Below are 46,110 nucleotides of genomic sequence, written 5' to 3'. Positions count from 1 at the left end.
CCACGAGGAGTAGGCCGGAGGCCGAATCCGACCATGAACCACGAGGAGTAAGTCCATGCAGCCCGAACGAGACACCGCCCCCGAGGTCCGGACCGGCTTCGCCCGCTCGGGCGACCTGGACATCGCCTACGAGGACATGGGCAACCCCGACGATCCGGCGGTCCTGCTCATCATGGGCCTCGGCGCGCAGCTGCTCTTGTGGCGAAAAGGCTTCTGCGACAAGCTCATCGAGAAGGGCTACCGCGTCATCCGGTACGACAACCGCGACGTGGGCCTGTCCACCAAGATCGAGGGCAAGCACTCGGGTTCGGGGCTGCTGCCGCGGATGCTCAGGGCGTACGCCGGGTTGCGCAGTGACGCGGTCTACACGCTGGAGGACATGGCCGACGACGCCGCGGCGCTACTGGATCACCTGGAGATCGACCAGGCGCACATCGTCGGCGGTTCGATGGGCGGGATGATCGCGCAGGTCTTCGCGGCGCGCTACCAGCACCGCACCAAGACGCTCGGCGTCATCTTCTCGAGCAACAACCAGCCGCTGCTACCGCCGCCGGGCCCCAAGCAACTCAAGGCCATCACGACCCGCCCGCAGGACACGTCACGTGACGGTGTCATCGCCAACGCCGTCAACGTCGGCCGCATCATCGGCAGCCCCGGCTACCCGACACCGGTCGAGCAGGCCAAGGCCGATGCCGCCGAGAGCTACGACCGCTCGTACTACCCCGTCGGCGTCGCCCGGCACTTCGGGGCCATCCTGGGCACCGGCAGCCTGCGGCGCTACGACGCGCTGATCACTGTCCCGACGGTCGTCATCCATGGTCGGGCCGATAAACTGATGAGACCGAGCGGTGGTCGAGCAGTGGCCAAAGCGATCCGGCGTGCTCGGTTGGTCTTGTTCGACGGCATGGGTCATGACCTGCCCGCGCCTCTCTGGGACAGGATCGCCGGCGAACTGGCCGCAACATTTGCCGAAATTCGTTAGACATATCAGTCCGGTCACAGACCTCGCCACGCTGCGGGAATGAACCCGGCATCTGACGAAACGGCGGCTACGTTTGCTGCTAGAGCTGACCGTGACGACGCGTTACACCAACGTCAAGGAACGGGTCGGCGGCCAGGTATTGTGCGGTCACGATTGTGATCTAGTGACCGGCATCACCAGCAAGTGAGGAAGGTCAAGTTAGGTGTTACAGATGATTCAGGATTCAACTGAGGCCAAGGACATGCGGCCGCATTTCGAGGACATCCAGGCCCACTACGACCTGTCTGACGATTTCTTCGGGCTGTTCCAGGACAACTCCCGCAAGTACAGCTGCGCCTACTTCACCGGACCCACCGTCACGATGGAACAGGCGCAGATCGCCAACGTCGATCAGCACCTCGATCAGCTGGACCTCAAGCCGGGTATGACACTCCTGGAGATCGGCTGCGGCTGGGGCCTGACCATGCAGCGCGCCATGGAGAAGTACGACGTCAACGTCATCGGGCTGACGCTGAGCAAGAACCAGCAGGCGTTCTGCACCGAACTGCTGAGCAACGCCGAGTCCGACCGCACGCACCGGGTGCTGCTGAAGGGCTGGGAAGAGTTCCACGAGCCGGTCGACCGCATCGTGTCGATCGAGGCGTTCGAGCATTTCGGCTTCGAGCGCTACGACGACTTCTTCAAGAACTGCTACGAGATCATGCCCGCCGACGGCCGCATGACCATCCAGAGCAGCGTGAGCTACCACCCGTTCGACATGTCCGCCCGCGGCAAGAAGGTGTCGTTCGAGATGGCGCGGTTCATCAAGTTCATGGCCACCGACATTTTCCCGGGTGGTCGCCTGCCCACCACGCAGATGATGGTCGATCACGGCGAAAAGGCCGGCTTCAACGTCTTGGACCCGATCTCCCTGCGTAACCACTACATCAAGACACTCGGTGTCTGGGCGGCCAATCTGGAGCACCACAAGGAGGAGGCCATCGCGATCTCCGGCCAAGTGAACTACGACCGGTACATGAAGTATCTGACCGGTTGCCAGTACTACTTCCTGGACGAGTGCCTCGACGTCAGCCTCGTCACCTACACGAAGGACCAGGAAGCGGCCTAACCTGTTCGACGCAGCTTCGACACAGCGCCTCCGACCATCAGGTCGGGGGCGCTGTCGTTTTCAGTTCACGGGCACGTCGAGGATCGGACGCGGCTCGGAGGCCCCTGGCCCGTTGAAATGCCACCATTCGCCCGGGTAGACGCTCAGGCCGCCCGCGATCATGGCGTCCCGTAAGCGGGCCCGGTTGGCCTGCTGCTGCGGCGTGACGCCCGTCGTCGCATAGGCCGTGGCGCGTGGGGAGAAGTCGTCGAAATCGGTACCCATGTCGACGCCCGTGATGGTCACGTCCACCGACAGGCCCGACTCGTGGCTACGGGCGAACTGGGAGGGCTTGGCGACCCAGTTGGGGTCCGGCACGGCCTGGAACATCCGAACCTGCACGTCGTGCGGGCGGTAGCAGTCCCAGAACGTCAGCACCTCGCCGTGCGCGCGCAGGATCCGGGCCGCGGTGGCCAGCCCCGGCGCCATGGATTCGTGGATCAGGCACCGGGCGTCGGCCGGATACAGCGGGGTGCCGACGAAGTTGTTCGCGGTGGCGTAGCGCAGGTCGATCACCGCATCGGGGACGACGGTCCGGACGTCGATCAGTCCGGCCGCGGCAGCCTGCGGTGACACCGGCGGCGGAGCCGGCTGCGGTGCCGCCGAGGCCGTGCTGAGATCACTCACGGCCAGCGCGGTGCCCAGCATCGCGGCGAGTGTTCGTACGAACATGTGTCGAGGTTGCCAGATTCGGGCGCCGAATAACTACCGGATGGGATCTGCGGCGGGTCGGGGTGCGCCGGCACGGAACCAGCTCTGCCACTGGCTCACGGAGACGTCGGTGCGAAAGCGCCCGCAACCCCCTGGCTTGCAGAGCGCGCAGTCCGAACCGGCACGGTGGTGCTGGTGGGCGGCACGGTCGTGGCCGCACATGCAGTTGCTCATGGCTTCGATGGTTGGCGACGCACCTGTGACGGCCGCCAGACGAAGCTGAACCGCATCTGAGAACGCTTGTGACACATGCCATATCGGCGGCGAAGATTGCCTCGCCAACGAACGAACCCCCGCACGACCGGAGTCGTACGGGGGTCCTTCGTAAAGCGGATCGGGACTACGCCTCTTCGGTGAAGTTCCGGGTCACGGCCGGGTCGACAGGGATGCCCGGGCCCGTGGTCGTCGAGACGGTGACCTTCTTCAGGTAACGGCCCTTCGACGACGACGGCTTGGCGCGCAGCACCTCGTCCAGCGCGGCACCGTAGTTCTCGGCCAGCTTGACCTCGTCGAACGACGCCTTGCCGATGATCAGGTGCAGGTTGGCCTGCTTGTCGACACGGAAGTTGATCTTGCCGCCCTTGATGTCGGCCACGGCCTTGGCCACATCCGGGGTGACGGTGCCGGTCTTGGGGTTCGGCATCAGGCCACGCGGGCCCAGCACGCGGGCGATCTTACCGACCTTGGCCATCTGGTCCGGCGTCGCGATCGCGGCGTCGAAGTCGGTCCACCCACCCTGGATACGCTCGATCAGGTCATCGCTACCGACGGCATCGGCGCCGGCGGCCACAGCGGCCTCGGCCTTCTCACCAACCGCGAACACCACTACGCGGGCGGTCTTACCGGTGCCGTGCGGCAGGTTGACGGTGCCACGCACCATCTGGTCTGCCTTACGAGGATCGACACCCAGCCGGATCGCAACCTCGACGGTCGCATCCTGCTTCTTCGAGGACGTCTCCTTGGCCAGCTTGACGGCCTGGAGCGGGGTGTACAGGTTGTCGCGGTCCACCTTCTCGGCAGCTTCGCGGTATGCCTTGCTGTTCTTGCTCATTCGAATCTCCAGTTCAGAGGTTGTGGTTAGCGAGCCGAAGCGGGCTCTTCCACGTATTGCTTGTGTTGACTCTGCGTTCACGGCGGCGATTACTCGCACTTTTGCGCCGTCAGCGCAGGATCAGCGGGTCCTACTACTCGACAGTGATACCCATCGACCGGGCAGTGCCGGCGATGATCTTGGCAGCGGCGTCGATGTCGTTCGCGTTGAGATCTTCCTTCTTGGTCTCGGCGATTTCGCGGACCTGGTCCCAGCTGATCTTGGCGACCTTGGTCTTGTGCGGCTCGGCCGAACCCTTCTGGATACCCGCAGCCTTGAGCAGCAGCCGGGCAGCCGGCGGGGTCTTCAGGACGAACGTGAACGTGCGGTCCTCGTAGACGCTGATCTCGACGGGGATGACGTTTCCGCGCTGGCTTTCTGTCGCGGCGTTGTACGCCTTGCAGAACTCCATGATGTTGACGCCGTGCTGGCCGAGCGCCGGACCCACGGGCGGGGCGGGGTTGGCCGCGCCGGCCTGGATCTGCAGCTTGATCAGCCCGACGACCTTTTTCTTCTTCGGGGCCATTGGTGTGGTGTTCCTTTCTAGGTAGTCGCGGCGCGACTACGTTCCTGCTAACCGAGAGCCGAAGCTCGCGATTAAATCTTGCTGACCTGCGTGAAGGTCAATTCGACCGGCGTCTCGCGTCCGAAGATGGACACCAGCACCTTGAGCTTCTGCTGTTCGGCGTTGACCTCGCTGATCGACGCGGGCAGCGTCGCGAACGGACCGTCCATGACGGTGACGGATTCGCCGACCTCGAAGTCGACCAGGATCTCCGGACGCGCCAGCGTGGCTTCGCTGTCGCCACCCGACGCGGCTGCGGCCGCAGTCGTCTTGGCGGGCTTCTTCGCGGCACCCTGCGGCAGCAGGAACTTGACGACGTCGTCGAGCGACAGCGCCGACGGCTTCGAGGTCGCGCCGACAAACCCGGTCACACCCGGGGTGTTGCGCACGGCGCCCCACGACTCGTCGTTCAGGTCCATGCGCACCAGGATGTAGCCCGGCAGCACCTTGCGGTTGACCTGCTTGCGCTGACCGTTCTTGATCTCGGTGACCTCTTCGGTCGGCACCTCGACCTGGAAGATGTAGTCGCCGACGTCCAGGTTCTGCACGCGGGTCTCGAGGTTGGCCTTCACCTTGTTCTCGTAACCGGCGTACGAGTGGATGACGTACCACTCGCCGGCCTGCCGACGCAGCTGCTTCTTCAGCGCGACCGCGGGATCCTCGTCCTCGGGCTCCTCGGCGGCCGGCTCTTCAGCCACCGTCTCGTCGACAACCACTTCGGCCGCCTCGGGCGCTTCTGCAGCGTCGTCCGAGTCGGCGGTGTACACGGTCTCGTCAGCGTCCACGGTCTCGTCCGAGGTCTCCACCGACTCGACTGCCTCGGCGGTCACGTCGGACTCATCCGAAGGTGTCTCGCCATCGAAAGTCACGGTAGTCAGTCCTCTCTACGTTCTTGAGCTCGTCACCGGCGGGTGAACGGCGTCAGCCGAACACCCACATGACGAGCTTGGCGAGACCGAAGTCGACCCCACCGATCAGCGCCACCATGAACACCAGGAACACCAGCACGACGGTCGTGTAGCCGATCATCTGCTTGCGGTTCGGCCAGATGACCTTGCGCAGCTCGGCAACGACCTGCTTGAGGTAGTTCCAGACGAACACGAAGGGGTTCCGAGTGGGGCCCGTCTTCTTGGACTTTTCAGCCTTCTTCGGCTTGGCCTTCTTGTCCGCGCTGCCCTCGGCGTCCGAATCCGTGTCGCCGGTTTCGACATCCGACTCGGCCTCGTCGACCTCGACGGCCCGCCGGGCCCGCTTTCCGGTCGGACGCGGCGGGCGCGTCACAACTGCGGTCTGGCCCTGCGACTCGCTTTCGCCCGCGTCGGTGCCCGCATCAGTACCGGCGCCTGCGGAGCCGGCACTATCGCGCTCGTCGCTCACCGCATGCCTTTCGTCTGTTCCAGGTGGTCACATTTCCAGTGTCCACATCGGTATTCAGTTGAGCAGGGGCGACAGGACTTGAACCTGCAACCTGCGGTTTTGGAGACCGCTGCTCTGCCAATTGAGCTACGCCCCTTCAGTGCCGACGCTGTCGGCACTTCTGGTTGGGTCCTCACACAGTTCGCGCGCTCCCCGATCGGTCGATGTGTAACCGACGGACAGCGCGCTGAAAAGGGTGGATCCCCGAGGACCGAGTGTACATCGGCCCCAGTCTGAGTTACTAATCCGCTCCAGCAGCCGAGCGCAGCACCTGCCCGGTCTCGCGGTCATAGCGCACCGACACCGAATTGTCGCCCTCGTGGCCCATCAGCGTGGTGAAGGCCTCCATGATGACGCCACCGTCATCATCGGTGAGGGTGTTGCGGGTCTGCACGATGTCGGCGCCGAACCGGTGCTCGATGGAGATGATCTCGACGGTCGCGTGCAACCGGTCGCCGACCTTGACCGGGCGGTGGTAGACGAACTTCTGGTCCACCTGGATGATCTGCATGGTCTCCATGCCGACATCGACCACGCGGAAGAAATCCTGCTGGACCAGCAGCGCGACGATCGACACGAAGGTCGGACCGGCGATCAGGGTGTCGTGGCCCAGTTCGGCAGCGGCAGCTTCGTCCATCGAGACCGGATGATCCGACTTGACGGCCTTGGCGTACTGCCGAACCTGCTCGCGCCCCACGGTGAAGACCTGGGGGTACTTGTGGACCATCCCCAGGATGTCGGGATTCACCGGCATGAGCTACGCCAACTTCGCGGTTGCGACGGCGCGGCCGAAGATCTTCTTTCCACCGGTGGTGGCGGACAGCGCGATGGTGACCGACTTGGATTCCTCGTCGACCGACTTCACGCGGCCGGTGAAAACCAGCTCGGCGCCGATGCCGTCGTTGGGGACCGGGACCACGGAGGTGAAGCGGACGTTGTATTCGGTGACAGCAGCCGGATCGCCGACCCAGTTGGTGATGTATCCGCCGCCGAGGCCCATGGTCAGCATGCCGTGCGCGATGGCGGTGTCCAGACCGACCTGCTTGGCGATCTCGTCGTCCCAGTGGATCGGGTTCAGGTCACCGGAAACGCCGGCGTAGTTGACCAGGTCCTGCCGGGTCAGCTTGATGATCTGCTCGGGCAGCTCGTCGCCGACCTTGACCGAACTGAACTCACGAAGCGCCATCTGAGAATCCTCCCTGTCCGTCCTCGTCACCCGATCGACCAGCCAAGGTCGTGTAGGCCTCCTGCACAACCTCACCGCGATCGTTGGTGATGATGTTCTTGGTCACGATGATGTCGGTGCCGTGCGCCTGCCGGAACGACTCGACGTGTACGTCGCAGTGCAGCTTGTCTCCGGCCTTGATGGGCTGCAGAAACTTCAGCGATTGATCCACATGGACGATCTGAGCGTCCGAGATGGCGATGCCGGCCGCGCCGAACATCGCCAGCTGCGCCTGGTAACCGAAGATGCTGATGAAAGTCAGCGGTGCCAGCAGCGCGTCATAGCCGAGCTCGGCCGCGGCCGACTCCGTGTAGAAGGACGCGTCGTCGTTCTGAACGGCGATCGCATGCTCACGGATCTTCTCGCGACCGACCTCGTAGCTATCCGGATGCCGGTAGTGGAAGCCGACAATGTCCGCCAGACCCACGGCGAGTGGCTAACGCGACTCTTTGTGCGGCTGGTGCGTACCGCAGTTCGGGCAGAACTTCTTGATCTCAAGACGATCCGGGTCGTTACGACGGTTCTTCTTGGTGATGTAGTTACGGTGCTTGCACACCTCGCAGGCCAAGGTGATCTTCGGCCGTACGTCGGTACTCGACGCCACGTCTCTGCCTCTTTCGCTTCGAATCTCTGTTGTGCTGGTAGCGGTGGGGAGGCTCGATCTCCCGACCTCACGATTATGAGTCGTGCGCTCTAACCAGCTGAGCTACACCGCCCCGACAGACACAGGCGGCGCAGCGGCGGATTTTTACTTCCGTCGCTCCGCTCGCCATATGTCCACCGAGCCCCCTAACGGAATCGAACCGTTGACCTTTTCCTTACCATGGAAACGCTCTGCCGACTGAGCTAAGGGGGCCTGACCCTCGGTTTCGAACTGCCGGTTACGACCGTCTACCCCGTGGGCCTTAAAGAGGTTACCGTCTCGCTGTTTCACCTGCCAAAACGGCAGCTCAATCCCACTATTTCAGGCCACTCGACGGCTGCTGTCGGCTTGTTGTTCGTTTCGACGGCGGCTGTCGCCGCGGTGTCCGCATCGGCACCCGCGGCCCGATCGGGAGCCCGCGCCTCGGTATCCGCATCCGCACCCGCGGCCCGATCGGGAGCCCGCGCCTGGGTATCCGCATCGGCACCCGCGGCCCGATCGGGAGTCCGCGCCTGGGTATCCGCATCGGCACCCGCGGCCCGATCGGGAGTCCGCGCCTGGGTATCCGCATCGGCCCCAGCGGTCGGCGTTGTTTTGTCGCCCAGATCCGGTGCCGCAGGTGTCCCGGACTTCAATCATCGCTTTGTCTCGCACGTGGCGATTGACGTCAGGTACCGCTACGCCGCACCATCGATACCTCAGTGCAATGCGCTCACCCCAACCGGCAGGCTGATTGAAGCCAGTAGCCAGGCCTTCGACGCAACGTGAGTAGCCAAGATCGGGCAGTGGTCACCTGATGCGCCTGGTTGGGGGGCGGGACGATCATTGGTGTTCGTCTTGGTTGTCCCCAAAAGTCCTTGTCGGCTTTGAACTTGTAGAGCCACGGACCGTCGAGACCAGGCCACCGAACTACGCCGCCCGCCACCCACGGCGGTACAAAGCCGCCGCCACCCGGGCCAGGATGTCATTGTCGGTGTCTTCCTTGATGACCTTGACGACGATCCAATTTCTCGCTTCGAGCTTTGGCAGCACCTGCAGGTCGTATACATACTGCCCACGATCGGTCTGATGGTGCTTTCCCTCGTACTGCACCCCGATTCGCAGTTGCTTCCAACCCATGTCGAACTTGGTGATCAGCCGGTTGCCCTCGTAGACCGGGATTTGAGTGTCGGTCGGACGCATCCCCGCATCCGTGAGCAGTAGGCGCAGCCGCGACTCCCGGGGCGACTCGGCCCCGTCGTCGGCCAGCTCCAGTGCCACGCGCAGCTTTTCGACACCGCGCGCCCACGGATATCGTGCGGCGATCGGCTCAACATCGGGCACGCCGACACGACCCAACCACAGCAGTGCGTCGATCCGTGCGACGGCCGCATCGCGGTTGAGGTGCCGACCCAGATCGAAGATCGTTCGCGCCGGCGTGGTCAGCGGAATCCCGTCGTACGTCGTGACCTCATCCGCCGCGTATATCTCATTCCGCACGATCAAACCGCTCGGTGGGCGACCGTTCCGCCACAGCAACTCGATCGGGACATCGTCGTCGACGTATTTCGCCCAATGCAGCGCCGACGCCGCCACTCCTGCGATGACACCACGCCGGCCGGACCACAACCACGCACCGCGAGCGCGTTCCCGAATGGTCGGTTTGGGCGGGCCGTACACGTCCGGGAACATGCGCGTGTAGCGCCTCCGCAGGTCATTGCGCGTGACCATTCCCGCGGCCAGCGCCTCGCTGCCGATGATTACCCTCATGGCGCGATGTTGTCGGGAACCTCCGACGCCACCGCGTCCAAACCCGTGCCGCTGAGCTCACCCTGTGGATGAATGCCGCACTGTGAATGAACGCCGCCCTGCGAAGTGGTCGCCCGACGCAAAAACGCCACCGCCCATCAACGCCGCCCAGCGGCATGCCCGCCCAGCGCAAAAATCCGTGGTTTCAATCAACCAGCGTCCTTACCAGTCCCGATTGACGTCAGGGACGCCCCGAGGCCGAAATACGTACATGGCTGCAATCTGCCTGCCATCCGCGCGGCGAGATTGAAGCCGCGCACTTCGACTCGGCCAAGCAACGCGGGCAGAGCCACGCGGGCCCAACGCGGACCGAGCCACGCGGGCCCAACGCGGACCGAGCCACGCGGACCCGACCCGCGTCACGCCCGTACCCCACCCCGTCCACACCCACATCACACGGCCGACCGCCCTCTTAAGCTGTCGGCATGCCTGATGACCGCCTGTATTTCCGCCAGTTGCTCGCCGGCCGCGACTTCGCGGCGACCGATCCCATCGCCGCGCAGATGCGCAACTTCGCCTACCTGATCGGCGACCGGGAGACCGGCGACTGTGTGGTGGTCGACCCGGCGTACGCGGCCGGGGATCTGGTCGACGTCCTGGAGGCCGACGGCCTGCACCTGTCCGGCGTGCTGGTCACCCACCACCACCCCGACCACGTCGGCGGCTCGATGATGGGTTTCGAGCTCAAGGGCCTGGCCGAACTGCTGGAGCGCGTCAGCGTGCCGGTGCACGTCAACGCCCACGAAGCAGACTGGGTCTCCCGGGTGACCGGCATCGCGCCGTCGGAGCTGACGTCCCACCAGCATGGTGACGTCGTGCAGGTCGGGGCCGTGCCGATCGAGCTGCTGCACACCCCCGGGCACACCCCCGGCAGCCAGTGCTTCCTGCTCGACGGTCGCCTGGTGGCCGGCGACACCCTGTTCCTGGAAGGCTGCGGCCGCACCGATTTCCCGGGCGGGAACGTCGACGACATGTTCCGCAGCCTGCAGGCGCTGGCCGCCCTGCCGGGCGATCCGACGGTCTTCCCCGGGCACTGGTATTCGGCCGAACCCAGCGCGCCGCTCGAAGACGTCCGTCGCACCAATTACGTCTACCGGGCCAGCAACCTGGATCAGTGGCGCATGCTCATGGGTGGCTGACGGAGCAGTTGCTGGCAGTTAGCCATGCAGCAACTGTTTTTCCTCCGTTGTACAAGTTCGCCAGCGAATATTTTTGTCGGGATAGAAACCGATCGATGACTGAGCGGACTGGATGGCGCGGTGGACTGGATATCTCAACGTTGGGACGATCTGACGGGCCTGGGATCAGGTGGCTGGCTGGCCATCGCGGCCTGGGCGGCGCTGGTGTTCGGCATCGTCGTGTTGATCGTGGTGAACCGTCAGCTGGCCAAGAATCGCCAGCTCAAGCAGGATCAGGTCCGCCCGCAGGTCACCATGTACATGGAGCCGAACGCATCGGACTGGCACGTCATCGAGCTGGTGGTCCGTAACTTCGGGCAGACCGCGGCGCACAACGTCTCGTTCGATTTCACCCATCATCCGACCGTGGCCATCTACGAGGATTCCGACCACGACGGCGAGCTCGACGTGACCGAATTGCGGCTGCCCAGCGAACTTTTGGTCCTGGCTCCAGGCCAGGAGTGGCGAACCGTCTGGGATTCGGCGATCAGTCGTGAGGAGTTGGGCGGCTCGATCCGGTCCCGGTTCGAGGGCACGCTCACCTACTACGACATGCCGGTCGCCGCGGCCGGCAAGAAGTCCCGGTTCGCGGCCAAGCCCCGCGAGTTCGAGACGAAGGCCGTGCTCGACTGGGCCGCGCTGCAGCCGGTGCAGCGGTTGGAGCTGATGACGACGCACGACCTGGCCAAGCGGGAGAAGCAGAAACTCGAGCTGCTGCGCAGCGTGCTGACGTACTTCCACTACGCCTCCAAGGAGACGCGGCCCGAGGTGTTCCGGGCCGAGATCGACCGCATGAACCGCGCCGTCCGGGAAACCCAGGACCGCTGGCGCAGCCGGGAAGCCGACGAGACCACCGAACTGGAAATCCAGTGGTTCGATGACGGCACCAAGGGCCGGCACCGCAACGGCGTCCACTGACAGCGGGGCCCGCCGAAGGCCCGTCTAGCATCGGCTCAAACCCGATCCCGGCCCGGGACCGACCGAGGGAGAACCGATGAGCACCGTCAGCTACTCCGTGACCGACGCCGTCGCCACCATCACGCTGGACGACGGCAAGGTCAACGTCCTGAGCCCGACGATGCAGCAGAACATCCACGCCGCACTGGATCAGGCCGAGCAGGCTGCCGCGACCGGAGCCGTCAAGTCGATCGTTTTCGCCGGTAACAACCGGGTGCTGAGCGCCGGGTTCGACCTCGCGATCTTCGGCTCGGGAGACGCGGCGGCCGGGCTGGCCATGCTGCGCGGCGGTGTCGAACTGAACGCCCGGCTCCTGCGTTTCCCCGTCCCCGTGGTGATCGCCGCGACCGGCCACGCCATCGCCGGCGGCTCGTTCCTCCTGTGCTCCGGCGACCATCGGGTCGGGTCGCCCACCATGCGATGCCAGGCCAACGAGGTCGCCATCGGCATGACGGTGCCGCAGTCCTGCATCGAGATCCTTCGCATGCGGCTGACCAATTCGGCCTTCCAGCGGGCGGTCGGGCTGGCCGCGACGTTCACCGGTGAGGAAGCGCGGGCGGCCGGTTGGCTGGACGAGGTCGTCGAGGCGGAGCACGTACTGAGCCGGGCCCAGGAAGTGGCCGCGGGTTTCGCGGCGACGCTGCACACCCAGCATCACCTGGCCAGCAAGCTCAAGGCCCGGGCCGGAGCGCTGGCCGCAATCCAGGCCGGCATCGACGGCCTGGCCGCCGAATTCGGCGGGTAACACCCCGCCTGGACGCGGTCGAAGCCCCGACCCAAGCCCATCGTCGGTACCCGACCCGAGCCCACTGTCGGTGGCCCGACCTAAGGTGAGCCGATGGCGCTACACCTGCACCGAGCCGAGGACACCGGCGCGCTGGCCGCCGGGCTGGGTGCGCTGCTGGCCGAACCTCCGGTGGATCCGTTCGCCTCCGAACTGGTGCTGGTGTCCGCGCGCGGCATGGAACGGTGGCTCAGCCAGCAGCTGTCGCATGTGCTGGGCCGCGGAGCGGCTGCCGACGGCGTGTGTGCGGGTATCGAATTCCGCTCCCCCACATCACTTCTCGCGGAGATCACCGGGACCGCCGAGCGCAACCCGTGGGAACCCGATGCCATGGTGTGGCCGCTGCTCGAGGTTCTGGACGATCTCGGCACGGGCGATCCCTGGGCGGGCACCCTCGCCGCCCACCTCGGCTACACCGAGCTGGGCAGTCCCGAGGAAACCCAGCTGCGGCAGGGCCGTCGGTACGCGGTGGCCCGCCGGCTGGCGGGCCTCTTCGACACCTACGCCAAGGCCCGGCCGGCGATGCTCGCCGACTGGCAGGGCGGCGGCAACTCCGACGGCGCGGGCGGCCAACTGGACGAGGACCTGCGCTGGCAACCGCCCCTGTGGCGGGCGACGGCCGCACGCGTCGATGCCGATCCCCCACCGGTTCGGCAAGCGAAAACCATTGCCCGCCTCCTTGATTCACCCTCCGAACTGCCACCTCGGCTGTCCCTGTTCGGGCACACCCGGTTGCCCGCGGCCGACCTGGAACTGCTCGGGGCCTTGGCCACCCACCACGATCTGCACCTGTGGCTGCCGCATCCCAGCGACCCGTTGTGGCAGACGCTGTCCGACCTGCGCGGGCAGGTATCGCGGCGCAGCGACGACAGCCGGCGGCGGGTCGGCCATCCGCTGCTGCAGACCCTCGGCCGCGATCTGCGGGAGCTGCAACGCGGCCTGCCCACCGCGCAGACAGATCAGTTCCATCCGCGCCCCGGTTTTCCGGACACGCTGTTGGGCCGGCTGCAGTCCGACATCTCGGCCGACGAAGTGCGGCCCGCCGACAGGCGGCATCTGGCCCAGGACGACCGGTCCGTCCAGATCCACCGCTGCCATGGCGCCGCCCGGCAGATCGACGTCCTGCGCGACGTCCTGCTCGGCCTCCTCGACGATGACGAGACCCTGCAGCCGCGCGACATCCTGGTGATGTGCCCCGACATCGATACGTACGCGCCGCTGATCACCGCCGCGTTCGGGGCGGGTGAGCACGCCGACCTCAGCCACCCGGCCCAGGGCATGAGGGTCCGGTTGGCCGACCGCGCGCTGACCCAGACCAATCCCCTGCTCGGTGTGCTGGCCGAGCTGCTCGACATCGCCGACGGCCGCGCCACCGCCAGCTCGGTGCTGAGCCTGGCGCACAGCGAGCCGGTGCGGCGCCGGTTCGCCTTCAGCGACGACGATCTGGTGGCCATCACGGAATGGGTTGGCGCAACCGGCATTCGGTGGGGTTTCGACGCCGCGCACCGCACCCCGTACGACCTGCAGCGGTACCCGCAGAACACGTGGCGGTTCGGGGTCGACCGGCTGCTCGTCGGCGCCGCGATGTCCGACGATTCGCAGGATTGGCTGGGGACCGCGCTGCCGCTCGACGACGTCGACTCGGGCCGCGTCGAACTGGCGGGCCGGTTGGCCGAGTATGTACAGCGGTTGCGCGGCGTCGTCGACCGTCTCACCGGCGCCGCGCCGCTCGACGGCTGGGTCGACGTGCTGCGGGACGCCGTCGCGCAGCTGACCCGCGTCGGCCCCGACGACCAGTGGCAGCAGGCGCAGCTGGATCGCGAGCTCGCAAAAGTGTTGACCCACGCCGGGTCTCGTTCTGGCACGACGCTGCGACTGCCCGACGTCCGGTCGCTGCTGCGCCGGCAACTCGCCGGCCGGCCGACCCGCGCGAACTTCCGCACCGGCACCCTGACGGTGTGCACCATGGTCCCGATGCGCTCGGTGCCGCACCGCGTGGTGTGCCTGGTCGGGCTCGACGACGGCGTCTTCCCCCGCACCAACATCGCCGACGGTGACGACGTCCTGGCCCGGCACCCGTTGACGGGCGAACGCGACATCCGTTCCGAGGACCGGCAATTGCTGCTCGACGCCATCTGCTCGGCCACCGACACGCTGGTCGTCACCTACACCGGCACCGACGAGCATTCCGGCGAGCACCGTCCGCCCGCGGTCCCGGTACAGGAACTGCTCGACGCCCTGGACCAGACCACGGGCGAGCCCGTCCGCGACCACATCGTCGCCGATCATCCGTTGCAGCCCTTCGACATTCGCACCGTCGCCCGCGATCGACTCGTGCCGGACCGGCCGTTCACCTACGACCCGGCAGCGCTGCGCGGGGCCAGGGCCGTGCTCGGGGAACGTCGTCCGAAACCCCGGTTGATCGACGGGCCGCTCGACGAAACACCGTGTGGCGATGTCGAACTGGCCGAGCTGCTGCGGTTCTTCGCGAACCCGGTGCGCGGCTTCTTCCGGGCACTGGACTACACCCTGCCGTGGGACGCCGACGAACTGTCCGACGAGATGCCCGTCGCCATCGACGGCCTGGGCAGGTGGGCCGTCGGGGAACGCATGCTCGACGACCTGATGATCGGCCGGGGACCTGATTTCGTCCTCGGCGCCGAGTGGCGGCTCGGCACGCTGCCGCCCGGACACCTCGGCTGGCGCCAGGCCAAGGAAATCCGCGGCGAAGCAATGGAACTGGCCGCCGCGGCACGGACACTGCAGCAGGGCGAGGCGAGCGCCCTGGACATCGACGTGGATCTGGGTGGCGGCCGCCGGCTCACCGGCACCGTCGCCCCGCTCTGGCAGGACCGCACGGTGACGGTCACCTATTCGAAGCTGGGGGCCAAGCATCGGCTGCAGGCCTGGGTCACCCTGGTGGCACTGGCCGCGGCGGCACCGGAGCGCGAATGGGAGGCGTACTGCATCGGCCGCGGCCGGCGGAACGGCGTGGATGCCATGGGGTATCACCCACCGGAGCAACCACTTTCGGTGCTGCGCGACCTGGTGGCCATCTATGACGCGGGCCGGCGCGAACCGCTGCCACTGCCGTTGAAGACATCGCTGGAATGGGCGCGGGCGCGGCAATTCGACGACCCGGCACCGGATCGGAGCGCCGAATCGGAATGGCGTTTCGAGAAGGACGGCGCCGAGTACGCGGAAGTCTGGGGTACGGCCGCGCCGTTGCAGGTGCTGCTCGACGCCCCACGGGACGACGAGGTCGCCGTCCGCGGTGAGACCACGCGCCTGGGCGCCTACGCGTCGCGGCTGTGGCTGCCGCTGCTCGACGCGGAACGGCGGATGTGATGGACGCGTTCGATCTGCTCGGCCCGCTGCCGGAACCGGCGACGACAACGGTGCTGGAAGCCAGCGCCGGTACCGGCAAGACGTACGCCCTCGCGGGCCTGGTGACGCGGTACGTCGCCGAGGGCGCGGCGACCCTGGATCAGATGCTGCTGATCACCTTCAGCCGAGCGGCCACGCGGGAACTCCGGGAACGGGTGCGCGCGCAGCTGGTGAAGACCGTTGCCGCACTGGATGATCCGCCTGCGGATGCGGACGACCTGATCCGTCACCTGGCGGACGCCACACCCGCCGAGCTGGCCCTGCGCCGCGGCCGGTTGCGCGACGCACTGTCGGATTTCGACGCCGCGACCATCGCCACCACACACGAGTTCTGCGGGCTGGTGCTGCGGTCCCTCGGCATCGCGGGGGACACCGATTCGGGCGCCCAGCTGGTGGAGAGCCTCGACGATCTGGTCGGCGAGATCGTCTCCGACCTGTATCTGACCACCTACGGCGACCTGCGCGACGAACCCGTGCTGAGCTTCGCCGATGCCCTGGACCTGGCCAAGCGCGTCGTCGGCGATCCCAGCGCGCAGCTGCGGCCACTGACCGCCGACCCCGACAGCATTGCGGCGCAACGCTTGTCGTTCGCCCGGGCGGTGCTCGATGAACTCGAACGCCGCAAGCGCCGACTGGGCGTGCTCAGCTTCGACGACCTGCTGAGCCGGCTCGCCACCGCGCTGGAGGAGGCCGACGCGCCGGCCCGCGACCGGATGCGCCGGCGCTGGCCGATCGTCATGGTCGACGAGTTCCAGGACACCGACCCCGTGCAATGGCAGGTGATCTCGCGGGCGTTCGTCGGGCACAGCGCCGTCGTTCTGATCGGCGATCCGAAGCAGGCCATCTACGCGTTCCGCGGCGGCGACATCGTCACCTACCTGGATGCCGCCCGCAGCGCCGACCAGCGGCTGACGCTGGCCGAGAACTGGCGCAGCGACAAGGTTCTGGTGGACCGGCTGCAGACGGTGCTGAAGGGTGCGGCGCTGGGTGACCAGGACATCGTCGTGCACCCCGTCGACGCCCGCACCGACCGCCACCGGTTAACGGGCGCACCGCACAACGACCCGTTCCGGCTGCGGGTGGTGGCGCGCACGGAGTTCGGGACGCCGCAGCGCAGGATGATCCCGATCGGTGCGTTGCGGCCGTACATCGCCAAGGATCTGGCCGCTGACATCTCGGTGCTGCTGGCCAGTGGCGCGCAGTTCGACGGCCGGCCCCTGACCGCCGGCGACATCGCGGTGATCGTGGACAGCGGCCTCGACGCCATTCCGTGCCGGGATGCGTTGTTGGACTTGGGCATTCCGGTGGTGTATTCGGGCGATACGGATGTGTTCGCCTCGGCCGCGGCAGCGGAGTGGTTGCGGCTGCTCGACGCGTTCGACACCCCTAATCGCAGTGGCGTGGTGCGGGCCGCCGCCACCACCATGTTCTTCGGGCACCGCGCCGCCGATCTGGCTGCCGGCGGCGACGGGTTGACCGACCAGATCACCACCACCATCCGGCAGTGGGCCGGGCTCGCCAGGGACCGGGGTATCGCGGCGGTGTTCGAGGCGGCCGTGTCTCTCGGCCTGCCCGAGCGGGTGCTCGGGCACCGGGGCGGCGAGCGGCACATGACCGACCTCGCGCACGTCAGCCAGCTGCTGCACGAAACCGCGCATCGGGAGCGCTATCACCTGCCCGCCCTGCGGGATTGGCTGCGCACGCAGATGAAGGACCGCGGGGGTCCGGCCGAACGCAACCGCCGGTTGGACAGCGACGCCGCGGCGGTGCAGATCATGACGGTGTGGCGCAGCAAGGGGCTGCAGTTCCCTGTGGTGTACCTGCCGTTCGGGTTCAACCGGTTCGTCAAGACCGACACGGTGCTGCGGTTCCATGACACCGACGGCACCCGGTGCCTGCATGTCGGTGGCGCCGGGGCCGACGACCGGACCGCGGCCGAACAGGCCGGGTCGGCCGAGACCGCCGGGGACAACGTCCGGCTGACCTATGTGGCGCTGACCCGCGCGCAGTCTCAGGTGGTGGCATGGTGGGCGCCGTCGCGAGACGAACAGAACGGCGGCCTGTCCCGGCTGCTGCGCGGCCGGCGGCCCGGCACCGCCGCAGTACCGGACTGTGTCGTGCCCCAGACCCTTTCCGACGACGATGCCATGGCCTGCTTCACAGCGTGGGAGCACGCCGGCGGACCGGTGGTCGAGGCCGCCGAGCCCGTCCCGCCCATGTCGCCGCCGGCACCGTCGACGCCGGTGGATCTCGACGTGCGGCATTTCCACCGCAGCATCGACATCCACTGGCGCCGGACGTCGTACTCGGCGCTGGTCCGCGTCGTGCACGACGAGGGTCATGCCGTGACCAGCGAGCCGGACTCCGCGCTACGGGACGACGAATCCGCCGACGTCATCACCGAGGCGCCCCCGGGCCCGCTGCCCGGCGACCTGCCGTCGCCCATGGCGCAGCTGCCGGCCGGCGCCGCCTTCGGCTCGTTGGTGCACGCCGTACTCGAAGGTGCCGACCCCCTGGCCCCCGACCTCACCGCTGAGCTCGCCGCCCGGATCGACGAGCAGGCCGGGTTGTGGAACGTCGAGGTGCCGACGGACGCGCTTGCGACGGCGATGGTGCCGATGCACGACACCCCATTGGGTCCGTTGGCTCCGGGCCTGACGTTGCGGCAGATCGGGCTGCGGGATCGGTTGCGGGAGATGGATTTCGAGATGCCGCTGGGCGGTGGCCAGGACCGGTCCGACGCCGCGCGGGACATCCGGCTCGGCGACGTGGGCAAGCTGGTGAGCGAGCTGCTGCCGGCCTCGGATCCGTTGTCCGCGTACGGCGCGCGGCTGCAGGCGCAGCCGCTGGGCCACCAACGGCTGCACGGCTACCTCTCGGGTTCCATCGACGCGGTGCTGCGGATTCCCGGCGATGAAGGCCACCGGTATCTGGTGGTCGACTACAAGACCAACCGGCTGGGCGACTTCGGCACCGAGAACACCGCGGCCGACTACACCGCGCCGCGGCTCGCCGAAGCCATGATGCACTCCGACTATCCGCTGCAGGCGCTGTTGTATTCGGTAGTGCTGCACCGCTTCCTGCGGTGGCGGCTGCCCGACTACACGCCCGAGCGGCATCTGGGCGGCGTGGCCTATCTGTTCGTGCGGGGCATGTGCGGCGCGGAGACGCCGGTGGTGGACGGTGATCCGTGCGGGGTGTTCAGCTGGCAGCCGCCGGCCGAGCTGGTGGGCCGGCTGTCCGATCTGCTGGACCGGGGGACGGAATCATGACCGCGGCACTGGACACCACACCCGACCCCATGGACTGGCGGCAGGTCCCCGCGGCCACCGGTCTGCTCGCAGCCTTCAACGCCGCCGGCGTACTGACCGCCGCTGACGTGCATGTGGCCCAAAGGTGTTGCGCGCTGGCAGAAGACGCGAGCGAAGTCGTCGCACTCGCGGTCGCGTTGGCTGTCCGGGCACTGCGGGAAGGCTCGGTGTGCGTCGACCTCTCGACCGTCGCGGAGGACATCGGCGGGGACCTCCCGTGGCCGGCGTCCGACGAGCTGATTGCCGCGGTCGCGGGTAGCCCGCTGACCGGCAGGGCCATCCGGCTGGACCACGACCGGCTGTTGTACCTGGATCGCTATTGGCGCGAGGAGCTTCAGGTGTGCGCCGACCTGCTGGCGCTGTCGGCCCGGGCCTCGCAGCCGGTGACCGATGCCGAGCTCGAACGCCTTTTCCCGCCAACGGATTACGCGGAGCAGCGGGCCGCGGCGCAGCTCGCCCTGACCCAGCCGGTGACGGTCCTGACCGGCGGTCCAGGTACGGGCAAGACGACGACGGTGGCCAGGCTGCTGGCCTTGGTGGCACAGGCCGCGCATCCGGGCCGGCTGCGGATCGCGCTCGCGGCGCCGACGGGAAAGGCAGCCGCCCGCCTGCAGGAGGCGGTCTCGGCGGAGGTGGCCAAGCTCGACGCCGCCGACCGGGAGCGCCTCACGGGGCTGCGGGCCGTCACGCTGCACCGGCTGCTCGGCAAACGCCCCGACAGCGCCTCCCGGTTCCGGCACCACCGCGGCAACCGGCTGCCGCACGACGTCATCGTCGTCGACGAAACGTCCATGGTGTCACTGACATTGATGGCCCGGCTGCTCGAGGCCGTCCGCCCCGACGCCCGGCTGCTGCTGGTCGGCGACCCCGACCAGTTGACCTCGGTGCAGGCCGGCGCCGTACTGGCCGATCTGGTCGACGGGCTCGCCGACCACCCGTCCATCAAGATCGCGGCGCTACGCACCACGCACCGGTTCGGCGCGGCCATCGGCGGGCTGGCCGAGGCGATCCGGTCTGGTGACGCCGAACGGGTGCTGACCCTGCTGCGCGCCGGGGACCCGGCGGTCGAGTTCGTCGAGGATGCCGACCCCGAGGCGGTGCTGCGCCCGGTACTTGTGGGCCACGCGCTCAAGGTTCGTGAATGTGCGCTGCTGGGCGCCGGCGATGCGGGTCTGACCGTCATGGACGAGCACCGCCTGCTGTGCGCACACCGCGACGGCCCCTACGGCGTGCGGCACTGGAACCGCCAGGTGGAGCGCTGGATCACCGACGAGACCGGGCAGGCCACCTGGTCGCCGTGGTATCCCGGCCGCCCGCTGCTGGTCACGGCCAACGACTACGCGCTGGGGATCTACAACGGCGACACCGGTCTGGTCGCCACCGGACCGGACGGCGTCCAGGTGTACATCGCGGGCGCGACTGCGACACAACAGTTCTCGCCGAGCCGCATCGCCGACGTCGAGACCATGTACGCGTTGACCATCCACAAGAGCCAGGGGTCGCAGGCCGACCAGGTGACGGTGATCCTGCCGCCCGCCGACTCGCGGCTGCTGACGCGCGAGCTGTTCTACACCGCCGTCACCCGCGCCAAGAAGAAGGTCCGCATCGTCGGGTCGGCCGACGAGGTGCGGGCCGCGGTCGGGCGTCAGGCGCTGCGGGCGTCGGGCCTGCGGGATCGGCTGCGGGCCGGTACCTAGGGCCGCACCGGGTGGCGACTCAGGATCGACACCCGATTGAAGGCGTTGATGGCGGTGGCCACCCAGATCACCGCGGACAGCTCGTCATCGTTCAGTACCGCACGCGCCCTTGCGTATTCGCGTTCGGCGGTGTCATGGTCGGGCAGCGTCGTGGTGATCTCGGCCAGGCGCAGCGCGGCCCGCTCCTTGTCGGAGAACAGTTCGGTGTCCCGCCAGGCGCGCAGGGTCGCCAGTTGCTTGTCGGTGACGCCCGCCTTCACCGCCCGTCGGTGATGAATCTCCAGACACGACGGGCAGCCGTTGATGAGCGAGACCCGGGTGTTGATCAGCTCCACCAGCGCGGGCGGCAACCCGGCCTCGGCGGCGGTCTTGCTGACCGCGGTCGCCACGGCCACCAGCGTCCGGTAGGCGTGAGGCGACTGCTTGTCGATGTGCACGTGCGGCAGGCCCGGGTCGGTGGTGTCCATTGCCTACTTTCAGGTTGCCGCCAGGACGGCGCGGGTATGGTTCGGGGCGAACGCGACGATGGTACGCAGCCGGGAAGGCGAACCGTGAGCAATCTTGAGGTAGAACCGGTCGAATACGACTGTGCCGCCGGGCCTCCGGGCCGCATCGAGATTCTGCAGCCGCGTGAGGTACCGCTGGGCGGCCCGCGGGCGATGCAGGTCCGTCGCACCCTTCCGCAACGCGACCGCTCGCTGGTCGGAGCCTGGTGTTTCGCCGACCACTACGGTCCCGAAGACGTCCGCACGCAGGCCGGCATGGACGTCCCGCCGCACCCGCACACCGGTCTGCAGACGGTCAGCTGGTTGTTCAGCGGCGAGATCGAGCACCGCGATTCGCACGGCGTGCACGAGATGGTGCGTCCCGGCGAGCTGAATCTGATGACGGCCGGTGCGGGCATCTGCCACTCGGAGGTCTCCACCCCGGCGACGACGATCCTGCATGGTGTCCAGCTGTGGGTCGCCCTACCGGAGGCCGCGCGCCACGGTCCCCGCGACTTCGATCACTATGCGCCACAGCCGGTCTCGTTCGGTGATGCCACGGTGTCGGTGTTCCTCGGCGCCCTGGCCGGGCAGCAGTCACCGGTACACACGCACACCCCGCTGCTCGGCGCGCAGGTCGATCTGCCGGCCGGCGCCACCGTCGAGTTCGAGGTCGACCCCACCTTCGAGCACGCCGTACTGCTCGACCAGGGCACGCTGAAAGTCGCCGGCACACCGGTGCAACCGGCCGAAATGGCTTACCAGGGTGTCGGATTCAGGCATCTCGTGTTGACCAACCCCGGCACCGAGTCCGCCCGCGCCGTCGTCCTGGGCGGCACGCCGTTCACCGAAGAACTGCTGATGTGGTGGAACTTCGTCGGGCGTACGCACGAGGAGATCGTCGAATACCGCAATCAGTGGCACGCCGAGTCCGAACAGTTCGGCGAGGTCATCGGATACCAGGGTGAACCGGCACGGTTGCCCGCTCCCCCGCTACCGACCACGCGCCTGGTCCCACGGAAACCACCCACCGGAGGAAAGGCCCCCGTAATGCTCACCGACAAGAACGGTGCACCCGTCGAGGTGACCCAGGAAGCCGACCGGTTCAGCATCGCGGTCGACGGAAAGTCCGTGGGGCTCACCGCTTTCGTCGAGCACGGTGAGCAGCGGGTTTTCTACCACACGGAAATCGATCCGGCGTTCGGCGGGCGTGGTCTGGCCAGCGTGCTGATCGCCCAGGCGCTTGCGACCACCCGGGACCAGGGCAAGCGCATCGTGGCGATCTGCCCCATGGTCAAGGCATACGTCGAGAAGCACCACGACTTCGACGACATCCTCGATCCGCGGACGCCGGAGATTCTGCGGCTACTGCCGCGCTAGGCCACCAGGCGGTCAGCCTGCGCGCAGGCGCCGTTCGGGATGGTCGGCCAGCCAACGCTGTTCGACCCGCTTGACCCGCAGGTGCTCGAACGTGATGATGAGCGCCCCCGCGGTGACCAGCGCACCGGCGATCAGGCCGAGCGGTAGCTCAAGTCCGGTGTGGCCGAACGCGGTTGCGAAGACGAAGCCGGCGATGGTGACGATGCCGAGTGCGATCAGGCCCAGGCCAGGTAGCCACAACGTGTCGATGAAGGATTCACCGGCATGCGGCTGTGTGGTTCGGGAATGATCCACCGGATCATGGTGCGCGCCCTTCATTCGCATCTCCCTCCTTGCCGAAGATGCCCTAAGGCTACGCCCAAATACGGGCCATAGTGAGATAGTTCACACTTGGCGCCGTCGCACTCCTGAACGCACCCAAACCGCGGTTTTCGGGGTCAAGATAGACGGTTTGGGCGACCGCGCAGAAATCGCTAGCGCGGCGGCAGCGGTGCGGCGACGGGCGCGGCCGGCACGGGCGGCGGCGGCAGCGCGGAGCCACGCACCCACTGATCCCACGGCATGCTCCAGTCGCCGTTCTGGTTCAGCTGCTGCGGTGCGCCGCCGGTGTATTTCACCTCGACCACGTCACCGGGCACGGCGAAGTCGTAGAACCACTTGGCGTTCTCGCTGTTGAGGTTCAGGCAGCCGTGTGAGGTGTTCTGCTTGCCCTGCGCCCAGATGGTCGAGTTCAACTGATGCAGGTAGATGCCGTCATGGCTGATCCGGGTCGCCCACGGAATGGTCTCCTTGTAGCCCAGGCGGCTGCCGACCGGCAGGCCGAAGGTCGAGGAGTCCATGATCACCGGGTTGGCCTTGTCCATCACGGTGTAGACGCCGGGCGGCGTCCAGAACGAGAGCACGGTGTTGCCGATGGTCTCGGTGCCACCCATGCCCATGGACGTCGGCATGGTGCGCACCAGCTTCCCGTTGTCGAAGACGCTCACCTGGTGCGTGTGGTCGTCGGCGATGGAGATGTGGGCGTTGCCGATCCGGAACGAGACGCGCTCGTCCTGTTGGCCGTAGGTACCGTCGCCGAGCTTGACGCCGTAGATATTGGCCGCGACCGTGACGGTCGTGTTCGGCGCGTAGTACTTCTCCGGGCGCCAGTGCGCGTTGGCGTCGTCGACCCAGTGCCAGGCACCGGGAACCGGCGGGTTGGTGGTGACGATGAGGTTGCGCTCGGCGGCGGCCCGATCCTCGATCTTCTCGTCGAAGTGCGCGGTGACGACGACGCCGACGCCGTAGGTCCCGCCTTCTTGCAGCGAGGCTCCGGAGACGGTGTTGAGGTAGACCGCGGTCTGGTAGTCAGGTTTGAGGGTGGTGAAGCTGGACGTCTGCCGCGACGGCATGCCCGACGGGCCGCGCGCCTCGATGGTCATCGTGTACTTGCGGCCGTAGCCCAGCTGCTCGGCGGGCGTCCAGGTCTTGGCGTCCGGCGCGAGGGTTCCCGGAATCTCTTTTCCGGCCCCGTTGACCATCGTCACGGCGGTGATGGTGCCGCTGGCGGCAGTGACGCTCACCGGCGCGGCCGGACTGACGTCCGTCGCCCCACCGGCGGGCAGGACGCGCAGCGCGGCAGGCTCGGGAGCGGCCGGCTGCGAGACGGACAGGTCGCGTGCCGCAGCGACGACCTTGCACCCCTCCTGGCAGCGCGACGTCGACGACACCACCGTTCCACCGAGCACGGCAAGGACGGCCAGCGCAGCGGCCAGCCAGGCGCCACGGAGACGGCGGGATGAGGTCAACACAGCTCCAAAGTTCGGCGTCGGCCAAGGATTGTCGGATGGACGTACTCGCGGGTACCGCATAAGACTAAGCGGTCGGCCGGGTTCTTTGCACGTCGTGTGAAGCTCGCCCCGAATTCACCGCGGCGCCACATCGGCGTGTCGGTTGGCAAACTTGGGCGAATGTGTGCTAGGCACCGATTTCACGCCATTCGGCAGGTGCCGAGCACCACCACCCCCACCTGGGCATTTACCCAAAGATGGTGCATCCCAACAACTTTGGATAACGACGGCACCACTACCGCCAAGTACATTGAGCCGCAAAACAATTCACGACGCAGGGCAGGCTCTGCGTCGTGAATTCAATATTCGGGAGGAGGGTTACCGACTCGCAAACCTGGTGAGGGTCCCGCCGTGCATCGCACGGCCCGCGCGGGCCTGCCGGAAGCCGATCAGCCCGCCCGCTCCGGTCAGCACCAGTAGGCCGGTGAAGCCGGGAACCGCGACGGCAGCGACCTCGCCGAGGCCCGCTGCGCGCAGGTCGTCGGAGTAGCCCGCCCGGTATGCCGGGGCCGCGGCGATCGTGTTGTCGGCGGCGAAGGTCAGGTCCGCCGGTCGAGGTCCGCCCTGCGGCAGTTCGCCGGCCGCACCGGTGATCCCGGCAAAGCGTGAAATCGGCTGTGATCCAAGCGATGCGGGAGCCTCGCCGCGCGCGCCGAGACTCCGGTCGAAGGAGACGGACTGCGGCGTACCGGATGCGGGCATGAGGGTGACCGCCGACAGCGCCGCCGCCTCCGAGGTCAGCCCGTGAACCAGTGGCAGCGCTTGCGCCACAGCAAATCCCGGCAATGCGGCCACACTCTGGATCGGCTCGCTCACGGCCGGCGGCAGCGGGCCCGACAGCGCCGTGACCGGCGCCAGCGGGACATCCGCCACGACGACGGCAGCCTGCGCGGTCACGACGGCCGCCTGGACCAGCGGGGCGGCGATTGGCTGGACCGACGGTGCGGGAGTGGGGGTTTCGGCAACGTTCGTGGGTTCGCTGGCAGCTGTGCTCTGGGTTCCAGCGAGGACGCCCGTCGGCTGACTGGTCGATGCACCCGAGGACGAGTTCGCGGAGGAGATGTTGGAGCCGTTGCGACCGTCGCCGAACCTGGGTGTCAGTTGCTGGCCCGCCGACGGCGTGGCACCGAAGCCCGTGAGCGCACCGGTTCCAGCCGTGGTCGCGGCGGTGGTCAGGCCGCCGAAGGTCTTGTGCAGATCTCCGAGTGACGACAAGCCCGGGCGTGACGTGCCTGAGCTGTTTCCACCAGTCCCATCCGAAACACCTGGCGAAAGCGGGAGGTCGGACGGCACCGCGTTAGCCGCCCCGGCGCCGAGTACCGGCGCGGCAACCAGCCAGGTCACCGCCGCCATTCGCAGGTGCGTCGCCACGCTGCATCCATCCTCTCGAAGCCGACCGTCAGTGGTCTCCGTCTAGTTTGCCACGAGAATTTGCTGTTGCGAAAATTTTTGTGACATCAACCACTGACATTATTGCAGTCCGCGCAAGAAATCAGAACGGCACCGTCGGCAGGTACTTGCCATCGAGGGTGATGACGGCGCGTTCGCCACCGTCGGGGTCAGCAACCTTCTTCACATCCAGCCGGAAGTTGATGGCCGAGATGATGCCGTCGCCGAACTGCTCGTGGACGAGCGCCTTGAGCGTGGTGCCGTAGACCTGGAGCATCTCGTAGAAGCGGTAGATGGTCGGGTCGGTGGGAATGCCGCCGGGGATGGAGCCGCGGGTCGGGATGGTCTGCAGCAACCGCACCGCGTCGTCGTCCAGGCCCAGCAGGGCACCGACGGCCTGGGCAGACTCCGCCGGCAGCGCGTGCTGGCCGAGGATGGCAGCCGTCGTGAAGGCCACCGACAGACCGGCGGCGTCGGCAAGTTGCTGCCAGGACAGGTCCTTGCGGGTCTTGGCCTCGACGGCGGTGGCGGCGAGGAGCTGACGGGCGGTCGGGTCGAACTGGGCGTGGATCATGGGGTCTTCCTTCCGGATTGTTTTCTGACCGAGAACTCAGGGCTGGATCAATGCTGTGCCCACGTGCCGTACGGCACCATCGGGTTGGTCCCGAACGGCACATACGGATTGGCGCCGCCGAGGAACGAATCCTGCGCGTACACCGGAACCGGCCCGGGCAGGGCCACGGAGCCGTCGCTGTCCGCCAGCGCCGGCGCGGCCAGGGCGATACCGGCGACGGCAAGCGCTCCAGCGGCCAGTCCTGTCACTACGGCGGCGAGGCTGTTCTTCTTCATGATGATGATTCCTTTCTGGCTGTATTCACCATGCATGAACAGCACATATAACGTCCAATAGATAATTTGGACATTTCTCATAGGCGCTGCCTATAGTTGGTGCCATGGCCGGACCAGAGCTCCGTCACCTGCGGTATCTGCTCGCCGTCGCTGAACACGGCAACTTTTCCCGCGCCGCCGAAGAGCTGTATGTGTCGCAACCCACGCTCTCCCAGCAGATCAAACAGCTGGAGAACACGCTCGGCGTCCAGCTACTCGACCGCAGTGGCCGCACCGTGCGGCTGACCGATGCCGGTGCCGCCTACGCCGACCGGGCCCGGTGCGCGCTCCGCGAGCTGGCCGCCGCCGAACGTGCCATCGAAGACGTCCGCGACCTCTCGCGCGGTCACCTGCGCCTGGGCATCACGCCGACGTTCACGGCCTACTTCGTCGGCCCGCTCACCGCCGAGCTGCACGCGCGGCATCCCGGCATCAGCCTGACAGTGGTCGAGATGTCCCAGGACGGCATCGAGGCGGCGCTCCTGGCCGACGACCTCGACGTCGGCATCGCCTTCATCGGCACCCCTGTCCCCGGCATCGACGCCGCCGCGCTGTTCACCGAGCACCTGGGCCTGGTGGCGAGTGCGTCCCGGGCCCGGACCCTGCCGGATCCGTTGCCCGTCGGAGCGCTGGACGACGTCGACCTGGCGCTGCTCTGCAGCGACTTCGCGACCCGTACCCACATCGACCTGTACTTCGCGGAGCACCACGTCGAGCCACGGATTTCCGTCGAAGCCAACTCCGTCCAGGCCCTCACCGAGATCGTGCAGCGCACACCGCTGGCGACGGTCCTGCCGGATGCCGTCACCCATGACCGCCTGCACCTGACACCGGTGCCGGTCGACCCACCGATGCCGACCCGGACCGTCGCGCTCCTGCGCCGCGACGGCGGGTACCAGAGCGCGGCGGCCGCGGCGTTCGTGCAGCTGACCCACGATCTGGTCGCGGCCCGCGGCTATGCGCCGCCGGGGTGATCGTCAGCCGAAAAGTGATTGCCCCGCAACATAATTCGCCTTCCAGCGGTACCGGCGAACTCGGCCGTGGATGTTCCTCCCACTCTCAATTTATGGCAGAGACCGGGGCTTGCCGCAAGACCCCGGTCGTGCCGCACAATCGTCCGATCTGGAGATGAGACGACTGGGGGACGTCATGACGAACACACCGAAACCGTTTGAAGTGCACGAGTTGGGCGCGCTGCTGCACGGCACCAAAGCCGACCTTTCGGTCGGAGATCTGCTGATCCCCAGATGCGCGTCGAACTACGAAGAAGGCCGGATCTCGAACCACGTCTACGTCACGCGGACGTTGGACGCCGCGGCATGGGGTGCCGAACTCGCGGCGGGCGACGGCCGGTGCCGCATCTACATCGTGGAACCGCTCGGCGCATTGGAGGACGACCCGAACGTGACCGACAAGAAGCTGCCCGGAAATCCGACGCACTCCTACCGCACCCGGGAACCGGTGCGAATCGTCGGCGAACTCACCGATTGGGTCGGGCATTCAGCCGAACAGCTTCAGGCCATGCGCGACGGGCTGGCCGACCTGCAACGACGTGGCCTCGCCGTCATCTACGACTGAGTCGCGTCGCGTCGGGCTGTGGCGACCCTTTTCAATCGGACTTCGTAAGTTTAGACTTACCGTTAGTGACCACTTACGAAACCGCCGACCCCTGGGGCGCACTCGCCGATGGCACCCGCCGCACCATCTTCAAACGATTGGCCGATGGGCCGTGCGCAGTCGGCGAGCTGGCCGCAGGGCTGCCGGTCAGCCGGCCGGCGGTGTCGCAGCACCTCAAAGTGCTGCGCTGCGCCGGGCTGGTCACCGACCGCCAAGTGGGCACCCGGCGCCTCTACCAGGTTGACCCACGTGGCGTCGAGGCCCTCCGGGCCGAGCTGGACATGTTCTGGGACAAGGCATTGACGGCGTTCAAGGAGATCGCCGACGAAGAAGGGAAGCGTTCATGACCGACGTGGCACCGATCCGCAAGAGCGTCGTCGTCGAGGCGCCGGTCGACAAGGCGTTCGCGTTGTTCGTCGGCCGCTTCGACGCCATCAAGCCCCGCGACCACAACCTGCTGGCGGTACCCATCGCGGAGACGGTGTTCGAAACCCATGTGGGCGGCCACATCTACGACGTGGGGACCGATGGCAGCACGTGCCGGTGGGCGCGCGTGCTGGCTTACGAGCCGCCGAGTCGAGTGGTGTTCTCGTGGGACATCGGGCCGACATGGCAGGTCGAATCCGACCTCGAGAAGACCAGCGAGGTCGAGGTGCGCTTCGTCGCCGAGTCCGACGCGCGAACGCGCGTCGAGTTGGAACACCGGCATCTGGAGCGGCACGGCACCGATTGGCGCTCGGTGGCCGACGGTGTCGACGGCGAGGCCGGGTGGCCGCTGTACCTCGCCCGGTACCGGGACCTCGCCGCCGAGGAGGCGTGACCGTGCCGGCGCAGCGTTCCATGATGGACCTGGCCTACGAGGAGCGCCGCGACTTCGCCGCGTATCTGCGGACGCTGTCCGACGCCGACTGGCAGGCCCCGACCCTGTGCACCGTGTGGTCTGTCAAAGACGTTGTCTCGCATGTCATCAGCTATGAGGAACTCGGCGTGGTCGGCCTGGTGCAGCGGTTCGCCCGCGGCTGGATCGTCCACGCCAACGAGGTGGGTGTGCGGGACTTCGCGTCCTACACCCCCGCCCAACTAGTCGACTTCCTCGAGGCCCACCTGCGACCGCAGGGACTGACCTCGGGGTTCGGCGGGATGATCGGCCTGGTCGACGGGACCGTCCATCACCAGGACATCAGGCGGGCACTCGGCCACCCACGCACCATCCCGGCCGAACGCCTCGAACGGATCCTGCCGGCCATCCCGGGCAATCCCCGACTCGGCGCCGGCAGGCGGATCCGGGGACTGCGCCTGAGAGCCACCGACGTGTCCTGGGAGCACGGCGAGGGACCGGAGGTGACCGGTACCGGTGAGGCCCTGCTCATGGTGATGACGGGTCGCCCGGCAGCACTCGCCGAATTGAGCGGCCCCGGCCAGGCGACCCTCGCGCAGCGGTTGTCGTAGTCGCTCGGCGGCCCTCCGCGGCGCAGAGGGAATGCAGTAGTGCGGTACTGCAGACATGGGGTCTCGCGTGCGGCATATTCCCAGTAGGGGGACAGCTGTCCCTCTATCGGGCCGCTGACCGTCACGGCGAGAGGACCGACCATGAACAACGCCACGTACGTCGGACGGATCGGTGGGCTGGCAGTTGCGCTGGGGGTCGGTTTCGCGATCGCGAGCGGCCCGGGTGTGGCCTGGGCCGACGACGCCGCGAATGCCGGGGCCACGAACCCCGGGGCCACGGCACCGGCGCACGCCGACGCACCCGCGGCAACAAAGAAGCCGGGTCCGAAGACCCCGAAGTCCAAGCGTGCGGCGGCCAAGCCCAGTAGCGACACGCAACGGAGCGTGAAGCCGACAGCAGCTACCAGGACGGTGACGGGTTCCGTGTCGAAACCGGCGCCCACGGCCGCGAAGGTCGATCCGGAAGCCAAGCCGTCGCCGACACCCAAGGCAGTCGCCGCCACGGCCGTCGCGACCGCAGCCGTGACGCCCGCCCCGACGGCCACGACCGGCGCCGTCAACCTGGTCTCGGCGGCCAAGGTGAATTCCGCGGCGACCGGCGGTCCCGCCGCGCCGAACTTCGCACCGCTGACCGCCGTGCTGGCGGCATGGGGCACCCGCCCCCGGCTCGAGGCCGAGACCAAAGCCGCCGCGCTCGCCTCGACCAGTCAGCTCGTGGCCACCGCCGCTGCCCCGACCCCGGCGACGGCTGTCGTCCCGTCGCCCTGGCTGAACTACTCGACGTCCATCGGGGTGGGCACCAACCCCACGAGCGAAGTGGTCGGTACCGACGGACGGCTCTACGTCGCCAACACGGGCAGCAACACGGTGTCGGTCATCAACACCACCACGGGAAAACGGATCGATGCCAACTCCAGTTGGTTGTCGCAGGACATCTCCGTGGGCGCCGCACCCAGCGCGCTGGCGCTCAGCCCCGACGGCACCCGGCTGTATGTCGCCAACAGTGGCAGCGGCACGGTGTCGGTGATCAACACCGCCGGTTACAAGCGGATCGACGCCAACCCGAGCACGTCGTCGAAGGACATCACGGTCGGCACCACCCCGAGCGCGCTGACGGTCGGCGGCGACGGCCGCCTGTATGTGGCCAACAAGGGCAGCGGCACGGTGTCGGTCGTCGACACCACCACCTATGGCGTCATCGACACCATCGCCGTCGGCAGCCAACCGATGGCTCTCGCCGTCGGCACCGGCAAGGTGTACGTCGCGAACCAGGGCAGCAACACGGTCTCGGTGATCGACACCGCCACGCTCGCCGTCACCAGTGTCGGGGTCGGCGCCCAACCCACCGCGCTCGCGGTCGGCGCCGGCAACACGCTGTATGTGGCGAACCAGGGCAGCAGCACGCTGTCGACCATCGACACCGTCACGAACACCTTGTCTCCCAATACAATTGGGGTTGGCCCCGCCCCCAGCTCGGTAGCGGTCAGCGCCGACGGCAGCGTCGCCTACGTTGCCAACGCCAATGACACCGTCTCGGTGATCAACACCACCACCTCGGCGCTCGTCAGCACCGTCCGGTTCGACACCGACGCCACCGGCGCCCATGCCGTCACCGTCGCCCCCAATGGGGCCGTCTACGTCGTCGATGCGACCGACCGCACCGTGCGGGTGCTGGTGCCGCCATCCCAGATCGCGACGTCGGTCACGAAGATCGGAACCGTCGGCGTCTCCGGCGTCGGCTCGACCCTGTTGAGCAATGACGGCACCCGCGCGTTGGTCGTCACCGGGCCCGCCCCGACCTCGACAACCAGCACGACGCGCGTCGCGGTCATCGACACCGCGACGGGCAAGCAGGTCGGCAGCACGGTCTCCATCGCCGGCAAGCCTGTCGTACCGTCGTTCAGCGCCGACGGCACCCGGGCCGTGATCACCGCGGCGGGCCCCACGGCCACGCAGCTGGCGGTGATCGACCTCGCGACCGGCAAGCAGACCGGTGCCACGCTCACGTTGCCGGGCGCGGTCGGCGTGCAGCTGCTGTCCGCCGACGGCAGCCGCGCTCTGACCACCACGTACGGCTCGGGAACCACCCAGGTCGCGGTGATCAACACGCTCACCGGCGCCCAGACCGGCACCACTGTCTCCGTCACCGGCAACAGCCTGGAAGCACCCGTCCTGAACGCCGACCGCACCCGCGCGCTGATCACCACCAGCCGCCCGATCTGGGAGGCCCCCGACACGACGCGGGTGGCCGTGCTGGACACCACCACCGGCACACAGCTCGGCACGACCGTCGAGATCGCCGGCAACGAGCTGGCTCCACCGGTTCTGAACGCCGACGGCAGCCGCGCGGCGATCACCAATCAGATCGGGGATTTCGCGTCGGGCTACACCACGCAGGCGACGGTGCTCAACGTCGCGACGGGCGCGCAGGTGGGCACCACGCAGACCCTCGACGGCACCGGCATTCCTTATGGCGCACCGGTGTTCAACGCAGCCGGCAACCGTGTCGCCTTCATGGCCCGCACCGAGGATCCGGTCAACACGTTCACCACCCGGCTGGCAGTGCTCGACGCCCTCACCGGCGCGCCGGTCGGCACGGGTGTCGTCGTCGGCGGCGACGGGGCCCGCGAGCTCAGCGCCGACCGGACCCGCATGGTGATCACCGCGGCGTCGACCGACCCCGTCACCCAGGTGACGACCACCAAGCTCGCGACCGTCGACCTCGCCACCGGCAACCAGGTCGGTGACGTGACACTGCCCGGCACGTGGCGGTCCATGCTCATGACCCCCGACGGCAGCCGCGTGGTGACCATCAGCGGCGACACCGCCGGGACGCACGTCGCCGTGATCAACACCCTCACCGGAGCCCAGACCGGCACCACCCTCGACCTCGCGGGCGAGGAATTCGGCTCCCGCCTGATCAGCGTCGACGGCAGCCGGGCGCTGATCGCCACGTCCGTCTACAACGGGGCCACGAGCGTCAACACCGAGCGGTTGACGGTGCTCGACACGACGACCGGCGCCCAGATCGGCAACACTGTGACGCTCACCGGCTTCCTCAACGGGCAGCTGTACAGCGCCGACACCGGGCGTGCCGTGGTGATGACCATCAGCAGCAACTTCAACACCACCGGCGTCCCCACGTCACAGGTGGCGGTGATCGATACCGGGACCGGCTTCCAGGTCGGCAGCACCCTCACCCTCAAGCCCGACAACGGCTACCTGGTGCTCAGCGGCGGCGGCACCCGCGCGGTGGTCAGCACCGGCAGTCAGTTCGTGGTCATCAACACCGCGAACGGCGCGCAGGTGGGCGGCGCCCTCACCGGGGTGGGCAGCAATCCCCTACTGACAGCCGACGGCAGCCGGACACTGACCACCGCGATATCCAAGCCCCTGTTCTCCGGGTACACCACGCAGGTGCGGGTGTTCAAGATCGTCTAGTGCATGTGATGGTCGTGGTGACCTTCTTGCCCGGCGTCAGGTGAGCCGCCCATCATGCGCAGCATCGGGATACCTCCGGTGCGCACGAAGCGGATCACCAGCGCCGCGGCCAGCAGCAGGAAGACGATGTTGAGCCAGGTGGTGTAGTTCCACGAGATGGCGCTCTCCATCACCATGGCACTGCGCTGGGTGGGGATGAGACCTGTTGCGCCGAAAAGCAATTCGACGAGGTAGCCCGCGCCGACCATCGCCACGTAGAACGTCGCCAGCAGGGTGAGCATCATCCGGGTGCCGTAATACTTCCGGTAGATGTTGAGGATCGGCAGGATCAGCAGGTCGGCGTAGATGAACGCGATCACGCCGCCGAAGCTGATCCCACCGTTCCACAGCACCGCCGCCAGGGGCACGTTCCCGATGGAGCACACGAACGAGATGATCGACACGACCGGACCGATGATCGGGCCCCAGATGGCCGACCACGTCGGGTCGTCGGCCAGGAAGAAGTTCTCCCAGAACACATTTGGCACCCACGCCGCGATGGCTCCGGCGATGAGCAGGCCGAGGATCAGGTCCCGCAGGATCGCCGCCCACTCCATGACGAACACATGCGAGACGGAGGTGAAGCCCGGGCCGGAGAACAAGCGCTCGGCGAACGAGCCCCCACCCTGGACCGACATGTCCATGGCGGCATGCCCTTCCATCGAACCGGCGATGCCGCGGTCCGCCTGCACGCGCGCCTCATCGATGAGGCGGCTGCGGACGAACAGCCGGAACAGCGCGGCGAGGATCACGATCATGATCGGGCCGCCGACGAATTCCGCAGCCGTGAACTGCCAGCCCATCAGCAGCGCCAGGATGATGCCGAGTTCGACGACGAGGTTGGTGGAGCCGATCTCGAACGCCATCGCGGCCGTGAAGTTGGCGCCTTTGCGAAACAGTGAGCGCGCCAACGCCACTGCCGCGTACGAACATGACGACGACGCGGCGCCGAGCCCCGCGGCCACCGCGAGGGTTTTCGGTTTGTCGTCGCCGAGGAGCCGCACGATGGTCGATTTCCGGACAACGGCCTGCACCACCGCCGACAGCGCGAACCCCAGGATCAGCGCCCAGAGAATCTCCCACGTCATCGAACCGGCCAGGGCCAGTGCGTGACCGATCGCAGCGATGGCGGCGTTCACCAGGCTGACGTTAGTCCCGCACGGTCCTGTCGGCGATCTGAGCCAGCCGGGCCTTCTTGTGGGCATACATCAGGCCATCGGCGTGATTGAGCAGATCGTCGACTCCGACGGTATCGGTGACCAGCACCTGCACCACGCCGATGCTCACGGAAAGCTCGTAAGGGCGGCCCCCGACGGCATTGAAGGCCGAGAATGCTTGCGCGAGCCGGGCTTCGAACTGCGACGCACCCTCTCGGTCTTCGATGAGCAGCGCGCAGAATTCGTCGCCACCGACGCGGCCCCGGATATCGGACGGCTTCAGACATCCGCGCAGGACATCGGCGACATCCACGATCAGGGCATTGCCGACATCGTGGCCGTGCGCGTCGTTCACCGGTTTGAGGCCGTCGATGTCGAGGTACGCCAGCATGCAGCTGCCCCCGCGGCGCCGCACCTCGCGCAGCGCCTGTTCCGCCAGCAGATAGAAGCCGCGACGATTGGACAGCCCGGTCAGCTCATCGGTGGTCGCAAGCCGGCGGTTCTCCTCCATCGCCGATTCCAGTTCGGCCGTTCGCGAGCGCACCCGTTCTTCCAGCTCTGTGCGCACCCGCAGGTTCTCCCTGGTCACCGAGATGTTCTCCATGGCCACCGAGGTCGAATCTGCCAGTGCCTGAAGCAGTTCCACTTCTTTCGGCGTCGGCTGCCGCTCGCGCGCCCAGTAGCTGCCGATCGCCCCGAGCGGGTCGAGCGTGCGGATCGGGACCATGACGAGGCTCTTGACGAACGTCGGCCGGTAGGCATCGTGCGGGATGCGGTCATCCTGATAGATGTCCGGGATCACGGCCGGTGCCCGGTTGAGCATCACCCAGCCGCTGATGCACGTCTCGAGCGGGAAGCGGCAGCCTTTCCACAACGGGGCGATCGCGTCTTCGTCGGCGTAGTAGCACTCGTCGTTTTCGCGAAGCACGAATGTGGCGCCGTCACATCCGGTGATCCCGCGCGCCGCCGCGCGGACGATGTGCTGGATATCGTCGAGGCTGCGCGCCAGGGACAGCTCCTGCACTGCCCGCAGCAGCCTTCGGGTACCGGCCAGATAGTCAGCGTCGGAGAATTCTCGAATCTGGGCCTGTGCGTTTGCCGAAGCTGAACACGGCTCGGTATTCATCGCACTCATAGCACACCTCCAGGCGAGGATACCGCGATTGCAGACATCGTAACCAGGACTTTTACGGAGCGCTGAGTTCACGCAGCCCGGCACCACGCAACACCAGAGCCAGTCCGGCGAGTTAGCCGGGAATCGACGCCGGCGGAAATATATCGCCGGGACGGCTGGGGCTAGGAGGGACTACCGATGAAGTCGATGCCTGCGGTGATCGCCGGCCGGTGGCGCAGCATCCGGTAGTGCGCCAGCTTGCCGAGTCCCTTGGTGGTCAGCAGCTGGGCGCCGGGCCACGAGGCGGCGAGTTTCTCGCTCGACGAGTAGGGGCTGTCGGGGTCGTCGGGGTCGTGGATGAGCAGCAGCGGCGGGTGGCCTGCGCGGGCGGCGAGGTTGACCATGTTGGTGGCTTCGAGCGACATGCCGATGCGGCGCACCAGTCGCCGCTGCAGGCCGGCCCGGATGCGCGGGCCGAAGTTGTGACGGGCGGCGAACAGGTCCAGGTACATCGGGTAGTCGCCCATCGGCGCGAGCAGCACCAACCGGCCGACCTTGGCGCCGTTCACCGCGGCGGCCATGGTGGTTGCGTTGGCCCCGAGCGAGTGCGCGACGACCGCATGGGCGGGCCCGTGCTCGCGGATGACGGCCGCGACCGCGTCGGCGCATTCGATGGCGGTCGTGCGTCCCGGCGCGAGTGCGCCCGGGTCGGACTCGTTGTGGCTCGGCAGATCGAACGCGATGACCCGGTAGCCGGCCGCGACGAGCGGCTTGATGAACATGCCCAGGTGCGGGCGGCGCCCGCCCCAGCCGTGGACCAGGTACACCGGCGGCCCGTCGCCCCAGTACTCGCCGGCAATGCGGTGGCCGTCCCAATGCGCTTCCAGCGGAGTGCCCGGCTGGACGCCGGGCGGCATACGCAGGCTCTGCTCGATGATCGGCGGGGTGCACCACAGCTCGGTGGCCCAGCGGGAGCCGATGGCGGGCGCGAAGCGCTCCAACAGCGCGAACTGCTTACGAATCTTCGGGTCTACCGGCGGTTGTACACCGGACCCCTCGACATCGAGCACGACATCATGATCAGAAGTGGACTCGACCATGCGTCAAATCCTAACGACCGCCCCTGATTCGGCCGAGGATGGTCCAAGCCCAAAATCCCACTGGCTGCTTGAAGTGGGAACCGTCGGCGTTGAACGAGGGTTGCCTGTCCAGTTACTCACTCCAGTGGCTTTCGTGAGTCTGACAGGTAGTCGAGATCAAGACTTTCGGACCGGAGAACACGAGCAAGCGGGAAATCATCGGTTGACGTCAGTTCAGCTGTAATGGACGCGATGATACCGCTGTACCCCAGGTCTGTGGCCGACTGCTCGCAGCGTAGCGCCCAGATCGCACAGAGGTACTGCCACGCATAGTACGTCTGCGTCGGGGTAAGGCTGTTCTTCGTGAGATAGACCGCGTAAGCGTTTGCTTGCTCAGCCAAGGGCTTCGCAGGATCAGGCTCGAGCAGATCGGTCGGCGGGTCGCTAATTTCGTCAAGATCAGATGGAACGACGTCCGGTTCCACGATCACGATCAACGTCAGTTCGAGTGCGTCAGTCGACCAGTCCTCGCATTGCACCCGCAGCGAATGGATCTTCGCGAGCACCCTACCCAGCGGGGAGTTCGGTTTGCGCGCCTTGCTTTGGAGCACTTCTCTCACAGGGCGCAGCGACTCGACAACTTCGTCGGGGTACGCGAATCGGCTGAATTTGCGAGACACAGCGAAGGCGAACTTGCGTACGTCATCATCGGTGGCGACGCCAGCGGTGCGCTGGTAATCCAGTAGGACAGTTTTCGCGACCGTGGTAACCACATCGAGGTCGGCGAAGTACCCATCCCCAAGCTGCGGTAACGGCGCATATTGCGGCCGTCGGCCCGCCATCGCCTCACCGGCAATGTTGCCGTGGAGTTCTACAACCGGCGCAATCTGAATGTGTGGACGGTCAGACTGCGCGGCGTCGCAGGACTGGCTCACCACTGCCGCTCCGAACACGCTCGCCGCGGTGAGGGGCGCCCAACCCGATCCGAACTTATAGGTGGGCGCACCCTGGAAGACATCACCTTGTCTCCAGTCGCGGCATTCATCGCCAATCTCTTCTGCCGACTCGCGCCGCTGGCTGCCTCTTTGCAGCAATGCCCGCAGTCCGTCAAGTACCCACACCGTTACTGACCGACTTCACCCGCCGACTCGCGTATAGCGTCGATCAGGTGCTCCGGGCCCACCGGCATACCCCAGGTCGCGCCCGACGACCGCTCCCGCCGGAGACGGTCCACGACACTCATCCCATCAGTTCCGACGTCGAGGAGTTTCGCGCGCACGTCATCTGGTGTTACGCCCGAGATGGTTGCCTGAATCTCTTTGACGATGGCACTGAACTCACGCAACCGGCGAGCGTTCGATTCGTTCAGCCGCCCTCCGTTGGACCACATATGCACAGCACGCCGCGACACACCGAACACCTTGCCGAGTTGATCCCATGTGAGCCCGGAGTTCGCCTTTACCCAGGAGATTTCTTCACGATCGGTTCGGGAGACGTCGGTTACGACAGCGCGGGTAACAGCCTGCGGCCGAACCGTGCGTACCGCAATGGCGGGAGTCGGTGCGAACTCTCCGCGGTAGGTTCCTCCGACCGCGCGCTGTGGCAGAAACCCATCAGCGCCGCCGCTCGAAGTACCAGCGATTCCGGACATCGCCAGCGCGATGGGTAGGAGAAGGGTGGCGGCGCTGGTGGCGATCGTCCCTCGATGGCTGCGCTCTCGGAGGCCAGTGGAGTTGTCGGTTCCCACCTCGCCGAAGCCATACTCCGCAGGAAGCAGGTCAGTCCCTCGCGCAGACGTCGTTGTCATAGCTGTCCTCCGAATGCTGCGAGGAACTCGTCAGTCACTGCCCAACGGAAGAACCTGTACCCGTGGAGAGAAAGTGCCTTGACGTCCTCGATGAGGTCATCTGGCTTCTTAGCTCCCGCGGTGAACTCTTGGTAGGAGTCGGTGTCGAGCACCCACGTCGGGTAGCCACACGGCTGGCTGGCGGTGTCGATGATCGCGCCCGCGGGGAGCAGCCCCCACCGCGCCATGAAACGACCGCCATCTGCGAACCGGTACTGCGTCTCACTGATAGTCGACATGAGTTCGGCCGCAGGATGCTCCTCGACAATCGCCACTCCGAGCACCTCAGGTCGGAGCAGCTTGGAGAGCTTGTTCAAGTGCGCCTCCCGATCCGTCAGCTGGTTGATGTACCGCACACCCAGCCTGGTTATGAAGGGCACCAGCACCTGCGTATTCAGCGCCTCCCACGCGGCAGCAAATCGCTGTGCGAAATCGCTTCGGCGTGTGTATGCGGTCGTGTCGATACTGAGGAAGGTGCCTCCGAAGCTAACCTGCCACGAGCCGTCCGCGCTTGCTAGCCGCCATAGCCGAGTCGAGGTGCTCCCCTCAGTCATGCCACCGGGCGTCAGCGTCACCGAGACCTCGCGCCCCTCCTCGATCAGCGGGTAATCGTCAGCGAGTGCCGCTGCGATGGCGGCCGCAACGGCGTCCTCGTTGGAGGTGAACTTCGTCAGTTGCTGGAATCTGACTTGCGCGATGGTGCGAACCAGCGGATCAGGTTCAAGAGGGATGTATCCGGGCTCTTGCACGGCGAAGGGATTCGGAGTGGTCGCCATACTTCACACTCTACTTCACACCTACGACAACCAGGCGGTTGCGATGTTCCGCCTGCCCCGCAGTTGCAGGTAGTCCCGGCTCACCGCTTTACCGTTCGTTGTCCGCCATGGGGGTCGGCTGGACACCCTGGCCATCCGACTCGACTACTGGCGGCATCGCAGTCACCGTGAGGGGTGCTTCGCGATCAGTTCGCCAATCGGCAGCACGAACCGTTCCGGCAGCGTGACCGGAGTGCTGTCACCTGCCCACGGAGCTCAACTACGAAAGGCGGGCCTTCGCCCGGCCCGCACGTACACACAAACCACTCCCGCACGGAGTTACAGACGTGCTAACCATCCGTCACGATTGGGCGTGCGAAGCACATCAGGCCCCCTCGAAAGGGGGCCTGATCAGTGTGGCAGGTACAGGATTCGAACCTGTGTAGGCTTTCGCCGACGGATTTACAGTCCGCTCCCATTGGCCGCTCGGGCAACCTGCCGGGTTCGTCGCCCTCCGGGGGTACCGGGTTTGGCGCGAGTAGCAGAGTACAACGAAGATGTACCGAACACGAAAACGGGCTCCTGAGCAGGGGCGGACACACGGAGAGGCAATCCAATGGCGGATTCATCGTTCGACATCGTCAGCAAGGTCGACCGACAGGAGGTCGACAATGCCCTCAACCAGGCCGCCAAGGAGCTGTCCACCCGTTTCGACTTCCGCGGTACCGACACCACCATCGCCTGGAAGGGCGATGAGGTCATCGAGCTGGTCAGCTCGACCGAGGAGCGCGTCAAGGCCGCGGTCGACGTGTTCAAGGAGAAGCTGGTCCGCCGCGACATCTCGATGAAGGCGTTCGACGCCGGCGACCCGCAGCCCAGCGGCAAGACCTACCGGGTCTCGGGCACGTTGCAGCAGGGCATCAGCAGCGAGCAAGCCAAGAAGATCACCAAGATCATCCGCGACGAGGGCCCCAAGGGCGTCAAGGCGCAGATTCAGGGCGACGAGATCCGGGTGTCCAGCAAGAAGCGCGACGACCTGCAGGCCGTCATCGCTCTGCTGAAGGGCGCGGACCTGGACGTGGCGCTGCAGTTCGTCAACTACCGGTAGCGCTCAGGAGTCGCTGGCCGGAAACCGCACCGCCGACCCGGCCCGTCGACATAGCCTGTCGGCATGGCATCAGCGCAGCGCGAACCGACCGTCGTCGTCCTCGGTGGCGGATCCTGGGGCACCACGGTGGCTTCGATCTGCGCGCGCCGCGGCCCGACGCTGCAGTGGGTGCGGTCCGAGGAGACCGCAGCCGACATCAACGAAAAGCATTGCAACAGCCGGTATCTGGGTGACGGCGTAGCGCTGCCCGAATCGCTGCGGGCCACGACCGACTTCTCGGAGGCAGCGGGCTGCGCCGACGTCATCGTGATGGGTGTGCCGTCACACGGCTTCCGGAACGTGCTGGGCGAGCTGGCCAAGGAACTGCGGCCGTGGGTTCCGGTGGTGTCGTTGGTGAAGGGCCTGGAGCAGGGCACCAACATGCGGATGAGCCAGATCGTGGACGAGGTGCTGCCCGGGCACCCGGCCGGAATCCTGGCCGGGCCCAACATCGCCCGTGAGGTCGCCGAGGGGTACGCGGCCGCCGCAGTGCTGGCCATGCCGGATCAGCACCTGGCCGCCAATCTCGCGACGTTGTTCCGCACCAGGCGTTTTCGCACCTACACCACCGACGACGTCGTGGGTGTCGAGATGGCCGGGGCGCTCAAGAACGTCTACGCGATAGCCGTCGGCATGGGGTACTCGCTGGGCATCGGTGAGAACACCCGCGCCCTGGTGATGGCCCGGGCGGTGGCCGAGATGTCCCGGCTCGGGGTGGCGATGGGCGGCAACCGCGACACCTTCGCGGGCCTGGCCGGCATGGGCGACCTGATCGTCACCTGCACCAGCCAGCGCAGCCGCAACCGGCATGTCGGCGAACAACTGGGCCAGGGCAAGACCATCGAGGAGATCATCGAGTCGATGAACCAGGTCGCCGAGGGCGTCAAAGCCGCCAGCGTGATCATGGAGTTCGCCGAGACGCACGGGCTCAACATGCCGATCGCCCGTGAAGTCGACCGGGTGGTCAACCACGGCGCCAAAGTGGAGGACGCCTACGCCGGCCTGGCCGCCGAGAGTCCCGGCCACGAGGTGCACGGCTCGGGGTTCTGAGTCCCGCGCACGCGAGGAACCGAACGGCAATCAGTTGAAGTAGGGATTGCGGTCTTTGGGCCTGTCCAGCAACGGATTCGACTCGTTGACGATGAAGCTGCCGGACGGGCTGACCACGAAACCGGACTGGTCGAAGCTGTTGACGCACGCCGTCATGGTGCCGTCGGTGCCGCAGGTGACGTTGCGGTAGGTGATCCGCGAACCGGCCGGCAGCGTCTGCACGGCCCCGGGCATCTCGCCGACGTACTTCGGCCCGTTCAAGGTGTTGAAGGCCGGCGCGCCGACCTGCTGGCCGACGACGACGTTGGTGCCCTCCGGGGCGCCCGGCATCGGGCCGCTACAGCCGTACTCGCCTTCGTTGCGGCGCATGATGCATGTCAGACCGCCGGGGGCCTGGAACATGTAGAACGTCCCGTCCTTGCTGGCGTAGGTCGACGGGGTGACGGGTTTGAACACGTTCAGGTTCGGCGCGGCGGGCCCCGGTGGTGGGGGTACCGGCTCCGGCGGCGGAGCGGCCGCGGCAACGCCCGGCACCAACGAGATCGCCCAAGCGGCCGCGACCGCACCGATCAGGAATCTGCTGAACATCCGCTCAGAGTAGAACCCGAGGCCCGCACCTCGCAGCGTCAGCCGCGAATCACTTGCAGCCGAGGTCGACGTACACCGTGGTGGTCTGTCCGTTCAGCCTGCCGCCCTGACTCGAAAGCTCACGGCCGTGCCGCACCGCGGTGACGGTGCATTTGTCGATGGATCCGCTGCCGATCCGGGACTCGATCACCCGGAAGCCCTCGGCCTGCAGCCGATGGATGGTCTGCGCCGCGGACTCCCCGGGGCCGGGCGGCACCACCGGGCGCGCCGCGGCCGGCGCCGCGAGCGCGAGCGTCGATGCCAGGACAATTCCGATTCCGACTGGGATCTTCGAGGGATTCTTCATCATTTTTCCTCTCCCGCATTCAGCACCGATATGGCGCCTAATCAATAAGATCAACGGTAATCGCGAAAATGACAGGAGAACGCATCCTCAGGCCGAACGCATACGGATATCGGCACAAATCAGGCGAATTCAGGCCGAATTCAAATATTCGATTCGGAGACGTGCGGGGTATGCGACTCACTCACCGTCACGTACTCCCCGACATCCCCGAGCATCGGCAGCCGAACGCGGAAAATCGTTCCAGCAGTGCTTGATTCGACTTTCACCTTGCCGCCGTGCGCGTTGACGATCGTCGCCACGATGGCCAGCCCCAGACCGGTACTGCCGAGCGCCCGCGATCGCGACTTGTCGGCGCGCACAAATCTGTCGAACAGGACCGGCAACAATTCTTCGTCAATTCCCGGACCGTCGTCGGCGACCGTCAATTCCACATATCCGGGCCCCGGTATCAAACTGGTTGTGACCGTCACTCCGGCCGGGGTGTGCACCCTGGCATTGGCCAGCAGATTGCCGACCACCTGGTGCAGCCGGGCCGGGTCACCGCGGACCCACACCGGTACGTCCGGCAGGCGCGAACGCCACCGGTGCACCGGGGACGACACCGCGGCGTCATTGACAGCGTTGATCACCAGGTCGCACATTTCGACGTCGTCGGTCTCGAGGTCCTGGCGCTCTTCCAGTCGGGAGATCAGCAGCAGGTCCTCCACCAGACCGGTCATCCGGTACGCCTCGGACTCGATGCGAGCCAGCGCGTATTCCGTGGTTTCCGGCAGCGCCGCGCTGTCCTGGCGGGTCAGCTCGGCGTAGCCGCGGATGGCGGCCAGCGGGGTCCGCAACTCGTGGCTGGCGTCGGTGAGGAACTGCCGGGTCCGGCGGTGCGACGCGGAGAGTTCGGCCAGTGCGCTGTCGACGTTGTCCAGAAGTTTGTTGAGCGTGTCCCCCACGATGCCGACCTCGGTGCGCGGGTCGGTGTCCCTCGGCCGGACGCGTTCGGTGATGCGGTGGTCATCGCTGTCGAAATTGCGCCGTGCGACCTTGGCCGCCGTCGAGGCGACGCGGCTCAGCGGCCGCAGTGCGTAGTTCACCACCGCGATGGTGCCGACGGCCGTCAGCGCGATGGCCAGCAGCGTCATGACCGCCACGGCCACCGTCTTGCGCGCCACCACACTGTTCGCCTCCTCCATGGAGACCCCGGAGACCAGCACGTCGCCGCCGCCGGCGTCCTGCCCGGCCAGCCGGTACCAACCGAGCCGTGGCAGTTTCACCGTCCGCGGCCCGAGGTTCGTCCACTGCTGCCCGCCGACGGCCTTGACCACTTCTGCCGCAACAGGTTTCGGTTCGCCATCGGGGAAGACCGCCGACTGCACGACGACGCCCTTGTGCAGCACCGCGATGAGGTTTCCCGGCGCCTGGCCGCCGAACGCGGTCAGGCCGTCTTCTCCGGCCTCGATCGGGTGCGCCGGATCACCGCGCTTGATCTCGAGCCGGTCGTACGAATGGCCGAGGGCATCGAGGGAGCGGGCCAGTTCTCCGTCGCTCATCGCCGATACGTAGCTGTGCAGGCTGTACACCGACAGCACCCCGACCGTCAGCAGCACCACCGAGACCAACGAGGTGACACCGAGCACCAGGCGTCGACGCAGGGTCCGGGGACGCCACCAGGGGACTTGAGCCGGATTCTGGGCAAGTACTCGCGTCGGTACCCGGGTCACACGCGTCACCTCGGGCAGGTTAGTCCTCCGCGTCGGCAGGACGCAGCATGTAGCCCACGCCGCGCACTGTGTGGATCATCGGGTCGCGATCGGCGTCGATCTTCTTGCGCAGATACGAGATGTAGAGGTCGACGATGCTCGACTTGCCGCCGAACCCGTAGTTCCACACCCGGTCGAGAATCTCCGCGCGGGCGATGGCCCGTCGCGGGTTACGCATCAGGTAGCGCAGCAGCTCGAACTCGGTGACGGTCAGCGTGATCGGCTCTCCGGCCCGGGTCACTTCCCGGCTCGCGCCGTTGAGCACCATGTCGCCGACCTTGAGCACCTCGTCGGACTCGGGCGCCATGTGGCTGGACCGGCGCAGCAGGCCGCGCAGCCGGGCCACCAGCTCTTCGAGACTGAACGGCTTGGTCATGTAGTCGTCAGCACCGGCGGTCAACCCTGTGACCCGGTCCATCACCGAGTCGCGCGCAGTGAGAAACAGCGTCGGGGTGTAGCCCTCGGCCTCGCGGACCCGCTGCAACAGCTGCAGGCCGTCGGTGTCGGGCAGCATGATGTCCAGCACCACGATGTCCGGTTCCATCTCACCGAACTTGGCCACCGCGTCGCGGCCGTTGTGCGCGACCTCCACGACCCAGCCTTCGTAGTGCAAAGCCATCTTGACCAGGTTGGTCAGCGCCGGCTCGTCGTCAACCAGCAACACCCGGATAGGGGAACCGTCGGCACGTTCCATACGCGGCAGCTGGCCGAGCACGGCGGCTCGGGGATGGCGCTCTCGGGGCGGTACCGACATCGTTGTCATTCTTCCATTGTGTTGAGAACACAGAAAATTGTCACTGCGTTCATACTGACCCCTCCCGGCGAGTCCGGAGGCTGTGTTCGTTGAATCACCCTGCCTTTGGTGGGGTGCGTTTGTGATCGTAGTGGAGCTTCTCGACGGCCTCGGGGGTGAAGTCGTCGAGGTACTCATGCGGACGCTCGGCGTTGAACCACACCACCCATTCGGCGGTGGCCAACTCGACCTGGTTGACGTCGCGCCACGGCCCTTGCCGGCGGATCACCTCGTTCTTGAACGACCCGACGGTCGTCTCGGCCAACGCGTTGTCCAGGGCGTCGCCGACGGAGCCGACCGAGGGATCCACGCCTTCGTCGATGAGGCGCTGGGTGAACGCCACCGAGGTGTACTGGCTGCCCGCATCGCTGTGTGCAATGAGCCCGCGCAAGCTGGTGCCGTCCTGGGTGCGGGTGAAGAATGCGTGCTCGACGGCGTCGAGGACCAGATCGGTGGTCATCGACCGGGCGGCCCTCCAGCCCACGATCCGGCGGCTGTACGCGTCGATGACGAACGCGACGTAGACGAACCCCATCCACGTCGCCACATAGGTAAAGTCGGCTACCCACAACCGATTTGGCGCCGACGCGTAGAACCGGCGGTCCACCAGATCCGGATACCGGACATGGCTGTCGTCGGCGATGGTGGTCTTGTGTTTGGACCCGTACCGGGCACCCTCCCACCCGTTGTCGCGCATGATCCGCTCCACCGTGCAGCGGGCGACGTCGTGGCCCTGGCCGCGTAGCCAGATCCACAACTTGCGTGACCCCAGCGTCTGGACGAACCTGCCCTTCTTCTTGTCTTCCCTTGCCGCGGTGATGATCTCGACCAACTCGGCATCGCGGATCTCGCGCCGGGTCGGGGACTTGGCGATCCACTCGTAGTAGGTCGACGGGCTGATCGCGGTGCCGTGCTCAGACAGCACGGCACACATGGGCTCGACACCCCAGCGCAGCCCGGCCCCGCCGTCGGGGCCGGCCACCTGATGGTCCTTGTGTTCGGCGATGAACCGGATCACCGTCTCCCGGGCCGGTCGGTGAAAGTCGGCCCGGGACGCGGTGACAACCGTTGGGGCTGTTCCGTTTT

At 66.9% G+C, this 46,110-nt stretch carries 44 protein-coding genes, 4 tRNA genes and 1 pseudogene; 18 read left to right on the top strand and 31 right to left on the bottom strand.

All coding sequences use genetic code 11. From position 1 onward, the window contains the following. Positions 1-55 precede the first annotated feature (55 nt). Both EB75_RS06115 and EB75_RS06110 read left to right on the top strand, forming a co-directional pair. Positions 56-982, top strand: a complete 927-nt coding sequence (locus tag EB75_RS06115; protein ID WP_073694575.1) for an alpha/beta fold hydrolase — start codon at positions 56-58, stop codon at positions 980-982. A 211-nt stretch (positions 983-1,193) separates the two neighbouring features. Further along, complete coding sequence (locus EB75_RS06110; RefSeq protein ID WP_073694580.1) at positions 1,194-2,090, top strand: cyclopropane mycolic acid synthase family methyltransferase; 897 nt, start codon at positions 1,194-1,196, stop codon at positions 2,088-2,090. 60 nt (positions 2,091-2,150) lie between these two features. On the opposite strand, the gene EB75_RS06105 is transcribed toward EB75_RS06110, so the two are convergent. The 13 genes from EB75_RS06105 to EB75_RS06045 form a co-directional block, all read right to left on the bottom strand. Continuing rightward, positions 2,151-2,801: a M15 family metallopeptidase gene (locus EB75_RS06105; RefSeq protein WP_073694574.1), complete on the bottom strand. Its 651-nt coding sequence runs from the start codon at positions 2,799-2,801 to the stop codon at positions 2,151-2,153. A gap of 379 nt (positions 2,802-3,180) precedes the next feature. Continuing rightward, positions 3,181-3,891, bottom strand: coding sequence for a 50S ribosomal protein L1 (gene rplA, locus EB75_RS06100; RefSeq protein WP_073694573.1), 711 nt, complete (start codon positions 3,889-3,891; stop codon positions 3,181-3,183). 133 nt (positions 3,892-4,024) lie between these two features. After that, positions 4,025-4,456 carry a 50S ribosomal protein L11 gene (gene rplK, locus EB75_RS06095; RefSeq protein ID WP_043401604.1) on the bottom strand — a complete coding sequence of 144 codons (432 nt, stop codon included), beginning with the start codon at positions 4,454-4,456 and terminating at the stop codon, positions 4,025-4,027. Between the two features lie 71 nt (positions 4,457-4,527). After that, positions 4,528-5,262, bottom strand: a complete 735-nt coding sequence (gene nusG, locus EB75_RS06090; protein WP_502689341.1) for a transcription termination/antitermination protein NusG — start codon at positions 5,260-5,262, stop codon at positions 4,528-4,530. A 154-nt stretch (positions 5,263-5,416) separates the two neighbouring features. Continuing rightward, positions 5,417-5,872 carry a preprotein translocase subunit SecE gene (gene secE, locus EB75_RS06085; protein WP_073694571.1) on the bottom strand — a complete coding sequence of 152 codons (456 nt, stop codon included), beginning with the start codon at positions 5,870-5,872 and terminating at the stop codon, positions 5,417-5,419. Between the two features lie 63 nt (positions 5,873-5,935). Continuing rightward, positions 5,936-6,008 (bottom strand) — tRNA-Trp (locus EB75_RS06080). Positions 6,009-6,152: 144 nt separating this feature from the next. After that, positions 6,153-6,665 carry a (3R)-hydroxyacyl-ACP dehydratase subunit HadC gene (hadC, locus tag EB75_RS06075; RefSeq protein WP_073694570.1) on the bottom strand — a complete coding sequence of 171 codons (513 nt, stop codon included), beginning with the start codon at positions 6,663-6,665 and terminating at the stop codon, positions 6,153-6,155. 3 nt (positions 6,666-6,668) lie between these two features. After that, a complete protein-coding gene (hadB, locus tag EB75_RS06070; RefSeq protein WP_073694569.1) occupies positions 6,669-7,097 on the bottom strand; it encodes a (3R)-hydroxyacyl-ACP dehydratase subunit HadB in 429 nt (142 codons plus the stop codon). Next, positions 7,084-7,563 (bottom strand): (3R)-hydroxyacyl-ACP dehydratase subunit HadA, encoded by a 480-nt coding sequence (hadA, locus tag EB75_RS06065; RefSeq protein WP_073694568.1) that lies wholly within the window; start codon positions 7,561-7,563, stop codon positions 7,084-7,086. The genes hadB and hadA overlap by 14 nt, the downstream gene beginning before the upstream one ends. A 9-nt stretch (positions 7,564-7,572) precedes the next feature. After that, the gene (gene rpmG, locus EB75_RS06060; RefSeq protein ID WP_003881823.1) at positions 7,573-7,740 is read right to left on the bottom strand and encodes a 50S ribosomal protein L33; all 168 of its coding nucleotides are present in this window, start codon (positions 7,738-7,740) and stop codon (positions 7,573-7,575) included. Between the two features lie 35 nt (positions 7,741-7,775). Beyond that, positions 7,776-7,852: transfer RNA gene (locus EB75_RS06055), tRNA-Met, on the bottom strand. 67 nt (positions 7,853-7,919) lie between these two features. Continuing rightward, positions 7,920-7,992: transfer RNA gene (locus EB75_RS06050), tRNA-Thr, on the bottom strand. A gap of 696 nt (positions 7,993-8,688) precedes the next feature. Beyond that, a complete protein-coding gene (locus EB75_RS06045) occupies positions 8,689-9,528 on the bottom strand; it encodes a type IV toxin-antitoxin system AbiEi family antitoxin (protein WP_073694567.1) in 840 nt (279 codons plus the stop codon). A gap of 464 nt (positions 9,529-9,992) precedes the next feature. Between EB75_RS06045 and EB75_RS06040 the strand changes: the two genes are divergently transcribed. From EB75_RS06040 to recD, 6 genes are all read left to right on the top strand, one after another. Then, complete coding sequence (locus EB75_RS06040) at positions 9,993-10,706, top strand: MBL fold metallo-hydrolase (protein WP_073694566.1); 714 nt, start codon at positions 9,993-9,995, stop codon at positions 10,704-10,706. Positions 10,707-10,826: 120 nt separating this feature from the next. After that, positions 10,827-11,663, top strand: a complete 837-nt coding sequence (locus EB75_RS06035; RefSeq protein ID WP_073694565.1) for a DUF8453 domain-containing protein — start codon at positions 10,827-10,829, stop codon at positions 11,661-11,663. Positions 11,664-11,739: 76 nt separating this feature from the next. Next, positions 11,740-12,447 (top strand): crotonase/enoyl-CoA hydratase family protein, encoded by a 708-nt coding sequence (locus EB75_RS06030; RefSeq protein WP_073694564.1) that lies wholly within the window; start codon positions 11,740-11,742, stop codon positions 12,445-12,447. A 93-nt stretch (positions 12,448-12,540) separates the two neighbouring features. Continuing rightward, positions 12,541-15,834 (top strand): exodeoxyribonuclease V subunit gamma, encoded by a 3,294-nt coding sequence (recC, locus tag EB75_RS06025; RefSeq protein ID WP_073694563.1) that lies wholly within the window; start codon positions 12,541-12,543, stop codon positions 15,832-15,834. Next, a complete protein-coding gene (locus EB75_RS06020) occupies positions 15,834-19,145 on the top strand; it encodes a UvrD-helicase domain-containing protein (RefSeq protein WP_073694562.1) in 3,312 nt (1,103 codons plus the stop codon). Before recC ends, EB75_RS06020 begins: the two co-directional genes overlap by 1 nt. Beyond that, complete coding sequence (gene recD, locus EB75_RS06015) at positions 19,142-20,881, top strand: exodeoxyribonuclease V subunit alpha (RefSeq protein WP_073694561.1); 1,740 nt, start codon at positions 19,142-19,144, stop codon at positions 20,879-20,881. The genes EB75_RS06020 and recD overlap by 4 nt, the downstream gene beginning before the upstream one ends. On the opposite strand, the gene EB75_RS06010 is transcribed toward recD, so the two are convergent. Next, complete coding sequence (locus EB75_RS06010) at positions 20,878-21,348, bottom strand: carboxymuconolactone decarboxylase family protein (RefSeq protein WP_073694560.1); 471 nt, start codon at positions 21,346-21,348, stop codon at positions 20,878-20,880. The two genes, recD and EB75_RS06010, sit on opposite strands and share 4 nt — an antisense overlap. 84 nt (positions 21,349-21,432) lie before the next feature. On the opposite strand from EB75_RS06010, the pseudogene EB75_RS06005 reads away from it, so the two are divergent. Beyond that, positions 21,433-22,398 (top strand): annotated as a pseudogene (locus tag EB75_RS06005) (pirin family protein); the annotation flags it as partial. Between the two features lie 18 nt (positions 22,399-22,416). Then, positions 22,417-22,746, top strand: coding sequence for a GNAT family N-acetyltransferase (locus EB75_RS30275; RefSeq protein WP_286150092.1), 330 nt, complete (start codon positions 22,417-22,419; stop codon positions 22,744-22,746). A gap of 12 nt (positions 22,747-22,758) precedes the next feature. Here EB75_RS30275 and usfY read toward each other — a convergent pair whose 3' ends face one another. The 5 genes from usfY to EB75_RS05980 all read right to left on the bottom strand — a co-directional run bounded on the left by usfY (position 22,759) and on the right by EB75_RS05980 (position 26,813). Further along, entirely contained in the window at positions 22,759-23,040 is a 282-nt protein-coding gene (gene usfY, locus EB75_RS06000) for a protein UsfY (RefSeq protein WP_353651646.1), read from the bottom strand. 179 nt (positions 23,041-23,219) lie between these two features. Continuing rightward, complete coding sequence (locus EB75_RS05995) at positions 23,220-24,536, bottom strand: L,D-transpeptidase (RefSeq protein WP_073694557.1); 1,317 nt, start codon at positions 24,534-24,536, stop codon at positions 23,220-23,222. Positions 24,537-24,893: 357 nt separating this feature from the next. Further along, positions 24,894-25,946: a hypothetical protein gene (locus tag EB75_RS05990; protein ID WP_142239452.1), complete on the bottom strand. Its 1,053-nt coding sequence runs from the start codon at positions 25,944-25,946 to the stop codon at positions 24,894-24,896. A 121-nt stretch (positions 25,947-26,067) separates the two neighbouring features. Further along, entirely contained in the window at positions 26,068-26,538 is a 471-nt protein-coding gene (gene cynS / locus EB75_RS05985) for a cyanase (RefSeq protein WP_073694555.1), read from the bottom strand. Positions 26,539-26,585: 47 nt separating this feature from the next. Beyond that, positions 26,586-26,813, bottom strand: a complete 228-nt coding sequence (locus tag EB75_RS05980; protein ID WP_142239451.1) for a hypothetical protein — start codon at positions 26,811-26,813, stop codon at positions 26,586-26,588. 104 nt (positions 26,814-26,917) lie between these two features. Here EB75_RS05980 and cynR point away from each other — a divergent pair, with 104 nt between their 5' ends. From cynR to EB75_RS05950, 6 genes are all read left to right on the top strand, one after another. After that, complete coding sequence (gene cynR, locus EB75_RS05975) at positions 26,918-27,826, top strand: transcriptional regulator CynR (protein ID WP_073694553.1); 909 nt, start codon at positions 26,918-26,920, stop codon at positions 27,824-27,826. Between the two features lie 175 nt (positions 27,827-28,001). After that, positions 28,002-28,430 carry an NAD(+)--rifampin ADP-ribosyltransferase gene (gene arr, locus EB75_RS05970; protein WP_073694552.1) on the top strand — a complete coding sequence of 143 codons (429 nt, stop codon included), beginning with the start codon at positions 28,002-28,004 and terminating at the stop codon, positions 28,428-28,430. 65 nt (positions 28,431-28,495) lie between these two features. Then, entirely contained in the window at positions 28,496-28,816 is a 321-nt protein-coding gene (locus tag EB75_RS05965) for an ArsR/SmtB family transcription factor (RefSeq protein ID WP_073694551.1), read from the top strand. Beyond that, positions 28,813-29,289, top strand: coding sequence for an SRPBCC family protein (locus EB75_RS05960; RefSeq protein ID WP_073694550.1), 477 nt, complete (start codon positions 28,813-28,815; stop codon positions 29,287-29,289). The genes EB75_RS05965 and EB75_RS05960 overlap by 4 nt, the downstream gene beginning before the upstream one ends. 20 nt (positions 29,290-29,309) lie before the next feature. Then, entirely contained in the window at positions 29,310-29,918 is a 609-nt protein-coding gene (locus EB75_RS05955) for a maleylpyruvate isomerase family mycothiol-dependent enzyme (protein WP_073694579.1), read from the top strand. Between the two features lie 141 nt (positions 29,919-30,059). Then, positions 30,060-33,359: a beta-propeller fold lactonase family protein gene (locus EB75_RS05950; protein ID WP_073694549.1), complete on the top strand. Its 3,300-nt coding sequence runs from the start codon at positions 30,060-30,062 to the stop codon at positions 33,357-33,359. On the opposite strand, the gene EB75_RS05945 is transcribed toward EB75_RS05950, so the two are convergent. From EB75_RS05945 to EB75_RS05915, 7 genes are all read right to left on the bottom strand, one after another. Next, a complete protein-coding gene (locus EB75_RS05945; RefSeq protein ID WP_073694548.1) occupies positions 33,356-34,537 on the bottom strand; it encodes a permease in 1,182 nt (393 codons plus the stop codon). The genes EB75_RS05950 and EB75_RS05945 overlap by 4 nt on opposite strands. 10 nt (positions 34,538-34,547) lie before the next feature. Next, positions 34,548-35,681 (bottom strand): sensor domain-containing diguanylate cyclase, encoded by a 1,134-nt coding sequence (locus tag EB75_RS05940; RefSeq protein ID WP_073694578.1) that lies wholly within the window; start codon positions 35,679-35,681, stop codon positions 34,548-34,550. Positions 35,682-35,851: 170 nt separating this feature from the next. Next, positions 35,852-36,769: an alpha/beta fold hydrolase gene (locus EB75_RS05935; RefSeq protein WP_073694547.1), complete on the bottom strand. Its 918-nt coding sequence runs from the start codon at positions 36,767-36,769 to the stop codon at positions 35,852-35,854. Between the two features lie 116 nt (positions 36,770-36,885). Further along, positions 36,886-37,869, bottom strand: coding sequence for a hypothetical protein (locus EB75_RS05930; protein WP_073694546.1), 984 nt, complete (start codon positions 37,867-37,869; stop codon positions 36,886-36,888). 2 nt (positions 37,870-37,871) lie between these two features. After that, positions 37,872-38,555 (bottom strand): hypothetical protein, encoded by a 684-nt coding sequence (locus EB75_RS05925; RefSeq protein ID WP_073694545.1) that lies wholly within the window; start codon positions 38,553-38,555, stop codon positions 37,872-37,874. Beyond that, positions 38,552-39,370 (bottom strand): TIGR04255 family protein, encoded by an 819-nt coding sequence (locus EB75_RS05920; RefSeq protein ID WP_073694544.1) that lies wholly within the window; start codon positions 39,368-39,370, stop codon positions 38,552-38,554. The genes EB75_RS05925 and EB75_RS05920 overlap by 4 nt, the downstream gene beginning before the upstream one ends. A gap of 396 nt (positions 39,371-39,766) precedes the next feature. Beyond that, positions 39,767-39,849 (bottom strand) — tRNA-Tyr (locus EB75_RS05915). Between the two features lie 116 nt (positions 39,850-39,965). On the opposite strand from EB75_RS05915, the gene EB75_RS05910 reads away from it, so the two are divergent. Continuing rightward, complete coding sequence (locus EB75_RS05910) at positions 39,966-40,457, top strand: YajQ family cyclic di-GMP-binding protein (protein WP_020101292.1); 492 nt, start codon at positions 39,966-39,968, stop codon at positions 40,455-40,457. A 63-nt stretch (positions 40,458-40,520) separates the two neighbouring features. Next, positions 40,521-41,546, top strand: a complete 1,026-nt coding sequence (locus EB75_RS05905) for an NAD(P)H-dependent glycerol-3-phosphate dehydrogenase (protein ID WP_073694543.1) — start codon at positions 40,521-40,523, stop codon at positions 41,544-41,546. 30 nt (positions 41,547-41,576) lie between these two features. Here the strand turns inward: EB75_RS05905 and EB75_RS05900 are convergent, their stop codons facing one another. The 5 genes from EB75_RS05900 to EB75_RS05880 form a co-directional block, all read right to left on the bottom strand. Next, entirely contained in the window at positions 41,577-42,134 is a 558-nt protein-coding gene (locus EB75_RS05900) for a hypothetical protein (RefSeq protein WP_073694542.1), read from the bottom strand. Positions 42,135-42,183: 49 nt separating this feature from the next. After that, complete coding sequence (locus EB75_RS05895; protein WP_073694577.1) at positions 42,184-42,480, bottom strand: hypothetical protein; 297 nt, start codon at positions 42,478-42,480, stop codon at positions 42,184-42,186. Between the two features lie 140 nt (positions 42,481-42,620). Further along, on the bottom strand, positions 42,621-44,192 hold the full coding sequence (locus tag EB75_RS05890) for a sensor histidine kinase (RefSeq protein WP_286150091.1): 1,572 nt from the start codon (positions 44,190-44,192) through the stop codon (positions 42,621-42,623). A 19-nt stretch (positions 44,193-44,211) separates the two neighbouring features. Beyond that, a complete protein-coding gene (locus EB75_RS05885; RefSeq protein ID WP_073694540.1) occupies positions 44,212-44,994 on the bottom strand; it encodes a response regulator transcription factor in 783 nt (260 codons plus the stop codon). Between the two features lie 85 nt (positions 44,995-45,079). Continuing rightward, positions 45,080-46,110: IS3 family transposase (locus EB75_RS05880; RefSeq protein ID WP_083612005.1), on the bottom strand; the 1,031-nt coding region annotated here is incomplete at its 5' end.

Source organism: Mycobacterium sp. ST-F2, assembly GCF_001905655.1.
In the GTDB taxonomy this organism is placed as follows: Bacteria; Actinomycetota; Actinomycetes; order Mycobacteriales; family Mycobacteriaceae; genus Mycobacterium.
This window is presented reverse-complemented; position numbering and strand designations above follow the sequence as displayed.

Coding starts and splice junctions, on each gene's coding strand:
- EB75_RS06115 (WP_073694575.1), top strand. CDS start 56: ATGCAGCCCGAACGAGACACCGCCCCCGAGGTCCGGACCGGCTTCGCC.
- EB75_RS06110 (WP_073694580.1), top strand. CDS start 1,194: ATGATTCAGGATTCAACTGAGGCCAAGGACATGCGGCCGCATTTCGAG.
- EB75_RS06105 (WP_073694574.1), bottom strand. CDS start 2,801: ATGTTCGTACGAACACTCGCCGCGATGCTGGGCACCGCGCTGGCCGTG.
- rplA (WP_073694573.1), bottom strand. CDS start 3,891: ATGAGCAAGAACAGCAAGGCATACCGCGAAGCTGCCGAGAAGGTGGAC.
- rplK (WP_043401604.1), bottom strand. CDS start 4,456: ATGGCCCCGAAGAAGAAAAAGGTCGTCGGGCTGATCAAGCTGCAGATC.
- hadC (WP_073694570.1), bottom strand. CDS start 6,665: ATGCCGGTGAATCCCGACATCCTGGGGATGGTCCACAAGTACCCCCAG.
- hadB (WP_073694569.1), bottom strand. CDS start 7,097: ATGGCGCTTCGTGAGTTCAGTTCGGTCAAGGTCGGCGACGAGCTGCCC.
- EB75_RS06045 (WP_073694567.1), bottom strand. CDS start 9,528: ATGAGGGTAATCATCGGCAGCGAGGCGCTGGCCGCGGGAATGGTCACG.
- EB75_RS06040 (WP_073694566.1), top strand. CDS start 9,993: ATGCCTGATGACCGCCTGTATTTCCGCCAGTTGCTCGCCGGCCGCGAC.
- EB75_RS06030 (WP_073694564.1), top strand. CDS start 11,740: ATGAGCACCGTCAGCTACTCCGTGACCGACGCCGTCGCCACCATCACG.
- recC (WP_073694563.1), top strand. CDS start 12,541: ATGGCGCTACACCTGCACCGAGCCGAGGACACCGGCGCGCTGGCCGCC.
- EB75_RS06020 (WP_073694562.1), top strand. CDS start 15,834: ATGGACGCGTTCGATCTGCTCGGCCCGCTGCCGGAACCGGCGACGACA.
- recD (WP_073694561.1), top strand. CDS start 19,142: ATGACCGCGGCACTGGACACCACACCCGACCCCATGGACTGGCGGCAG.
- EB75_RS06010 (WP_073694560.1), bottom strand. CDS start 21,348: ATGGACACCACCGACCCGGGCCTGCCGCACGTGCACATCGACAAGCAG.
- EB75_RS30275 (WP_286150092.1), top strand. CDS start 22,417: ATGCTCACCGACAAGAACGGTGCACCCGTCGAGGTGACCCAGGAAGCC.
- cynS (WP_073694555.1), bottom strand. CDS start 26,538: ATGATCCACGCCCAGTTCGACCCGACCGCCCGTCAGCTCCTCGCCGCC.
- EB75_RS05980 (WP_142239451.1), bottom strand. CDS start 26,813: ATGAAGAAGAACAGCCTCGCCGCCGTAGTGACAGGACTGGCCGCTGGA.
- cynR (WP_073694553.1), top strand. CDS start 26,918: ATGGCCGGACCAGAGCTCCGTCACCTGCGGTATCTGCTCGCCGTCGCT.
- arr (WP_073694552.1), top strand. CDS start 28,002: ATGACGAACACACCGAAACCGTTTGAAGTGCACGAGTTGGGCGCGCTG.
- EB75_RS05960 (WP_073694550.1), top strand. CDS start 28,813: ATGACCGACGTGGCACCGATCCGCAAGAGCGTCGTCGTCGAGGCGCCG.
- EB75_RS05955 (WP_073694579.1), top strand. CDS start 29,310: ATGATGGACCTGGCCTACGAGGAGCGCCGCGACTTCGCCGCGTATCTG.
- EB75_RS05950 (WP_073694549.1), top strand. CDS start 30,060: ATGAACAACGCCACGTACGTCGGACGGATCGGTGGGCTGGCAGTTGCG.
- EB75_RS05940 (WP_073694578.1), bottom strand. CDS start 35,681: ATGAATACCGAGCCGTGTTCAGCTTCGGCAAACGCACAGGCCCAGATT.
- EB75_RS05935 (WP_073694547.1), bottom strand. CDS start 36,769: ATGGTCGAGTCCACTTCTGATCATGATGTCGTGCTCGATGTCGAGGGG.
- EB75_RS05925 (WP_073694545.1), bottom strand. CDS start 38,555: ATGACAACGACGTCTGCGCGAGGGACTGACCTGCTTCCTGCGGAGTAT.
- EB75_RS05920 (WP_073694544.1), bottom strand. CDS start 39,370: ATGGCGACCACTCCGAATCCCTTCGCCGTGCAAGAGCCCGGATACATC.
- EB75_RS05910 (WP_020101292.1), top strand. CDS start 39,966: ATGGCGGATTCATCGTTCGACATCGTCAGCAAGGTCGACCGACAGGAG.
- EB75_RS05905 (WP_073694543.1), top strand. CDS start 40,521: ATGGCATCAGCGCAGCGCGAACCGACCGTCGTCGTCCTCGGTGGCGGA.
- EB75_RS05900 (WP_073694542.1), bottom strand. CDS start 42,134: ATGTTCAGCAGATTCCTGATCGGTGCGGTCGCGGCCGCTTGGGCGATC.
- EB75_RS05895 (WP_073694577.1), bottom strand. CDS start 42,480: ATGAAGAATCCCTCGAAGATCCCAGTCGGAATCGGAATTGTCCTGGCA.
- EB75_RS05885 (WP_073694540.1), bottom strand. CDS start 44,994: ATGACAACGATGTCGGTACCGCCCCGAGAGCGCCATCCCCGAGCCGCC.